Annotated in this window: 51 protein-coding genes and 2 riboswitches (1 of these 53 running past the window's edge); of the genes, 45 read left to right on the top strand and 6 right to left on the bottom strand. The window is 42.7% G+C overall.

Annotated elements, in window-relative coordinates; all coding sequences use genetic code 11:
- The 13 genes from ECA01S_RS01415 to cbpB all read left to right on the top strand — a co-directional run.
- Positions 1-607 carry the 3' portion of a PD-(D/E)XK nuclease family protein gene (locus tag ECA01S_RS01415; protein ID WP_067389971.1) on the top strand. Its footprint begins 2,906 nt before the window's first position, so 607 of the gene's 3,513 nt are visible here — the last part of the coding sequence; the start codon falls outside the window, past its left edge; its stop codon occupies positions 605-607.
- Positions 585-4,241: a helicase-exonuclease AddAB subunit AddA gene (gene addA / locus ECA01S_RS01410; protein WP_067389968.1), complete on the top strand. Its 3,657-nt coding sequence runs from the start codon at positions 585-587 to the stop codon at positions 4,239-4,241. The genes ECA01S_RS01415 and addA overlap by 23 nt, the downstream gene beginning before the upstream one ends.
- A 78-nt stretch (positions 4,242-4,319) precedes the next feature.
- Positions 4,320-4,664 (top strand): winged helix-turn-helix transcriptional regulator, encoded by a 345-nt coding sequence (locus ECA01S_RS01405; RefSeq protein WP_067389966.1) that lies wholly within the window; start codon positions 4,320-4,322, stop codon positions 4,662-4,664.
- A gap of 292 nt (positions 4,665-4,956) precedes the next feature.
- Complete coding sequence (pheS, locus tag ECA01S_RS01400; RefSeq protein WP_067389963.1) at positions 4,957-6,000, top strand: phenylalanine--tRNA ligase subunit alpha; 1,044 nt, start codon at positions 4,957-4,959, stop codon at positions 5,998-6,000.
- Positions 6,001-6,006: 6 nt separating this feature from the next.
- The gene (pheT, locus tag ECA01S_RS01395; RefSeq protein ID WP_067389960.1) at positions 6,007-8,424 is read left to right on the top strand and encodes a phenylalanine--tRNA ligase subunit beta; all 2,418 of its coding nucleotides are present in this window, start codon (positions 6,007-6,009) and stop codon (positions 8,422-8,424) included.
- Positions 8,425-8,748: 324 nt separating this feature from the next.
- Positions 8,749-9,486 carry an amino acid ABC transporter ATP-binding protein gene (locus tag ECA01S_RS01390; protein ID WP_067389957.1) on the top strand — a complete coding sequence of 246 codons (738 nt, stop codon included), beginning with the start codon at positions 8,749-8,751 and terminating at the stop codon, positions 9,484-9,486.
- Between the two features lie 11 nt (positions 9,487-9,497).
- A complete protein-coding gene (locus ECA01S_RS01385) occupies positions 9,498-10,289 on the top strand; it encodes a transporter substrate-binding domain-containing protein (protein ID WP_067389954.1) in 792 nt (263 codons plus the stop codon).
- Positions 10,286-10,933: an amino acid ABC transporter permease gene (locus tag ECA01S_RS01380; protein WP_067389951.1), complete on the top strand. Its 648-nt coding sequence runs from the start codon at positions 10,286-10,288 to the stop codon at positions 10,931-10,933. Before ECA01S_RS01385 ends, ECA01S_RS01380 begins: the two co-directional genes overlap by 4 nt.
- Positions 10,934-10,947: 14 nt before the next feature.
- Entirely contained in the window at positions 10,948-11,604 is a 657-nt protein-coding gene (locus ECA01S_RS01375; protein WP_067389947.1) for an amino acid ABC transporter permease, read from the top strand.
- A gap of 119 nt (positions 11,605-11,723) precedes the next feature.
- The gene (gene racE / locus ECA01S_RS01370; protein ID WP_067389943.1) at positions 11,724-12,521 is read left to right on the top strand and encodes a glutamate racemase; all 798 of its coding nucleotides are present in this window, start codon (positions 11,724-11,726) and stop codon (positions 12,519-12,521) included.
- A 12-nt stretch (positions 12,522-12,533) separates the two neighbouring features.
- Entirely contained in the window at positions 12,534-13,865 is a 1,332-nt protein-coding gene (gene rph, locus ECA01S_RS01365; RefSeq protein WP_067389940.1) for a ribonuclease PH, read from the top strand.
- Positions 13,866-13,867: 2 nt separating this feature from the next.
- The gene (locus ECA01S_RS01360) at positions 13,868-14,383 is read left to right on the top strand and encodes a metallophosphoesterase family protein (protein WP_067389937.1); all 516 of its coding nucleotides are present in this window, start codon (positions 13,868-13,870) and stop codon (positions 14,381-14,383) included.
- Between the two features lie 102 nt (positions 14,384-14,485).
- Positions 14,486-14,986, top strand: coding sequence for a cyclic-di-AMP-binding protein CbpB (gene cbpB / locus ECA01S_RS01355; RefSeq protein ID WP_067389934.1), 501 nt, complete (start codon positions 14,486-14,488; stop codon positions 14,984-14,986).
- Between the two features lie 59 nt (positions 14,987-15,045).
- On the opposite strand, the gene ECA01S_RS01350 is transcribed toward cbpB, so the two are convergent.
- Entirely contained in the window at positions 15,046-15,954 is a 909-nt protein-coding gene (locus ECA01S_RS01350) for a mechanosensitive ion channel family protein (protein WP_067389932.1), read from the bottom strand.
- Between the two features lie 106 nt (positions 15,955-16,060).
- Complete coding sequence (locus ECA01S_RS01345; protein WP_067389929.1) at positions 16,061-17,779, bottom strand: Na/Pi cotransporter family protein; 1,719 nt, start codon at positions 17,777-17,779, stop codon at positions 16,061-16,063.
- 184 nt (positions 17,780-17,963) lie between these two features.
- Here ECA01S_RS01345 and ECA01S_RS01340 point away from each other — a divergent pair, with 184 nt between their 5' ends.
- On the top strand, positions 17,964-18,974 hold the full coding sequence (locus ECA01S_RS01340; protein WP_067389926.1) for a branched-chain amino acid aminotransferase: 1,011 nt from the start codon (positions 17,964-17,966) through the stop codon (positions 18,972-18,974).
- Positions 18,975-19,032: 58 nt separating this feature from the next.
- Complete coding sequence (locus ECA01S_RS01335) at positions 19,033-19,968, top strand: aldo/keto reductase (protein WP_067389923.1); 936 nt, start codon at positions 19,033-19,035, stop codon at positions 19,966-19,968.
- Positions 19,969-20,012: 44 nt separating this feature from the next.
- Here the strand turns inward: ECA01S_RS01335 and ECA01S_RS01330 are convergent, their stop codons facing one another.
- The gene (locus ECA01S_RS01330) at positions 20,013-20,774 is read right to left on the bottom strand and encodes a peptidylprolyl isomerase (RefSeq protein ID WP_067389920.1); all 762 of its coding nucleotides are present in this window, start codon (positions 20,772-20,774) and stop codon (positions 20,013-20,015) included.
- Between the two features lie 159 nt (positions 20,775-20,933).
- On the opposite strand from ECA01S_RS01330, the gene ECA01S_RS01325 reads away from it, so the two are divergent.
- Positions 20,934-22,022, top strand: a complete 1,089-nt coding sequence (locus tag ECA01S_RS01325; RefSeq protein WP_067389917.1) for a DUF871 domain-containing protein — start codon at positions 20,934-20,936, stop codon at positions 22,020-22,022.
- Positions 22,023-22,129: 107 nt separating this feature from the next.
- Here the strand turns inward: ECA01S_RS01325 and ECA01S_RS01320 are convergent, their stop codons facing one another.
- Complete coding sequence (locus tag ECA01S_RS01320; RefSeq protein ID WP_067389915.1) at positions 22,130-22,846, bottom strand: GW dipeptide domain-containing protein; 717 nt, start codon at positions 22,844-22,846, stop codon at positions 22,130-22,132.
- Between the two features lie 214 nt (positions 22,847-23,060).
- Between ECA01S_RS01320 and ECA01S_RS01315 the strand changes: the two genes are divergently transcribed.
- The 25 genes from ECA01S_RS01315 to ECA01S_RS01200 all read left to right on the top strand — a co-directional run bounded on the left by ECA01S_RS01315 (position 23,061) and on the right by ECA01S_RS01200 (position 50,500).
- Positions 23,061-23,498 (top strand): EutP/PduV family microcompartment system protein, encoded by a 438-nt coding sequence (locus tag ECA01S_RS01315; RefSeq protein WP_067389912.1) that lies wholly within the window; start codon positions 23,061-23,063, stop codon positions 23,496-23,498.
- A 2-nt stretch (positions 23,499-23,500) separates the two neighbouring features.
- Entirely contained in the window at positions 23,501-24,082 is a 582-nt protein-coding gene (locus ECA01S_RS01310; protein WP_067389909.1) for a cob(I)yrinic acid a,c-diamide adenosyltransferase, read from the top strand.
- Between the two features lie 43 nt (positions 24,083-24,125).
- Positions 24,126-24,271: riboswitch (adenosylcobalamin (AdoCbl) riboswitch) on the top strand.
- Between the two features lie 290 nt (positions 24,272-24,561).
- Positions 24,562-25,686, top strand: a complete 1,125-nt coding sequence (locus tag ECA01S_RS01305) for a 1-propanol dehydrogenase PduQ (protein WP_067389906.1) — start codon at positions 24,562-24,564, stop codon at positions 25,684-25,686.
- A 166-nt stretch (positions 25,687-25,852) separates the two neighbouring features.
- On the top strand, positions 25,853-26,200 hold the full coding sequence (gene eutS / locus ECA01S_RS01300) for an ethanolamine utilization microcompartment protein EutS (protein ID WP_067391073.1): 348 nt from the start codon (positions 25,853-25,855) through the stop codon (positions 26,198-26,200).
- A gap of 24 nt (positions 26,201-26,224) precedes the next feature.
- On the top strand, positions 26,225-26,797 hold the full coding sequence (locus ECA01S_RS01295) for an ANTAR domain-containing response regulator (protein WP_067389902.1): 573 nt from the start codon (positions 26,225-26,227) through the stop codon (positions 26,795-26,797).
- Positions 26,787-27,800, top strand: coding sequence for a histidine kinase N-terminal domain-containing protein (locus tag ECA01S_RS14520; RefSeq protein ID WP_245631182.1), 1,014 nt, complete (start codon positions 26,787-26,789; stop codon positions 27,798-27,800). Before ECA01S_RS01295 ends, ECA01S_RS14520 begins: the two co-directional genes overlap by 11 nt.
- Positions 27,683-28,237: a sensor histidine kinase gene (locus tag ECA01S_RS14515; RefSeq protein ID WP_245631181.1), complete on the top strand. Its 555-nt coding sequence runs from the start codon at positions 27,683-27,685 to the stop codon at positions 28,235-28,237. Before ECA01S_RS14520 ends, ECA01S_RS14515 begins: the two co-directional genes overlap by 118 nt.
- Positions 28,238-28,323: 86 nt before the next feature.
- Positions 28,324-29,748, top strand: a complete 1,425-nt coding sequence (eutA, locus tag ECA01S_RS01285) for an ethanolamine ammonia-lyase reactivating factor EutA (protein ID WP_067389899.1) — start codon at positions 28,324-28,326, stop codon at positions 29,746-29,748.
- A 16-nt stretch (positions 29,749-29,764) separates the two neighbouring features.
- Positions 29,765-31,129 (top strand): ethanolamine ammonia-lyase subunit EutB, encoded by a 1,365-nt coding sequence (locus tag ECA01S_RS01280; RefSeq protein ID WP_067389896.1) that lies wholly within the window; start codon positions 29,765-29,767, stop codon positions 31,127-31,129.
- 125 nt (positions 31,130-31,254) lie between these two features.
- Positions 31,255-32,055 carry an ethanolamine ammonia-lyase subunit EutC gene (eutC, locus tag ECA01S_RS01275; protein WP_373277533.1) on the top strand — a complete coding sequence of 267 codons (801 nt, stop codon included), beginning with the start codon at positions 31,255-31,257 and terminating at the stop codon, positions 32,053-32,055.
- A gap of 11 nt (positions 32,056-32,066) precedes the next feature.
- On the top strand, positions 32,067-32,720 hold the full coding sequence (eutL, locus tag ECA01S_RS01270; RefSeq protein ID WP_067389890.1) for an ethanolamine utilization microcompartment protein EutL: 654 nt from the start codon (positions 32,067-32,069) through the stop codon (positions 32,718-32,720).
- A gap of 13 nt (positions 32,721-32,733) precedes the next feature.
- Positions 32,734-33,261, top strand: coding sequence for a BMC domain-containing protein (locus tag ECA01S_RS01265; RefSeq protein ID WP_067389887.1), 528 nt, complete (start codon positions 32,734-32,736; stop codon positions 33,259-33,261).
- Positions 33,252-34,718 (top strand): acetaldehyde dehydrogenase (acetylating), encoded by a 1,467-nt coding sequence (locus tag ECA01S_RS01260; RefSeq protein WP_067389884.1) that lies wholly within the window; start codon positions 33,252-33,254, stop codon positions 34,716-34,718. Before ECA01S_RS01265 ends, ECA01S_RS01260 begins: the two co-directional genes overlap by 10 nt.
- A gap of 42 nt (positions 34,719-34,760) precedes the next feature.
- On the top strand, positions 34,761-35,048 hold the full coding sequence (locus tag ECA01S_RS01255) for a BMC domain-containing protein (RefSeq protein WP_067389881.1): 288 nt from the start codon (positions 34,761-34,763) through the stop codon (positions 35,046-35,048).
- Positions 35,049-35,139: 91 nt separating this feature from the next.
- Positions 35,140-35,691: a hypothetical protein gene (locus tag ECA01S_RS01250; protein ID WP_067389878.1), complete on the top strand. Its 552-nt coding sequence runs from the start codon at positions 35,140-35,142 to the stop codon at positions 35,689-35,691.
- A 12-nt stretch (positions 35,692-35,703) separates the two neighbouring features.
- A complete protein-coding gene (gene eutD / locus ECA01S_RS01245; protein WP_373277528.1) occupies positions 35,704-36,321 on the top strand; it encodes an ethanolamine utilization phosphate acetyltransferase EutD in 618 nt (205 codons plus the stop codon).
- 9 nt (positions 36,322-36,330) lie between these two features.
- The gene (locus ECA01S_RS01240) at positions 36,331-36,903 is read left to right on the top strand and encodes a hypothetical protein (protein ID WP_067389873.1); all 573 of its coding nucleotides are present in this window, start codon (positions 36,331-36,333) and stop codon (positions 36,901-36,903) included.
- Positions 36,904-36,916: 13 nt separating this feature from the next.
- A complete protein-coding gene (locus ECA01S_RS01235) occupies positions 36,917-37,186 on the top strand; it encodes a EutN/CcmL family microcompartment protein (protein ID WP_067389870.1) in 270 nt (89 codons plus the stop codon).
- An 11-nt stretch (positions 37,187-37,197) separates the two neighbouring features.
- On the top strand, positions 37,198-38,301 hold the full coding sequence (eutH, locus tag ECA01S_RS01230) for an ethanolamine utilization protein EutH (protein WP_067389866.1): 1,104 nt from the start codon (positions 37,198-37,200) through the stop codon (positions 38,299-38,301).
- A gap of 12 nt (positions 38,302-38,313) precedes the next feature.
- A complete protein-coding gene (locus ECA01S_RS01225; RefSeq protein WP_067389864.1) occupies positions 38,314-38,757 on the top strand; it encodes a EutQ-related cupin domain-containing protein in 444 nt (147 codons plus the stop codon).
- A gap of 118 nt (positions 38,758-38,875) precedes the next feature.
- Positions 38,876-39,039: riboswitch (cobalamin riboswitch) on the top strand.
- A 129-nt stretch (positions 39,040-39,168) separates the two neighbouring features.
- The gene (locus ECA01S_RS01220; protein ID WP_067389860.1) at positions 39,169-45,813 is read left to right on the top strand and encodes a DUF4430 domain-containing protein; all 6,645 of its coding nucleotides are present in this window, start codon (positions 39,169-39,171) and stop codon (positions 45,811-45,813) included.
- A gap of 15 nt (positions 45,814-45,828) precedes the next feature.
- The gene (locus ECA01S_RS01215) at positions 45,829-47,028 is read left to right on the top strand and encodes a DUF4430 domain-containing protein (protein ID WP_067389857.1); all 1,200 of its coding nucleotides are present in this window, start codon (positions 45,829-45,831) and stop codon (positions 47,026-47,028) included.
- A gap of 40 nt (positions 47,029-47,068) precedes the next feature.
- Positions 47,069-48,049 carry an energy-coupling factor transporter transmembrane component T gene (locus ECA01S_RS01210; protein ID WP_067389854.1) on the top strand — a complete coding sequence of 327 codons (981 nt, stop codon included), beginning with the start codon at positions 47,069-47,071 and terminating at the stop codon, positions 48,047-48,049.
- Positions 48,021-49,697: an ABC transporter ATP-binding protein gene (locus ECA01S_RS01205; RefSeq protein WP_067389851.1), complete on the top strand. Its 1,677-nt coding sequence runs from the start codon at positions 48,021-48,023 to the stop codon at positions 49,695-49,697. Before ECA01S_RS01210 ends, ECA01S_RS01205 begins: the two co-directional genes overlap by 29 nt.
- On the top strand, positions 49,670-50,500 hold the full coding sequence (locus ECA01S_RS01200) for an ECF transporter S component (RefSeq protein ID WP_082703215.1): 831 nt from the start codon (positions 49,670-49,672) through the stop codon (positions 50,498-50,500). The genes ECA01S_RS01205 and ECA01S_RS01200 overlap by 28 nt, the downstream gene beginning before the upstream one ends.
- Positions 50,501-50,578: 78 nt before the next feature.
- On the opposite strand, the gene ECA01S_RS01195 is transcribed toward ECA01S_RS01200, so the two are convergent.
- Complete coding sequence (locus tag ECA01S_RS01195) at positions 50,579-51,451, bottom strand: diacylglycerol/lipid kinase family protein (RefSeq protein ID WP_067389848.1); 873 nt, start codon at positions 51,449-51,451, stop codon at positions 50,579-50,581.
- Between the two features lie 236 nt (positions 51,452-51,687).
- On the opposite strand from ECA01S_RS01195, the gene ECA01S_RS01190 reads away from it, so the two are divergent.
- The 4 genes from ECA01S_RS01190 (at position 51,688) to ECA01S_RS01175 (ending at position 56,400) form a co-directional block, all read left to right on the top strand.
- On the top strand, positions 51,688-53,208 hold the full coding sequence (locus ECA01S_RS01190; protein WP_067389845.1) for a flavocytochrome c: 1,521 nt from the start codon (positions 51,688-51,690) through the stop codon (positions 53,206-53,208).
- Between the two features lie 164 nt (positions 53,209-53,372).
- Entirely contained in the window at positions 53,373-54,212 is an 840-nt protein-coding gene (locus ECA01S_RS01185; RefSeq protein WP_067389842.1) for a DUF368 domain-containing protein, read from the top strand.
- Positions 54,213-54,309: 97 nt separating this feature from the next.
- A complete protein-coding gene (locus ECA01S_RS01180) occupies positions 54,310-55,242 on the top strand; it encodes an alpha/beta hydrolase (protein ID WP_067389839.1) in 933 nt (310 codons plus the stop codon).
- A 54-nt stretch (positions 55,243-55,296) separates the two neighbouring features.
- Positions 55,297-56,400 (top strand): SLC13 family permease, encoded by a 1,104-nt coding sequence (locus ECA01S_RS01175; RefSeq protein WP_067389837.1) that lies wholly within the window; start codon positions 55,297-55,299, stop codon positions 56,398-56,400.
- A gap of 50 nt (positions 56,401-56,450) precedes the next feature.
- Here ECA01S_RS01175 and gap read toward each other — a convergent pair whose 3' ends face one another.
- The gene (gene gap, locus ECA01S_RS01170; RefSeq protein WP_067389833.1) at positions 56,451-57,461 is read right to left on the bottom strand and encodes a type I glyceraldehyde-3-phosphate dehydrogenase; all 1,011 of its coding nucleotides are present in this window, start codon (positions 57,459-57,461) and stop codon (positions 56,451-56,453) included.
- Between the last annotated feature and the right edge of the window lie 210 nt (positions 57,462-57,671).

Genomic DNA, 57,671 nt, shown 5'->3' with positions numbered 1-57,671 from the left:
GCGCTCTTTTAGTCTGACTGAAGCCTATTATGGGCTGGCGATGCAGATGCTCACTTATCTTGACGTGGCCTTATTGAATGCGGTGGAGCTAACGGGAACTCAAGCTGAGCCGGCTGGAAGTTTTTACTTGCATTTGCAAAATCCGGTGATTCCTTTTGAAGAAGGACAAGACCTGGAAATCGAAGCACTGAAGAAATTTAAACTTGATGGTTTGATGGTGGCTGATGAAACTTTGATGGTGGAAATTGATACCACGCTTGAACCAGGGAAAACGTCACTACTTTATCCGCTGCAACAATTAAAAAATGGCACGGTGAAAGCTGGCAGCAGACAAGAAGATAAATTCGTGACTAAGGGTGAATTGGACCAGTTACTAGATCTTAATCGTAAAAATTTTGTTGATGCTGGTAATCAAATCCTTTCGGGAAAAATTGAACTGAATCCAGCTTATCAGGGGAAAGAACGAATTGCTTGTCGTTTCTGTCCATTCCGCAGCGTTTGTGAGTTTGACGTGATGTTGAAGGAAAATAATTATCACCGTATAGAAAAAATTGATCGGACACGATTATTTAAGGAGGACGAACATGAAACTGAAACCGGAGAATAGCACGTTTACTGATAGTCAGTGGCAGGCAATCTATGATGCCGGTGACAATATTTTAGTGTCCGCCTCCGCTGGTTCTGGTAAAACAACTGTTTTAGTCGAACGCGTCATTGAAAAAATCATTGATGGAACGAATGTCGACCAACTATTGATTGTTACATTTACGGAAGCGGCAGCCCGGGAAATGAAGGAGCGTATCCAAAAAGCGTTACAAGAAAACGCCGCTAATACCCGTGATCCAGAAACGCGTCAACGCTTTTTACAACAATTGACGTTGCTGCCAACTGCTAATATCAGCACGTTGCACGCGTTTTGTTTAACGGTTATCCGTCGCTTTTATTATTTGATTGACATGGATCCGGTTTTTCGTTTATTAACCGATGAGACGGAAACTTTATTATTAAAAGAAGATGTTTGGGATGACCTGCGAGAAGAATGGTATAGCAAACAAGACGAGACCTTTTTTCAGCTAACGGCCAATTTCAGTAATGACCGTTCTGATGCTGGTTTAACGGATGTCTTGTTCTCGCTATATGATTTTGCCCGTGCCAATCCAGATCCTGAAGGGTGGTTAAAGGGACTAACTCAGGCCTACGACACTTCAAAAGGATTAGGGGCATCCCCGCTGTTTAAAGAATACTTACAACCAAATTATTTGGAAAATTTAGCAAGCGTTCAAACACGCTATCAGGAAATGATCCGTCTATGCGAAGGCGTTCCCGAACTGAAAAAAATTACGGAATTGGCCTATAACGAGGCGGCGCAAACAACGCAATTGCAGCAGTTTTTGGAGGCGGGCGACTTAGAGACTACCTATCACGCCTTTAGTAATTTGACTTTTGATAAATTTCCTACCATTCGCAAGCCGGAGGAAGCAATTAAAGAAGTCAAGGATCAAGCGAAACAATTACGCGATGATAATGTCAAAGCTTTGCGTGCGATTCAAAAAGATCTGTTTGCCGTTGATCCAGAGACCATGACGAAAATAATGGCTGAGGCCCAAACGGTTGTCGGCAATCTTAGTGAAGTATGTTTACAGTTTATGCACCGTTATCGCCAACGTAAATCAGCACAAGGTTTATTAGACTTCAATGACTTGGAACATTTGACCTTGCAAATTTTAGCTACTCTCGATAGTGAAGGCTGGCATGCCAGTGAAGCCTCGGCTTTCTATCGTGAAAAATTCACAGAAGTTTTAGTGGATGAATATCAAGATCTCAACCGGCTACAAGAAGCTTTACTACATTGGGTGACTCGTACGGAACCTGGCAATATGTTTATGGTGGGGGATGTTAAACAATCAATCTACGCTTTTCGGCTAGCTGATCCAACTTTATTTATCGAAAAATATCAACACTATGAGCGGGCAGAAGGCGGCCGCCGCATTGTCTTAGCAGAAAATTTCCGTTCCCGGAAAGAGGTGCTGGATTTCACGAATCTGATTTTTGATCAGCTGATGGATGAGCAAGTAGGTCAAATTGCTTATGATGAAGCCGCTAAGCTAGTGAATGGTTTTACTGCTTTTCCTGAAACGGCGACTTTCGACACGGAAATTTGGATCTATGAAAAAGGTGTTGAAGCAGAAACAGAGCTAGTCATCGAAGATAAAACTGAAGGTGAGTTGCGAATGACCGCTCGCCGGATTCGTCAACTTATGGATGAAGGCTTTGAAGTTTACGATAAAAAACAAAAGGTTAACCGGCCACTGCGTTATTCCGATATTGTGTTACTGACCCCTACGAAAAAAAATAATCTGGCAATTCTTGAGCTTTTTAAAGAGGCCGATATCCCAGTTGAAGTCAATGACGCTCAGAACTATTTCCAAGCAACAGAGATTCGGATCATGGTGGCACTGCTACAGTTAATTGATAACCCGTACCAAGATATTCCGTTAGCGGCTGTTTTACGTTCTCCATTAGTAGGACTAAACGAGCAGGAGCTGGCAGAAATTCGTCTGGCAAATAAACAAAGTAGTTTTTATGAGGCGCTTAAACAATTTTTAGCCGCTACCGAAAGTCCATTGCAAGCAAAGCTGGGATTCTTTATGGAACAGTTTCAAACGTGGCGAGAGTTAGCCCGTCGTGATTCCTTGGCAACTTTGATCTGGCAAATTTATCAAGATACCGCCTTCTTGGATTATGTTGGCGGGATGCCTGCTGGTGCCCAGCGACAAGCCAATTTACGGGCTCTGGCAGAACGCGCGGCTAGCTATGAGAAAACCAGCTTCCGCGGCTTGTTCCAATTTGTCCGTTTTATTGAAAAAATGCAGGAAAAGGATAAAGATTTAGCCGAACCGGTGCTTTTAGGTGGCGAGGAGGCCGTCCGCGTCATGACGATTCATGCCAGTAAAGGGCTGGAGTTTCCAGTCGTCTTTGTATTGGATTTGACGAAGCAATTTCGTTTAAGTGAACTGAATGGAAATTATATTTTTGATGAAAAGCTGGGGGCGGGTATCCGTTATCTGGAACCTACGACTCGTACCTTATATCCCACGATGCCTTACTTGGCGATTCGCCAAGCCAAACTGCAAAAACTGCTATCTGAAGAAATGCGTAAGCTTTATGTGGCGTTGACGCGGGCTGAACAGAAATTGATTCTAGTCGGTTCGTATCAAGATGAGGCTACAGCTTGGAAAACTTGGGCCAAAGTGGCGCAACATGATCAACGGGTTCTGCCGGCTAGTTTGCGTTTGGCACAGGGGGGCAATTTAATGAACTGGATTGGCTATAGTTTGATCCGTCACCCGCATACGGCAATTTTTCAGAAGGAATGGGCGACGGCTAATATTCCCGAATTAAAGGCGTATCCCGATTCCTTTTCGATTCATTTTGTTCAGGCTGATGTCTTTGCTGAAGGGGGCCAGACGCATCAAGAGACTGTCAAAACTAGTCCGGCAACTGGCTTAGAGATTTTAGCGGCTGCTAAAGGGCGTTTAGCCTTCCAATATCCATACAGCAATGCGACTGAAACCACTAGTTATCAATCCGTTTCTGAAATCAAGCGCGTTTTTGAAGATCCCGATGAGTCAGAATTATTGAAAATAGATGTGACCACCCGCAGACCTATCAACCGATTTGTCCAGGAAGAGTTACCGAAACCTAAATTTTTACAAGAAACACGGGCACCCTTGGCCAATGAGATTGGGACAGCTACACACTATGTTTTGCAGGTGATGTCGCTAGAGAAGCCCACCATGAAGAGTCTAAAGGAGCTAGTTGTTTCCTTAGTGCAAGAAAAACGCTTAGCCCCTCAAGTTGCGGAAAAAATTAACCTACAGAAAATTATTACTTTTTATGACAGTGATTTGGGGCAACGAATCTTAAAAGAAGCTGAACAAGTCAAGCGCGAACAGCCCTTCTCAATGCTGTTGCCTGCTAACCGGCTTTTTGCGGATTACCCGACAGCTGATGAAATTTTAGTTCACGGAATCGTCGACGGGTATATTGACAATGATGAATTAGTTTTATACGACTTCAAAACTGATCATTTAAGCGGTCCTGCAGGTAGAGAAAAAGCTTTAGAGCGCTATCGTGGTCAGCTAAATGTATACAAAGAAGCTTTGGAGTTAGCAACTGGCAAAAAAGTGGCTGAAACTTGGCTGATTTTGCTGGAGCCAGAAGAGCAAATCAAGTTATGAAATTCACTTACTAATTGTAAGCAAAGTAACTTACTTTTTGTGCATTCTGTGGTATACTCTCTTCACGAGGTGAGGAGAATGGAACAAACAAAAACGACAGAATTCATGCTTTGTCCGAAGTTTGAAAAGACCTTCTCTATTTTAGGAAAAAAATGGAATGGCCTGATCATCGATGTCCTATTGGAAACCGGCCCCCAACGTTTTGGCGAGCTAGCTAGCAAGATTCCCATGGTAAGTGATCGCGTGCTAGTGGAACGCTTGAAACAGCTGGAAGAAGACGGGATTGTTCGTCGTGATGTCAACTGTAGTGAAAAGACACGAATCGAATATCAATTGACAGAAAAAGGGAAAGACCTGCAATCTGCTATGGCGCTCTTGCAAAATTGGGGCGAAAAATGGGTAGCTGCAGAAGAATGCCGTTGACGTTTCGGCTTTTTTTAGGTACACTCACTAATAGACGAATACGATAAAAGACCAAGACGGAAGCAAGTAATTTAGCTGCGGCACTTTAGGGAATACCTACCATAGACTGAAAGTAGGTTGTGTTTGCGAAAAATGAACATTTCACTTCCCGAGTCTGCTGAAAAGCCGGTTTAACGCCGTTAACGAACAAAGTGTGCTGGAAACAGCAAATTAGGATGGTACCGCGAGGCCCTCGTTCCTTTATTGGAACGAGGGCTTTTTTCGTCAAAATCGGAAGGAAAGGAAATTTATTATGTCATTAAAAGAACAGCTTGAAGCGTTAAAAGTAGAAACAAGCCAAGCAATCGCTAATGCAACAGATTTAGATCAGCTGAATCAAATTCGCGTGACAATTTTAGGAAAAAAAGGACCTATCACAGAAGTCTTACGAGGAATGAAAGACTTGAGTCCTGAAGAACGCCCGGTAGTGGGGAGTTTTGCCAATGAAATCCGCGACGCGTTGACGGCTGAGATTGAAAGCAAGAAAATCACTTTAGAAGCTGCGGCTTTAGAACAGGCCTTGGCCGCTGAAACGATTGATATTACCTTGCCAGGAAAACAAATTCCACAAGGAAATCGCCATATTTTGACTCAAACGATGCAAGAAATTGAAGACATTTTTCTAGGCATGGGCTACCAAATCGTAGAAGGTTACGAAGTGGAAAGCGACCATTACAATTTCGAACGAATGAACTTGCCTAAAGATCACCCAGCTCGGGATATGCAGGACACTTTCTATATTTCCGAAGAAATTTTATTACGCACACATACGTCTCCTGTCCAAGCGAGGACTATGGAAAAACATGATTTCTCTAAAGGACCATTACGCATGATTTCACCAGGGAAGGTTTTCCGTCGCGATACGGATGACGCGACACATAGTCACCAATTCCACCAAATTGAAGGCTTAGTGATTGATGAAAATATTACCATGGCTGATTTAAAAGGTACGTTAGAGGTGCTAGTTCAAAAAATGTTTGGTGCTGAACGGAAGATTCGTTTACGCCCAAGCTATTTTCCGTTCACAGAGCCCTCAGTAGAAGTAGATGTCAGCTGTTTCAAATGTGGCGGTGCTGGCTGTAACGTCTGCAAATATACTGGCTGGATTGAAATTCTAGGGGCTGGTATGGTGCATCCGGATGTCTTGAAGATGTCAGGTATCGATCCAGAGCGCTATTCTGGTTTTGCATTCGGACTAGGTCAAGAGCGGGTCGCAATGTTACGCTATGGTATCAATGATATTCGTGGATTCTATCAAAATGATCTGCGATTCTTACGTCAGTTTAAGGGGGAGTAAACAACTATGTTAGTGTCATATAAATGGTTAAGTGAATATGTCGATCTTGCAGAATGGACACCTAAAGCGTTGGCTGACAAAATGTCTGTTACGGGAATCGAAGTTGAAGGAACCGAAACGCCTGAAGAAGGCTTGAAAAAAATCGTTGTGGGTGAAGTGATGGAATGTGTACCCCATCCTAACTCCGACCATTTATCCATCTGCCAAGTAGATATTGGGGAACCTGAATTAAGCCAAATCGTCTGCGGGGCCCCTAATGTTAAAAAGGGTATCAAAGTGATTGTAGCTTTACCTGGCGCTCGGATTGCCGGTAACGTCAAAATCAAAAAAGGTAAAATGCGTGGTGAAGTATCTAATGGTATGATCTGTGCTTTACAGGAATTAGGGTATAGTGACAGTGTAGTTCCTAAAGCTTATGCGGAAGGTATTTATTACATGCCCATGGACGCCGAAATTGGTGCCAGTGTCTTTCCTTATTTAGAAATGGATGACACGATTATTGAGCTATCTATCACGCCAAACCGCGCAGATGCTTTAAGCATGCGTGGGGTAGCTTATGAAGTTGCTGCTATTACGAACCAAAAACCACATTTCCCAGAATGGACTTTAGTGGAAGATACCACAGATTGGGCCGAAAACTATTTAACTGTTTCCGTAGAAGATACAGAAGATACTCCGACTTATCGAATTCGGATCATCAAGGATGTTAAAATCGGCGAAAGTCCTTTATGGCTGCAAACCCGTTTAATGAATGAGGGAATTCGCCCAATCAATAATGTCGTGGATATCACCAACTACATTTTATTAGAGTATGGTCAACCACTGCACGCCTTTGATTACGATAAATTAGGTTCGAAAGAAATCGTGGTGCGCCGCGGCAAGCTTGATGAAACATTGGTTACTCTAGACGGTGAAGAACGTACAGTAGCACCGGAAAATCTGGTCATTACTAATGGAACGACACCTGTTGCTCTCGCTGGTGTGATGGGTGGTTTAGATTCTGAAATTACCGAAGCTACCACAACAGTTGCCCTAGAGAGTGCCTTATTTGAAGCCAGCTTGATTCGCAAGACTTCACGTCAATTCGGTTTGCGTAGTGAATCTTCTAGTCGTTTTGAAAAAGGCATTAACCGAGGAACTGTAGCTGAAGCAGGCGACGCTGCGGCCCAAATGATGGCTGAATTAGCCGGGGGTACCGTGGTAGAAGGGACGGTTATTGGTTCCAAATTCATCCCAGAAAATGCGGTTGTGACTATCAGCTTAGCAAAAATCAACCGTTCACTAGGCACTGAGTTAACGGAAGCAGAGGTCTTAGCGATTATGGAAGCTCTGGCATTTCCAACATTTGTTGAAAATGGCACCTTTACTGTCAGTGTACCGCCGCGTCGCTGGGATATTAGTATTGAGGCCGATATTATTGAGGAAGTTGCACGAATCTATGGCTATGATCGTCTGCCAAGTACCTTGCCGGCTGGCGAAACAGTGGCTGCTAGCTTGACACAAGAGCAGCGTTTCGTTCGTCAAACGCAAGCGGTGCTTGAAGGAAGCGGCTTTTCTGAAGCGATAAGCTATGCGCTAACGACAGCTGAAAAAGCTAGCCAATTTTTGCTTGCACCTAGCAAGGAAACGCAATTAGACTGGCCGATGAGTGAAGAACGTACGACTTTACGAATGAACTTAATTACCGGCTTGTTAGACGACGTCGCGTATAATGTGGCTCGTAAAAACCAAGATATCGCCTTTTACGAAATTGGTCGCGTATTCTACCAACAAGGTAATCCTTTGAAAGATTTACCTGAAGAACGGAATCATTTAGGGTTAGTGCTGACTGGTTCTTGGCAAGAAAAAGACTGGCAAACAGCTAAAACTGCGGTTGATTTTTATCAACTAAAAGGTGTTTTGGAAAACTACTTTGCCCAAATCAGCCTGACGGATGTCCGCTATGAACCATTGACAGAAGTTGCGGAATTACATCCAGGTCGCTCTGCTAAAATTCTAAGCGGCGAAACGGTTATCGGTTTTATCGGACAAGTACATCCAACCTTAGCAAAGACCTACGATTTAGGTGAAACCTACGTTGCCGAGCTTGATCTTAAAACAATCTTAGCCTTACCTGAAGCTCCGCTTGTGTATCAAAGTGTCTCAAAATTCCCAAGTGTTAGTCGTGACATGGCGCTCTTGGTAGATGATACCATCAGCAATCAAGAGCTAGTAACAATCATCAAAGAATCAGCGGGCCGTTTCTTAACGAATGTTCATCTATTTGATGTATATCAAGGAGAACGAGTGGAAGCTGGCAAAAAATCCATGGCATATTCTCTCACATTTAGTAACCCCGAAGCGACCTTGGTAGACGAAGAAATTGCTCAATGGATGGAAAAAGTGACCAAAGCTCTCACGGCTCAAGGTGTCCAAATCCGTTAATGATTCGTCTAATAATGTATCAAAATCTGCTAGTCAGTTATCTGGCTGGCAGTTTTTTTATGCAAAAAAATTGGAAAAAGTAATAAGGCTGGAAAATTTGTGAAAGCAATCAAGAATGTAAAAAAGCCTTCTCATATACCTTAAAATCATTTTGGTTTATTTTCATAATCTTCTTAAAAACGTGGCTTTTTATCAAGACAAATGAGTGGAAATGTCTGGTGTAAAGAGCAAAACTTTACAAACCCCTCTTTTTTCCGCTATAATTGGGTATAATTAGAAACATATGTGATTTTCACTTATTTTCACAAAGGAGGAATTATTTTCATGGCGATGATCGAATTTAAAGATGTCGATAAATATTTCGGCCATTTTCACGCACTAAAAGATATCAATTTGACCTTCAATAAAGGTGAGGTTACTGTGGTGATTGGACCTTCTGGTTCTGGAAAAAGTACCATGCTACGTTGTATCAATGGTTTAGAAACTATTAGTTCAGGCGAATTATTGATTAACGGCAAAAATATCAATGATAAAGGTACTAAATGGACGGAGATTCGTAAAAATATTGGGATGGTATTCCAACATTTCAACTTATATCCCCATAAAACGGTGTTAGAAAACATCACAATGGCGCCGGTCAAGGTTTTAAAGCAAGATGAGGCAACGGCAATTAAAAATGCTGAGAAATTTCTGAAAAAAGTTGATATGTACGATAAGAAAGATTCGTATCCTTCAATGCTTTCTGGTGGTCAAAAACAACGGGTAGCTATTGCTCGCGGTTTGGCCATGAATCCTGAAATGTTGTTGTTTGATGAACCCACTTCAGCACTGGATCCTGAAACGATTGGCGATGTTTTGCGAGTTATGAAAAAACTAGCCAAAGAAGGCATGTCCATGATCGTCGTTACCCACGAAATGGGCTTTGCAAAAGAAGTAGCCGACCGTATCGTCTTTATGGCTGATGGCCAAGTATTGGAAGATAGTCATGATATTGATGCTTTCTTCGAGCATCCACAGGAAGAACGGGCCCAACAATTCTTGAGCCAAATTATCAATCATTAGGAGGAAACTATATGAAGAAACTAACAACGCTGTTTCTTTTTTTAGGACTTTTTCTTCTAGGGGCCTGTGGCAAAAATGTCGCAGATGAGGATATCATGTCCCGTTTGGATAAAAGTCCAACTATTACATGGGGAGTAAAATACGACACTCGTTTGTTTGGCATGATCAATGTGGAAACTGGTGAAGTAGAAGGTTTTGATATCGATATCGCTAAGGCGATTACGAAGGAATTAACTGGTTCTGCTGACAATGCACAATTTGTTGAGGTGACATCAAAAACCCGGATTCCACTATTAAAAAATGGCAATATTGATGCCATTATTGCCACCATGACGATTACCGAAGACCGGAAAAAGCAAGTAGACTTTTCTGAGGTTTATTTCGACGCTGGTCAATCTTTATTAGTGAAAAAAGGTAGCCCAATTAAAAGTGTCGATGATTTAAATGCGGATACGACTGTTTTAGCCGTAAAGGGCTCAACTTCAGCTATTAATATTCGCGAGCATGCGCCAGATGCAAAAATTTTGGAACTGGAAAACTATGCGGAGGCTTTTACGGCTTTACAATCCGGTCAAGGAGATGCTATGACAACGGATAATGCGATTTTGTTAGGAATGGCGGCAGAAAATCCTAATTATGAGCTGGCTGGAGGAAACTTTACGGATGAACCTTATGGTATTGCCATTAATAAAGGACAAGAACCTTTTGTAAAGGGTGTTAACGCCGCACTTGAACAGTTACATCAGAATGGTGAATACGACAAAATTTACAACAAATGGTTTGAGAAGGAGGCGGAAAAATGATTCAGTTATTCCAACAATACTCCGGGACCTTTTTCGAAGGATTCAAATACACGCTCTTTTCTAGTTTTTTAGCGTTAATTTTTAGTTTGATTATCGGGACTTTGTTCGCGATTTTTCAGCTCTCCCATAATAAAGTATTAAAGGGTGTTGCCAAAGCCTATGTGGAATTTTTCCGTAACATTCCGCTGTTGATTATCGTGATGTTCTTCTATATCGTTGTACCGTTGTATTGGATTTCCTTTGACGGCTTCCAAGCAGGTACGATTGGTTTGACGATTTACACGTCGGCATTTATCGCGGAAACCGTTCGAGCTGGGATTCAGTCGGTGCCCGTGGGCCAAATGGAAGCAGGACTGTCTTCTGGATTTACTTATTCGGAGACGATGCGTTATATCGTGTTGCCCCAGGCCTTTAAGATCGTAATTCCACCGCTAGGGAATCAATTTATCAACCTAGTGAAAAACTCTTCCATTCTCGCGATGGTCGCGGGTTTAGATTTAATGTATCAAGGGGACTTGATTGCCAGCGAAACATTTAACACCTTTGATACCTATATTATTGTGGCTTTATTCTATCTGATTTTGACATTACCACTATCTTATTTGATGGTGTATCTTGAAAAACGTTGGGCTGTACGCACCTAGAAGGAGGAAGTTAAATGGATTTTATCAATGCATTTTCATGGATCAATATACGCTTCCTGTTAGAAGGGTTGAAAGTAACAGTCGAAGTTGCCTTGATCTCCATTATCTTTAGTTTTATTATTGGCGGACTCATCGGGCTAGTAAGGTATATGGATGTACCGATTGTTTCTAAAATCGTCGGGGTCATTACCGATGTGATTCGAAATTTACCACTATTGCTGATTATCTTTTTCACCTACTTTGCCTTACCGCAAGTCGGCATTAGGTTAAATATCTTCTGGGCGGCCGTGGCTGCCTTGACTATTTTTGAGTCTGCTATGCTATCTGAAGTTATTCGGGCTGGCTTAAACGCTGTGCCTAAAGGACAGTTAGAAGCGGGACTTTCCACCGGTTTGACCTATGGGGAGACGATGCGCCTGATTGTGTTACCACAGGCGTTGAAGTCGATGATTCCAGCCATTCTGAGTCAATTTATTGCCTTAATCAAGGATACTTCCCTAGCGGTTATTATCTCGCTGCCGGAATTGACCCACAATGCCAAAATCATTTATGGACAGAACACTAATTATGTACTGCCGATGTTTCTAGCTATGACGATTCTTTATTTTGTTGTTTGTTATGCCTTGTCATTGGCGGCAGACTTCTTGGAAAAACGTCGCTACAATTATTAATAGCTTCCATCGCTGAAAAACGCCCTTGCGAGGGTGTTTTTTCTTTGCCTGAACACGTGGGCTTGAAATATTTGCCAAAAAAGGCGAAAATAGGAACATACTAGAACTGAGGTTGAGAAATGAATAATCAAGCGATTGGTTTCATTGATTCTGGTGTTGGCGGTTTGACCGTCGTTAAGGAAGCTTTGAAACAGTTACCAAATGAACGTGTTATTTATTTAGGCGATACAGCGCGTTGTCCCTATGGTCCGCGACCAGCGGAACAGGTCATTCAGTTCACCTGGGAAATGACCCGTTTCTTATTAGCTAAAAATATTAAGATGCTGGTGATAGCCTGCAATACTGCAACAGCGGTCGCCCTTGAGGAAATAAAGGAAGCCTTGCCGATACCGGTCGTAGGCGTAATATTGCCAGGTAGTCGGGCTGCTTTACGTAATACCAAAGCAGGACGCGTGGCAGTAATCGGCACACAGGGAACGATTAAGAGTCGTTCTTATGAGCATGCATTGACTTCTAAAGTACCAGAAACTACAATTTTTCCACTGGCCTGTCCGCGCTTTGTGCCACTGGTGGAAAGTAGCGAGTATCATTCTTCAGTGGCAAAGAAGGTAGTTGCGGAAACGCTGCGACCTTTACTAAATACGAAAATGGATACCTTAATTTTGGGCTGCACCCATTACCCATTATTAAGACCTATCATTCAAAATGTGGTGGGGGATCAAGTCCGTTTAATTGATTCAGGTGCTGAAACCGTGAGCGAGGTCAGCGTGCTGCTGGACTACTTTAACATTGCTAGCGGACCGCAAGCAGTGGCACCCCACGAATTTTATACAACGGGGTCTGCCAAGATGTTTGAGCAGATTGCCAATGATTGGCTAGAATTACAGGATTTAAATGTTCAACATATTGATTTATAAGGAGTGGATTTTGTGCGTCACGACGGACGAAAAATTGATGAGCTAAGAAAAGTAACGATTGAGACCAATGTCTTCAAACATCCGGAAGGGTCGGTAGTTATTTCTTTTGGGGATACCCAGGTCATTTGTTCAGCTACTGTTGAAGACCGGGTACCGCCTTTCTTGAGAGGTGGAGGAACTGGTTGGGTTACCGCAGAGTATGCCATGTTACCACGCGCTACCAATACGCGGAATATCCGCGAAAGCGCCAAAGGAAAATTGAGCGGGCGTACAATGGAAATCCAACGCTTGATTGGTCGAGCTTTACGAGCAATTATTGATTTAGAGAAGCTAGGTGAACGCAGTATCATGGTCGATTGCGATGTGATTCAAGCCGATGGCGGCACACGGACGGCAAGTATCACCGGCGCATTTGTGGCGTTGAAATTGGCCGTAGAAAAAATGCTAGCGCAAGGCACGTTAACGGAGGATCCAATCAAAGAACATTTGGCGGCGGTCAGTGTGGGTATCCTGCCAGGTGAAACGACAGCACTTGATTTAGATTATGTGGAGGACTCATCGGCAGAAGTCGATATGAATATTGTCATGACTGAAAGTGGTCGTTTTGTCGAGTTACAGGGCACCGGCGAAGAAGCCACTTTTACTGGTGAGCAGTTGAATGAAATGCTTTTTTACGGTAAAAAAGGAATCGAAGATCTGATTGCTTTCCAAAAAGAAGCCCTAATGAAAACAGAAATTGCTCCAGCCTCTGACAAAGAAATCGTGATTGCTACCCGCAATCCTGGAAAAGCCCGCGAGTTCCATGCACTATTTAGTGGCTATCAAGTCAAAACCTTGCTGGACTTCCCGGAAATTCCAGATGTTGCTGAAACAGGAACCACCTTTGAAGCAAATGCACGTTTGAAGGCTGAAACGATTGCGCAGCTATTGGATCGTCCGGTTTTAGCAGATGATTCCGGCTTGGTCGTGGATGCCTTAGATGGCATGCCAGGCGTTTATTCGGCTCGTTTTGCTGGCGAAGAGAAAAGTGATGCGGCGAATAATGCCAAATTGCTGGCAGAATTAGCTGAATTTCCAGACGCAAAACGAAGTGCCCATTTCCACTGTACGCTGGTTTTCGCTGCTCCTGGGAAAGCTAGCTTGGTGGTGGAGGCTAATTGGCCTGGAGAGATTGCTAATATTCCGTCAGGGTCAGATGGCTTTGGTTATGATCCTTTGTTTTATGTGCCTGCTGAAGGTAAAACAGCGGCCGAATTAACACCAGAACGGAAAAATGAAATCAGCCACCGCGGGCAAGCAATCAAGAAACTGCAAAATCAGTGGCAAGCATGGCTGGAGGGATAAGAATGCGTTATCTAATTGTAAGTGACAACCACGGGGACCGTGAGATCCTAGTGAAGTTATTTGAAGAATATCGCGGAAAAGTAGACGCTATTTTTCACTGTGGCGATTCTGAATTGATGTTGGATGATCCCGTTTGGGAAGGCGTGACTGTTGTACGCGGTAATTGCGATTATCAAGGTGATTTTCCAATTGAACAAGTGAAGCAAGTAGGTGAGGATACCATCTATATCACTCATGGACATTTAAAAAATGTTCGCTTTGGTTTGATGCAGCTAATGAATGCTGCTGCGGAAAATGATGCTAATATCGTCTTTTTTGGGCACACCCATATGATTGGTTGCGAAGTAGTCAAAGGTCGCCTCTTTTTGAACCCTGGCAGTATTTCGCAGCCGAGAGGACCGCTTCAGTTTCAAGCCTATGCTATCGTGGATAGTGAAGCCGACCATTATGACATTCAATATTACGGACGCGATTTTCAACCTTTGCCAGATCTGCACTTTTCTTTAGCAAAAGACTAAATTTTTTCTAATACCATATGAAAAAAATGTGAATTGTGAGATTTTTGCATCCGTTTTCGTTACAATAGAGGTTGTTGGGAATAAACGAATGGAGGCATATCCATGATTGGACCTGCTGTAGAAGAATTATTACTGGAACAAGATACTTTTTTGATTCCTGCTGAGAATGTCGCGAACCTGAATGCGACTCATCCTTTGAGCCACGCCTTGCTAGTGTTGTCAAAGGTCAAATATTCAAAAATACCAGTGCTTGATAAAGAAGACGTGTTAGTGGGACTGGTCAGCTTGTCTGACATTGTCGAGCAAATGATGGACTTGTCAGAAGTCAGTATGGAAAAGCTGGCGGAGAAGACAGTTGCGGATGTGATGGAGACACAGGTTGCCACAATTCCTGAGAAGTGGGAATTAGAGGATGTGTTGCATTTGCTAGTAGATGAATCATTCCTATCCGTTGTGGATGAGAAGGGCTGCTTCAAAGGGATCATCACCCGTAAAGAAATCCTGAAAGCTGTCAATCACATGGTTCACGAGTTGGAACGACGTAATATCGTTTTACCACGCTTAGATCCACAAGCCAGTGATCCTAAGCTGAAGGTAGGATAAAAAATAAACATAAAATAAAAGCTCCACCATAGCATACTCGGGCTAAGGTGGAGCTTTTTTTATGGTAAGACAATCGGGGTGTTGGGAATGGTAAAGCCGGCTTGACTCAATTCGCTGACATACTCTGATAGAAAGTCTTCTTTGATAGCAAATTGCTGGCCGTTCAATACATACATAATTGTGCGAATGGCAAAGTTACCGTTGCCTAAATCAACCAGTCCAAATAAAGTTGGACCTGTTTGAATTTGCTCTTCATATTTTGGCGCTAATTTTTCATTGACGGACTCGATAATCGTTTGAATCTTATCATATCCTTCATCAGGAATAATGCGAACGTCGATAAGAATTTGCATATTTGCACGGGAAGTATTACTGATGGTGGTAATGTTCCGGTTAGGAATATAGTGAATGGTGCCGTCCGCCCCTTTTAATTGTGTGCTGCGGATGCCGACGCTGGTGACGGTACCTTCAATCCCAAGATTCAAGAGGCGAATATAATCGCCTACATCCATCTGCTGTTCAATTAAAATAAACAACCCAGTAATAATATCAGTCATAAATCCTTGAGCTCCTAGCCCAATGGCAACCCCGGCAATCCCGGCTCCAGCCAATAATGACCCAACAGGTACGCCCAGAACGGAAAGCAAGGAATAAATTAGAAAGAAAAAGAGTGTATATTGGAATACATTGTTGATTAACGTATTAATTGTATCAAGTCTACCGGTACTGACGTTTTGTCGTTGACTGTAACGCTTGTAAGTTTTATCGATAATCTTTTTACCCGCACGATTAATAATCGCGAATAGAACTATCAGCAGGAGTAACATGATGCCCTTGTCAATAATTGTGGCGATCAAAGCATCCCAGTCGATATTGTCCCACCAACGTGCCAAAGCATTGACATTTTTGGTGGCCTCTTCAATAATTTGCGGCGCCGTAGAATCAGTTGTCGCTTGTAGTAAAAACATGTGATCAATCCCTTCCGTTTTATTTTAACAAGAAGAAAAAAGGAATGCTACTATCAACTATATCTACAAGAAAAAACCAGTTCGCAATTGAACTGGTTTTTGTTGTCTATTGAATGACTGGTTGGATAGGGTGGTCGATCGTAATGGCTTCTGTACCATAACGCTCACCTAACACATATTTGGCAATATGAACAGCGCGGTCGCTCATGCGCTCCAGATTGGAGGCAGCATCGATAAATAAGACACCATCAGCAGCGCGGCCTTCACCTTCGTTGAGCATACGAATATACTTTTTACGAAGTAGTTCCACCATTTCGTTGATTTGAGTTTCACGAGTCAAAATATGCTGTGCCAACTCTTGATCATCATTTTCATAAGCGATAAAAGTATCGCGGATGTTTTTCTTCACTTTTTCAAACAGCAGGACCATATCTTTGTCATAGAGAATCGTTGTATCGCGATGAGAAGCTTTTTTCTCGCGTTTTTCACGAGCTTGTTGCTTTTTCTCAAGTTTTACGGCATCACTGATACTATTGATGATATTGCCACAGTGATCCGCAATCCGTTCCAAATCTTTGGTCATTTCCATCATCATAGATTGCTCGCGACTCTCTGCCTGTGACAATTCAACCGAGGCAACTTGAACGAGATATTCGGTTAGTCGATAATCCATGTCGTTGATGGCAGTTTCATATTGAATCGCATTTTCTTTATCGACATCGTTCTGTTTTTCATAGTAATTGAAGGTAGCATCATAAATTCCTAAAACATATTCACCCATTTGCTGTAATTCCATTTTCGCCTGATTTAATGCTAAGGCAGGAGAAGTATGAATAATGGCTTCATTCAAGCTAGATGGTTTGAAATCAATCGTGGTATCTTTACCAGGTACTAGTTTTGTTACAATATAGGCAATTTGATTGATAAACCAGAATTGAATCAACAGATTTGACACGTTAAACAGGCCGTGGGCCACCGCAATTTGCATGCTAGGATTAAGATTTAATAAGTTTGTTAGGTAAATAATAACATGAGTAAAAGGTGTTAGTAGTAACGTGAAAATTACCGCGCCTACTAAATTGAAAATAACGTGAGAACCAGCGGTCCGTTTTGCCGCAACACTAGCGCCTAAAGCAGCGATAATTGCGGTGATGGTGGTACCGATGTTGTCACCAAATAGAATAGGTAACGCAGCAGTTAATTCCAAACTACCTTGGCTATACAATTGCTGTAAAATACCAATAGTGGCACTAGAACTCTGTAAGACCATCGTCAACAGCGTTCCAATTCCCACGCCTAAAATCGGGTGGTGAGAAACGTCTACCATTAATTGACTAAATTGTGGTAGGTCCTTCAGTGGTGCCATCCCATTCCCCATAAGCTTCAGTCCGAAAAATAAACAACCGAAACCAAAAAGAATCTGCCCGATATTGTTGACGGTTTCTCTTTTTGAAAAGAAAAGCAGTAATGAGCCTACTCCGATGATGGGTAGCGCATAGGCACTAAGATTAAAACCGATAATAAAAGCGGTTACGGTAGTACCGACATTGGCCCCCATAATAACCCCAATCGCTTGCTTTAGTGTCATGAAACCAGCGCTTACTAAGCCAACCGCTAAAACAGTCGTACCAGAACTACTTTGAATCAAGCCTGTTACGATGATTCCGGCTAAAACAGCACGAAAGGGCGTTGATGTAAATTTGTTCAGGATTTCACGCAAACGATCGCCAGCCGACTTTTGCAAGCCATCGCCCATGTATTTGATCCCAAACAGAAAAATTCCTAGTCCTCCTAAAAAGGAGAATATCATTTCTTGATAGGACACTCTTGTTCCTCCTTAACTTAATGAAATCACTATCAAATCCATCATATAGAAAATTGGTTTTGTTGTAAACAAGATTTCAAACAAAGACTAACAATTGGAAGTGAAAACTATCTTCTGCATGAAAAAACGACAAAATCCTTCTCATTTTATGATACAATGACAAAAAAACAAAGGAGGAGAGGCAATGATCGACTGGGAAAATCTCGGTTTTGGCTATATAAAGACCCCGTATCGTTACCGTACACATTGGAAAGAAGGACAGTGGGATGCAGGTGGTTTAACAGAAGATAACCAACTGGTAATCAGTGAAGCATCTCCTGCGTTACATTATGGGCAACAATGTTTTGAAGGTTTGAAAGCCTATCGCTGTCAAGATGGTAGTATTAATCTCTTTCGTATTGAAGAGAATGCCAAGCGACTAAACCGAAGCGCACGCCGCCTATTGATGCCAGAAGTCCCCGAAGACGTGTTTATTGAAGCCGTCAAAGAAGTAGTGAAAGCCAACGAAGCATTTATTCCTCCTTATGGCACGGGCGGGACACTTTATCTAAGACCACTTTTGATTGGTGTCGGAGATATGATTGGCGTTCATCCGGCCAAAGAATTCATTTTTACTGTTTTTTGTATGCCAGTAGGTGCCTACTTTAAGGGCGGTTTAGTTCCAACACCTTTTATCGTTTCCGAATACGATAGGGCGGCACCTTACGGAACGGGAGCTGCCAAAGTTGGCGGCAATTATGCGGCAAGTCTTTTGCCAGGGCAAGAAGCCAAAGCCAATCATTTTTCTGATTGTATCTACTTAGATCCTGCCACCCATACGAAGATTGAGGAAGTAGGCTCTGCTAATTTCTTTGGTGTTACGAAAGACGGCAGCTTTATTACCCCTAAATCACCTTCTATTTTACCAAGTATCACCAAATATTCGCTGCTACAAATCGCAGAAGAACGTTTGGGCTTAAAAGCAGTGGAGGGCGATGTCTATATTGATGATCTTGATCGTTTTAGTGAAGCCGGAGCCTGTGGGACTGCCGCAGTGATTTCACCGATTGCGGGGATTCAATATGGCGATGACTACCACGTGTTTTATAGTGAAACCGAAGTTGGTCCAATGACTATGGCACTTTATGAAGAGTTAACGGGTATCCAGTTTGGCGACCGGCCTGCACCAGCTGGCTGGATTACCAAGTTGGCGTAAGCAAATCATTTGGGGTTTAGGATGCTTTCTTCTATCCTTGAGAAAAGGGGGAATAGTAATGAACCAGATCGGTAAAAGCAAGGTTTTAGTTAAACCACTAGGCTTAGGCACGAATAAAGTCGGCGGTCATAACCTTTTTTCTGAATTACAAGATGAAATCGGCAGAGAAGTCGTAACTGCAGCCTTGGAGCAAGTTGTTCAACTATTGGATACAGCCTTTATATATGGAAAAGGGCGCTCAGAAGAATTGATTGGGGAAGTGCTGCAGCAATTTCCGCGGGAGCAAGTTGTGATTGCCGATAAAGCAGCCCATGATCTATCCAGCGGTGAAATCGTGATGAATAATCATCCCGACTTCTTAAAGCGCTCCGTTGACGAGGCTTTGTTGCGGCTTCAAACGGATTATATCGACATATTCTACATCCATTTTCCCGATGAGGATACCAACAAAGCGGAAGCTGTCGGAGCATTGGCAGAAATGCGCGAGGCGGGTAAGCTCAAAGCGATTGGAGTTTCCAACTTTAGTGAGGCACAAATCAAGGAAGCCAACCAAAATGGTCTAGTAGATGTCGTGGAGGATCATTACAGTTTGCTAGCGCGCCAAGCAGAGCAAAATTTTGCTTATTTTAAGGAGCAGCAAATCAGTTTTATTCCTTATTTTCCATTGGAAAGTGGCTTGCTAACGGGTAAATATACACCAGACATGACGTTTGGAAAAGATGACCCTCGCAGTAGGAAAGTCAACTTTCAAGGAGTACGCTATCAAGCGATTCTTGAGCGATTAGCAGAGGTAGCGCAGCTAGCAGAGTCTCATCAGGTCGCTACGCTCCAAGTCGTTTTAGCGTGGTATATGATGAACCCCGCGTTGGCCGCCGTTATTCCAGGCGCTCGTACACCTGAACAGGTGGCGGGACTAGTCGCTGCCAATAATGTTCAACTCTCACCAGCTGAATATCAGCAAATTGATAAGCTATTTCAAGGATTACCAGCATAAAAAAACGGGCCAGTGTTATTCACTGGTCCGTTTTTCGTTATTGACTATTTTGCTTCTTGAATGATCTCGATGGTTTCGATTTTAACAGGATCAACTGGTTTGGACATTTCACCACTTGAGGAAGCCTCTACTTTACCGGCAGCAATTTTATCCACAACATCCATGCCTTCAATGACTTGCCCGAAGACAGTGTATTGTGAATCTAGCTGGGGTACACCGCCGTCTTTATAGGCATCGATGATTTTTTGCGGATACTCAGTATCTAAGCGTCCATCAGAAACATCATCGTGATTTTGCACGATAAAAAATTGGCTGCCCTGTGAAACTGGGTCTTGTGAACGAGCCATAGATAAGGCTCCACGTAAATGATAAAGTTGTTTAGAAATTTCCATCTCGAAAGGTTCGCCCCAGATGCTTTCGCCGCCAGTCCCGTCACCTTTAGGATCTCCAGATTGAATCATAAAGTCTTCGACCACGCGGTGGAAAGTGACACCGTCATAATACTTGTCTTTTGCATGCGTCATGAAATTCTCCACGGCTTTCGGTGCAATCTCAGGGAATAGCTTGATTTTGATATTGCCTTCACTGGTTTTCATTTCGACAACAGACTCATTGTCTTTAACTTCTTTATCAAGCTGAGGTAAATCTAGTGCATTCAAATCAACAGAAGATTCTGTTGTTTGGGTTTCTGATCCGCTTGTAGCGGAACTGCTATCACTTGTTGCGGTGTTGCCGCCACCACAAGCGGCTAATAATAGGGTCAGACCAGCTAAAGCGGCCCATTTGGACATTGATTTGATCGTCATTTAGACACTCCTTTTAAACATTCTCTAATTAAGTGTAACAAACTAATGAGAAAAGAACCACAAAAAAATGAAACATTTCGAGGGAAAGGTCTAGACAATTCCCAACACTTTGCTATAATTGAAAGTGTATTCATTATAATGAAATTTGGAGGTTTCACGATGGGAAAACTTGGTATTTCAATTTATCCAGAACGTTCAACATTTGAAAAGGACAAAGCGTATTTAGATTTAGCACATAAATATAGTTTTAAGCGGGTCTTTACTAGCTTGCTGCAAATCAAAGAAGACAAAGAAAAAGTCTTAGGCGAATTTAAAGCTGTTGTGGATTATGCTAATAGCTTAGACATGGAAGTGATGGTAGACATCAATCCAGCCTTGTTTGAACAATTAGAGATCTCTTACGATGACTTGAGTTTCTTCCATGAAATGGGCGCAGATGGTATTCGTCTTGACCTAGGTTTCACTGGGGCTGAAGAAGCGAAAATGACTCGTAATCCTTATAATTTAAAAATCGAAATTAATATGAGCCAAGGTACGCGCTACGTGGACAATATCATGAGCTACTCGCCTAATACCAACAACTTGATTGGTTCTCATAATTTCTATCCGCATCGTTATTCTGGCTTGAGCTATGATCACTTTGTGTATTGCTCTAATCAATTCCGCCACTATAACTTGAACACCATGGCCTTTGTTAACTCACATGCCGCAACGTTTGGTCCTTGGCCAACACAAGATGGTCTATGTACACTAGAGGACCATCGCGACTTGGAAATTGCCACTCAAGTAAAACATTTAGTCTTAACTGGCTTAATCGATGATATCACGGTGGGGAATGCCTACGCCTCTGAAGAAGAATTGAAAGCAATGGCTGAAGCCTTCAATGCAGAATATCCTTCTATCAAAGTTGATGTAGCTGAAGACATCACAGATGATGAAAAAGAAGTTTTATTCAACAATCTACACAGCTACCGTGGCGATCGCTCTGAATATATCCTACGTTCTACTTGGACACGGGTAAAATACAAAGATTTGCCATTCCCAGCTCACAACACTCGTGATATGACGCGCGGTGACGTCTTAATTGATAACGTTGGCTATGGTCAATACAAAGGCGAAACACAAATTGCCTTGAAAGAAATGAAAAATGACGGACGCGTCAATGTAGTAGGGCGCATTTCTGATGACGAATTGTTCTTGTTGGAATTCCTAAAACCATGGTCTTCCTTCAAATTAATTCAAAACTAAAACGAAACCCCGGTGACTGTATGTCATCGGGGTTTTTACGAATAAATGAGGGAATGCCAGCTTTTTTTTAGACTATCTTAAAGATGAAGCTTGCCAGTATAGATTGGCTAGTCTTCAAATCTGCATAAGGTGTAACCTGCTTTTTGTGCCTCCGGAAGTTTCATTGTTTTGATACTTTTGGCGGCCTTTAAGCCGCGACAGTTCTTGTCAAAATGATACTTCTTGCCGCTGTTTGGAGCGATATAAACCGTTTTACCGTTTACCACCTTGGTTTTAGCGCCATTGGCATAAAGCCAGCCAATCAGTTTGCCATTACTTTGATAGATTTTTTTATAGGTCCCATATTTTGTGGTTGCTTCTTGTTTGATTGTGACTTCCTTGTTTAGAAACTGTTTTGAGTTTGCAGATTTCTTAGCACCTTTGACATAAGGTTTGGACCAAATGGTGCTATTTGAGGCTGTCACGATTTGCTTATAGGGTTTTGCAACTTTTTTGTATTTGATGGTTTCTACGGCGCCTAACGCATTTTTGTTGACCCAGCCTAGATATTTTTTCCCTTTGTAGACTTTCCAATAAGTGCCACTTTTATTTTTTGTTTCTCTAGTAATTTTTAATGATTGATAGAGATAGCTAGTAGTCGTTCCGCGCTTCTTGGCGCCCTTGACATAGCCCCGATCCCAGATTGTGGTGCCTTTTTTGAAGACCTCTTTTTGTACGTCAGGGATATCTTTACTCGTATAATACTTGGTAGCTGCCCCGACAGGACTGACCTGTAAACCCATCATCAAAATTACGGCAACTAAGATGATTCTAACCTTTTTCATTAACCTCTCCTCCTTGCATTTATGATACGCCTAAATGCCGTTTTCGCCAAATGAAACCCTATTCATTCTAGATGATTCACCCTTGACAACTCAAAGTCCTCACGGTAGTATGAAGGCAAATAAGGAATGTACAATGAGGTACATTGAAACAGGTGATGAAGCCTAAAGCGAATACCCTCGCTTTAGGCTTTTTTTGCGAATTGGAGGTTACAAAATGAAAAAAATAATTTTGATGGGCGCTGTTGGCTGTGGCAAAACAACCCTCTGCCAGGCCATTCAGGGAGAAGAACTGCGTTATCAGAAAACGCAAGCAGTGACCTTTCTGCCAGAATTGATTGATACGCCTGGCGAATTTATTTTACATCGGCAATATTATAATGCGTTAAATGTGACGGCAGCTGATGCCCGCGTGATTGGTTTAGTGCAAAGCGTGACGGAGCAAAGTCAAATCTTCTCCCCAGGCTTCGGCACGATTTTTCCAAAGAAGATTGTCGGAATCGTCACAAAAATCGACCAGGCAGAAGAAGGTCAACTAGCTTGGGTGCGGAATCAGTTGGTGCAAGCCGGCGCAAGTGAAATTTTTGAAGTGTCTGCTTTCACAGGAGCAGGCGTACCTGAATTAGCGAAATTTATACATGAATTGGAGGAATAATAATGAAAATCTATACAAAAACGGGTGACAAAGGTATGACCAAGCTGGTTGGAGGTAGCCAAGTTTCTAAGGACTCTGATCGGGTTGAAAGTTATGGGACAGTGGATGAATTAAATTCTTGGCTAGGTTTTTCCATCAGTATGTTGTCAGATCAGCACTCAGAATTAAAGCAAGAATTGAAACGAGTTCAGCAATTTTTATTTGATGTTGGCACAGACTTAGCAACGCCGCTAGAGGCAGAGCGTCCCTTGAAACTTGAAGGGGAGAGTGTTACGTGGCTAGAGGAACGAATTGATCGCTACACGGCTGAAGCGCCAGATATCGAACGCTTTATTCTTCCTGGAGGCAGTCAAGGTGCCAGCATGATGCATATGGCGCGAACCATTGCACGACGGGCTGAGCGACAAATCGTTCGACTTAGCTGGACCGCAAAATTGAATGGGGAAGTCATCATGTTTGTAAACCGTCTTTCCGATTATTTTTATGCAGTTGCCCGCGTAATCAATGTACGCGAGGGTGTGGAAGATGTCTTTTATGAACGCGGTGAGAAAGTCTTTCACAGTATCAAAAAGGATGGACTTTAAACAAGCTTGAAATCGTAACCAAAATGTGCTAAAGTCAACTTAATCAATCAGACTCTATGAAAAATACGGATGGAAGTTAGTGAAAATCTAACACGGTCCCGCCACTGTGATGAGCACAATGCTCTAAGTCAGGTCTTTCCGCTTTTCATTATCGGGCATGCTGTTTCGAGGCTAAACAGGATGTTTCTTCTTACACCCTAAGGTGAAAAATCCAGCCCTCGGAGTTGATTGAGACTTGCACATAGCTGTGCAGAAGGAGAACGGGCTGGTCTTTCAACGCTGAAAGAGTGAACAAGTACAATGATGTACCGCTGCTTTCCTTTTTTATGTTGACAAGTAAAATAATCCGTTGTACAGTATGACCTGTAAAAGTCGGTGTACAATGGGGTATACAAAGAAGCAAAGACGCTTCAAACATTCGTTACGTTTGTTTGAAGCGTCTTTTTTGATTTTTGCGAATAATTGAAGGAGGGAAGAACATGGAAAAAATTCATTTTTCCACACAGCTTTGGGTCGGAGATGATGCGCTAAAAGAATTGGAGACGATCCAAGGGAAAAAAATATTTGTTGTGACAGATCCATTCATTGTTGAATCGGGTTTGTCTAAAGAAATTACCAGCTATCTATCGGCAAATGAATATCTGATTTTCAGTGATATCGTGCCCGATCCCCCAATTGAAAAAGTAGTTGCCGGCATCAAAGCCATGAATCGTTTTGGCGCCAACGTTATTGTGGCAATCGGCGGCGGGTCTGCCATCGACGCTGCTAAAGCCATGAAATACTTTGGTAAACGTACGTTGAAGACGGAAATCGAAACCTTTATCGCTATTCCCACCACGAGTGGTACCGGATCTGAGGTAACCAATTTCGCTGTTATCACCGTACCAGAAACCGCAACAAAATATCCGCTGGTAACAGATGAAATTCAACCGGATATCGCCATCTTAGATACGAATCTTGTGATGAGTGTACCCCCTAAGATTACTGCCGATACCGGGATGGATGTCTTGACGCATGTCTTAGAAGCCTACGTTTCGACTGAGGCAAATCTAGTGGCCGATGCTTTTGCTGAAAAGGTCGTAAAGCTAGTCTTTGATAATTTGGAAAAGGCTTATCGTGACGGAACTGATCGTCAAGCGCGAGCGAATATGCACTTAGCCTCTTGTATGGCTGGAATGGCCTTTAATTTGACCTCCTTAGGTTTGAATCACGGGATCGCTCATGCTGCAGGAGCACGTTTGCATGTTCCGCATGGTCGCATGAATGGAATTTTGTTGCCGACTGTCATCGAATACAACGCTGATTTAGCACACTATACAGCTGATAACTACGCGGCTAAACGGTATACGGCGTTGGCAAACTGCTTGGGTGAATCAACTAAAAATCCTAGAATGGGTGTCCAGAATTTAATCCGTGCAGTGAAACAGTTACGTCAAAAATTAGACATGCCGGCAACTTTAACAGAATTCGGCTTGCCGCGTGAAACCATCAGCCAAGAGCAAGATGCCATTGCGTTAGCAGCCTTAGCCGACGGTTGTACCAGCACAAATCCACGAAGAGCATCCTTGGAAGATGTCAAAAAAATAATTGAAACGATTTCATAAAAAGCGGTTGACTCACTTGTTTTCTTAGCCTATAATGCAGATAGCACAACGAGGTGCTCCAAAACTGAAGAGCAAAGAAGCTCCTTAATAAGAAACGAAAGACGATGATCTTTTGGCTTTTTTATTAGGGATTTTTTATTTGCAATAGAATGGAGAGCGATACTTGTTGGAAGAAAAACAACGAATGATTCAGGAATACGTTCCTGGTAAACAGGTGACACTCGCCCATATCATCGCCAGTCCTAACAAAGAGATTTATACGAAACTAGGATTACCAGAAGGCACTAGTAATGCCCTAGGGATCCTAACGATTACACCAAGTGAGGCCGCAATTATCGCCGTTGATATTGCAACCAAAAGTGGTGATATCCAAATAGGTTTCATTGATCGCTTTAGTGGATCCGTCGTGATTAGCGGGGATGTCAGTTCTGTCGAATCAGCACTGCAAGAAGTCATAAAAGGTCTTAGCAGTATTCTAGGTTTTTCGGTTACCTGTAAGATAACTAGAACTTAGCGAAACAGTGAGGGTGTGAAGGCAATGAAAGGCAGAATCGTGATAGTCGATGATGAACCAATCACCAGACTTGACGTAAAGGATATTCTGAGTGAGGCCGGATACGATGTAGTAGGTGAAGCAGCGGATGGTTTTGAAGCGATTGAGGTGTGTAGAAGAACACGACCAAATGTCGTTTTGATGGATATCCAGATGCCGATTTTAGATGGTCTAAAGGCAGGAAAGAAAATCATTCAGGATCAATTAGCAGACAGTATCGTCTTTTTATCTGCGTATAGTGATCTTGAGAACACTGAAAAAGCCAAAAAGCTTGGCGCAGTTGGTTATCTTGTCAAGCCATTAGACGAAAAATCCTTGATTCCAACGATTGAGATGAGTATTGCCCGTGGGAAAGAGACGCAAGAGCTAATCAAAGAAATTGACAAGCTTAAGGGGAAACTGGAAGAACGGAAAATCATCGAACGTGCGAAGGGAATTTTGATCAAGGAAAATCATGTCTCTGAAGAGGAAGCGTACCAAATGATCCGTAAATTAAGTATGGACAAGCGGGCGCCAATGCGAGAAATCGCAGAATTGATCGTGATGGATGATGACTAAAATCGATAAAATGCGCCAACTATGCCAGGAATATACAAATCTGACGGAGTCCGATGTGAAAGAACTGGCCCGGACTGCTGAGTATTTAGAACAAAGCTCATTATATGGTAACTCTGATGTCTTTATCGATGTCTTTAATGAAACCACCCGCGAAGCGCTAGTTGTTTATCATAAACTTCCCGAAAAACAACCATCACTATACCAGAGTGAAGTCGTAGGGCAAGATGCCCTTTTAAAGAACGAACCTGGCGTGATGCGGACGCTGGAAACTAGCTTGAATACAATTGGTCTTTTAGCCCTTTCGCAGGAAAATCGACCAATTCAGCAAAATATTTATCCAATTCGAAATGCACAACGGACGATCGGAGTGATTATCGTCGAAACGGATATTGAGCATGCGGTTGAGCCTAGCCAAACAATGGCGGATATCAAAAGCTACTCACAAATCTCTACAGCACTCGAAGCACTGCATCATTTAGATGATTCCGTTGTAGATCAGCTGCCTGAAGCAATCTTGGTCTATAACCAGAATGGACAGCTGCTTTTAACTAACCAAGTTGCGGTTAAGCTCTATAAGCGATTAGGCTATCGTAATCGATTGGTGGGCATGCACTATGACAATTTGACCCTCGATTATACCACTTTCGAATATACGCTATATCAATTCTCACATCAATCGACGCATCAGCCTATTGATTTAGAGACGACCTATCTTGATTATTTCTTTATGATTAAGAAAATTTGGATTGAAGATGAACACAAACTGGTTGTGATTATCCAAGATAACACCGAGGTAAAAAGTAAAGAGGCGGAGATTATTTCTAAATCTGTCGCCATTCGTGAGATTCATCACCGCGTCAAAATAACCTACAATCGGTGGTTTCATTGCTACGGATTCAGGAAAGGCGCACCCAAAGTGAAGAGGCAAAGAAAGTTTTACGTGAAAGTGTTTCGCGTATTATGGCAATTGCCGCCACGCACGAATTACTATCAAAACAAGTAGAGGATCAAGTATCATTAAGCCAGACGCTGGAAGCTGTCATTTACAACTTCCGTCATATTTTTCGCAATTCTCGTAGTATTGAACTCTCTTTAGAAGTCGATCCGACGATTATGATTCAAAGTGAACAAATGGTGACTGTCTCGCTCATTGTAAATGAGTTGGTTCAAAACGTTTTTGACCATGCCTTTAAAGCAGAGCAAAAAGGATCTGTTTTGATCAGAGGCTACGAAAAGCAACGGCTGATTTATATTTCAGTGGAAGATAATGGTAACGGTTATGATTTGAAGGCTACGAACACAGATAGTTTAGGCCTGATGATCGTTTCGAGCTACGTCAAGGACAAGCTCAAAGGTAAAATCAAAATTGAATCAAATGAGCAGGGCACAAAAACCTGCTTCTATTTTGAAAAGAACATCATTGATGCTGTTCGACGTTAAGCAAAGGCGCTTAAAGAAAGTAGAGATTTTTCTTACTATTCTTTAAGTGTCTTTTTTTGCATCAAAAGCGGAAGGAAGTGAAAAAAATGGGCAAAGAAAAGTTACTTACAGTTGGGATTGACTTAGGGACATCAACGACCCAGTTGGTCCTTTCAGAGTTGACTGTTGAGAACTTTGCTTCAGCGTTTTCTGTTCCACGTATCACCATCTCAGATAAAGAAGTCATCTATCGCAGTGATATCATGTTCACTCCGCTGCTGAGTCCAACAGAAATCGATGATGAACCAATCAAAAAATTTGTGGCTGCCCAATATCAAAAGGCCGGTATTCAAAAAGAAGAGATTCAAATGGGGGCTGTCATCATAACCGGTGAAACAGCGCGCAAGAGTAATTCAAGTAAAGTTTTAGAAGCCCTCAGCGGCTACGCTGGTGATTTTGTAGTGGCAACGGCCGGCCCAGATTTAGAGAGCATTATCGCTGGTAAGGGAGCGGGAACTGAAACCTTTTCTGAGCAAAAACGGTATCCAGTAGCCAATATTGATATTGGTGGCGGTACAAGTAATCTCGCCGTTTTCAAAGATGGAGAAGTGATGGACACTGCCTGCTTTGATATTGGCGGGCGCCTTATCAAAATTGAGGCAGCCACGCGGACGGTAACGTATATTGCGCCAAAAGTCCAAGCGATTATCGAAGCCATTGATAGTCCAATAAGAGTAGGGGCTAAAGCGGACCAAGCACAATTAGCACCAATCATTCAAGTGCTCGTACACGTACTGGAAAATAGTGTTGGCATTGGTGAGCGCAGTCCTTTCTACGATTTATTGATTACCAACCATGGCTTGCGGCTAGACGAAGAAATACCCACGATTACCTTTTCCGGTGGCGTTGCCGACTGTTTGGCAGAGTTACCAGACGATCCCTTCCGATATGGCGATATTGGTCTCTTGCTGGGAAATAAAATTTTCACCTCAAGACTTTTTCAAAAAGAAGTGCTGCATTCCGCCGAAACGATTCGCGCGACGGTTGTGGGGGCTGGTTCTCATACGGCTGAGGTTAGTGGCAGTACCATTGCTTATAAAGAAGAGATTCTACCAATCAAAAATCTGCCGATTCTAAAAATAGCGACAGATGATGAAAATCTCCCAGCTGAAGCGATGGCTGAGCGAATCACTGAAAAGCTGAACTGGCATCGGATTGATGAAACTCCTAAGATTGCTCTGGCTGTAAAAGGTTTGAAAAATCCTAGCTTTGCTGATATCCAACGATACGGCGAAGGCATCGTTAAGGGGCTGTCCGCCTTGGTTAAGGAAAATATTCCTTTGATTGTCATGGTGGATGCCGATATGGCAAAAGCCTTGGGCCATAGTCTCTTTGCACAATTGCCACCAGATTATCCCTTTGTCTGCTTGGATTCGGTTCGCGTAGAAAATGGCGATTATATCGACATCGGCCAGCCAGTTGCTGACGGCGCTGTGTTACCGGTGATCGTGAAAACATTAGTATTCAACTAAAGGAGCGAAGAAAAACATGATTCTTAAAACAAAGCTTTTCGGTAAAGTTTATCAGTTTGCTTCCGTTAAAGAAGTTTTAGCAAAAGCAAACGAGGAAAAATCCGGTGATAAACTTGCTGGCGTAGCTGCTACTAGTTCAGAAGAACGAGTTGCCGCTAAAGTCGTCTTAGCGCAATTAACATTGAACGACCTTTTTAATAATCCTGTAGTGGATTATGACGAGGATGAAGTGACCCGGATCATTATCGACCAAGTCAATATGCGTATTTTTGAATCGATTAAACATTGGACTGTTCAAGAATTAAGAGAATGGATCCTATCCGATCAAACAACTGATTTCGACATTAAACATGTTTCGCGTGGTTTAACTTCAGAAATGATTGCGGCCGTCTGCAAGCTAATGTCCAATATGGACTTAATCGTAGGTGCCAAAAAAATCCATATTGAAAAAACGGCCAATACGACGATTGGTCGTCCCGGCACTTTCTCTGCGCGGCTACAACCGAACCACCCAACAGATAATGTTGACGGTATTATGGCTTCTGTCATGGAAGGTTTATCATTTGGTGCAGGGGATGCGGTTATTGGTTTGAACCCCGTTGATGACTCAACAGAAAGTGTTAAACGAATCCTGAATAAGTTTGAGGAATTCCGGAGTGAATGGGATATTCCGACCCAAACTTGTGTCTTGGCCCACGTTACAACCCAAATGGAAGCAATGCGTCAAGGGGCACCTACTGGGTTAGTCTTCCAGTCAATCGCTGGTTCTGAAAAAGGGAATACTGCTTTTGGCTTGAACGGCGACATGTTACAAGAAGCGCGCGATTTAGCCTTGCAAAGTGGCCAAGCGGCGGGTCCTAATGTGATGTACTTTGAAACTGGTCAAGGGTCTGAGTTGTCTTCAGAAGCAAACTTTGGGGCGGACCAAGTAACAATGGAAGCTCGTTGCTACGGCTTTGCTAAAAAGTATGACCCATATATCGTCAATACGGTTGTAGGCTTCATTGGCCCTGAATATTTATATGATTCCAAGCAAGTCATTCGCGCTGGCTTAGAAGATCACTTCATGGGTAAATTAACCGGTATTTCAATGGGCTGTGATGTCTGCTACACCAACCATATGAAAGCTGACCAAAATGATATGGAAAACCTAACGATTCTTTTAGCTTCCGCTGGTTGTACGTATATCATGGGCATTCCACATGGCGATGATGTGATGTTGAATTACCAAACAACTGGATTCCACGAAACTGCTACAATCCGTGAAATGTTCGGCCTTCGTCCAATTAAAGAATTTGAAGAATGGATGGAAAAAATGGGCTTCATGGAAAATGGTAAATTAACAAGTCGCGCTGGGGATGCGTCAGCGTTTCTGAAATAGAGAGGGTGAGCAGAATGAACGAAAAAGAATTAAAATCCATGATCGAATCGATTTTAAACGATATGGTAACAGGTGAAAAGGAACCAGTTGCGACACCGGTTGCCAAAAATGAACCAACGCAACAAATGCCGGTTACAGCCACAACGACAGTTGAAGATGGCATGATCGATGATATTACCGAGGTAGATATTCGGAAAGCATTATATGTTCCCGATCCTCATGACCGTGAAGGTTATCTGAAAATGAAATCCTACACACCCGCTCGTTTAGGTGTTTGGCGTGCAGGGACACGCTACATGACGCAATCAAGTCTTCGTTTCCGAGCAGACCACGCAGCTGCTCAAGATGCGGTCTTCTCTGATGTTGATCCTGAATTAGTCAAAGAAATGGGTTTTGTAGCCACACAAACCATCTGCGAAACAAAGGATGAGTACCTAACTCGTCCTGACTACGGTCGTCAATTTAATGAAGAAAATATTGACATCATTCGTCAGAATACGAAGAAAAGTCCTAAAATCCAAATGGTTGTGGGCGATGGCTTGAGTTCCGCTGCCATCGAAGCCAATATTCGCGAAGTGATTCCTTCTATTAAACAAGGCTTGAAAATGTACAATCTTGATTTTGACGATGTGGTTTTCGTGAAATATTGCCGGGTACCTGCTATGGATAAAATTGCGGAAGTAACGGATGCCGAGGTCGTTTGTTTGTTAGTTGGAGAACGTCCTGGCTTAGTTACAGCAGAATCCATGAGTGCTTATATCGCTTATCGTCCAACTGTCGGTATGCCAGAAGCGCGCCGGACCGTGATTTCTAATATCCATAAAGGTGGTACGCCAGCAGTTGAAGCCGGTGCCTATATTGCAGAATTGATCAAGAAGATGATGGATAAGAAGAAATCTGGTATTGAGTTGAAAGAAGCCGAATAGGAGGAAAAAAAGTGAGAAACGATCGTTTAGGTGCAAATGTATTAAGCGTCAAGATCATTCCAAACGCTGATGCGGCGTTGGCTGAGCAACTATCTCTAAAACCGGGTCAACGTTCACTAGGTATCATTACTTCAGATTGTGATGATGTAACCTATGTTGCCTTGGATGAAGCGACAAAAGCAGCCGATGTCGAAGTTGTTTACGCAAAAAGTATGTATGCTGGTGCGGCGAATGCTTCTACTAAACTTACCGGTGAAGTTATTGGCATCTTGGCTGGACCAAGTCCTGCTGAAGTGAACAGCGGCTTAAGCGTTGCCGTTCAAGTCATTGAGAATGAAGCCAGCTTCATTAGTGCAAATGATGATGATAGTATTCCCTACTTTGCCCATGTAGTGTCTCGTTCTGGTAGTTTCCTATCTGAACAGGCTAATATCCAAGAAGGTCAAGCAATCGCCTACTTGATTGCGCCACCTTTAGAAGCAATGGTTGGTTTAGATGCGGCTTTGAAGGCAGCTGACGTACAGATGGGTGTGTTCTATGGTCCGCCTTCTGAAACAAACTTTGGCGGTGCCTTATTGTCAGGCAGCCAATCTGCTTGTAAAGCTGCTTGTGGCGCTTTCGCTCAAGCCGTTCAAAATGTGGCGGATAATCCGCTGACTTATTAAGGAAGTGCAGTGAATGAAAGCATTAGGAATGATAGAGGTTCGTGGCTTCCTAGGTGCCGTAAGTGCTGCCGATGCGGCATTGAAAGCAGCGGATGTTGATTTGAATAACGCAGAGGTGATTCGTGGCGGTTTGACAACCGTCGAGCTGGTCGGTGATGTCGCTGCAGTCGAGGCTGCCGTTGATGCGGGGGTGGCAGTGGCAGAGGATTTGAATTGCCTAATTGCTCACCACGTCATTGCTCGTTTGGATCCTCAAACAACCAGAGTGACTACTCGTAAAGAGTCTACCCATGAGCAGGCAGCAGAAGCCGCAGACGAAGTCGTCGAATCTGTCATAGAAGAGACTGTGGCAACTACCCAGCGTGATCTAACACAACTTGAGGCGGCATTATTGAAAGAAAAAGTTGTTGACCTTAGAAAACGCGCGTACAAAATGAACCTGGAACACTTAAAAAAATCGGAGATCAAATTTGCCAACAAAGAAACCCTAGTAAAGGCAATTTTGAATGAAATAGAAAGAAGTGACAATGATTGGAATTAGTAGATAAAGATTTACGATCCATTCAAGAAGTACGGACATTAATCCGTGAAGCCAAACAAGCACAAGAAGAATTAGCAACTTTCTCACAACAAAAAATCGATGCCATCGTCAAAGCGGTAGCTGACGCAACTTATTCAGAAAGAGAACGTTTAGCTAAACTTGCCAATGAAGAAACTGGTTTTGGGATTTGGCAAGACAAAGTAATGAAAAACGCTTTTGCTTCAAAAGCCGTCTTTGACTATATCAAAGATATGAAAACGGTGGGGGTCGTTCATGAAGATCCTGAGAAAAAAGTAACAGAAGTAGCAGTTCCAGTTGGTGTAGTAGCGGGCTTGATTCCTTCTACCAACCCAACTTCGACAGTCATCTATAAAGCGATGATTGCTCTAAAAGCAGCCAATAGTATCGTGTTTTCACCCCATCCTAATGCCTTGAATGCTATTTTGGAAACCGTCAAAATCATTCAACAAGCGGCAGAAGCTGCTGGGGCTCCTAAAGGCGCTGTTTCGGTTATGACTGTACCAACTATGCAAGGAACCCACGAGTTGATGACCAATAAAGATACAAACTTAATTTTGGCAACTGGTGGTAATGCGATGGTGCGGGCTGCTTATTCATCTGGTACACCCGCAATTGGGGTTGGACCTGGTAATGGCCCTGCCTTTATCGAAAGAAGTGCCAATGTCACTGCGGCTGTGAGCGCAATTATGGATTCAAAAACTTTCGATAACGGTACAATTTGTGCCTCTGAACAATCTATCATTGTGGAAACAGTCAACCGTGAAGCGGTTAAGGCTGAGTTGATTAAACAGGGTGCTTACTTCTTAGATGCAGCTGAAGCAGACAAGTTAGCCAAATTCATCCTGCGTCCAAATGGCACGATGAACCCTCAAATCGTGGGTCGTTCCGTACAACATATTGCCAAACTTGCTGGTCTGTCGATTCCTGAAGATCGCCGCTTGATTGTGGCAGAAGAAACGCACGTGGGGCCTAAATATCCTTATTCCCGCGAAAAATTAGCACCAATCATCGCCTTTTATACAGTGAATAATTGGGAAGAAGGCTGTGATTTATCAATTGAAATCTTAAAAGGTGAAGGCGCTGGTCACACCATGATCATCCACACCGAAAACAAAGAAATCGTTCGTGAATTTGGCTTACGTAAACCAGTTTCACGGTTATTAATCAATACCCCTGGTTCACTTGGTGGTATTGGCGCTACTACAAACTTAGTACCGGCTTTAACTTTAGGCTGTGGTGCAGTTGGCGGTAGCTCAACATCCGATAATATCGGACCTGAAAACCTCTTCAATCTAAGAAGAATCGCTTATGGTGTCAGAACCCTTGCTGATTTACGATCTGAAGAAGGTCAGTCGAGTCAAACGACTTGCACAACTTCTGGGCAAGAAGAATTGATTAATACTTTAGTTGCTCAGGTACTCGCTCGATTACAATAATTTGTAATAAATTTTGAAAACAACAATTAGGAGGAAATTATTATGTCAAGTACAAACGCTTTAGGAATGATCGAAACTCGTGGATTAGTAGGTGCTGTTGAAGCAGCCGATGCAATGGTAAAAGCAGCAAACGTAACTCTTATCGGAAAAGAACAAGTCGGCGGCGGCTTAGTAACTGTTATGGTTCGTGGTGATGTTGGTGCCGTTAAAGCAGCAACTGATGCTGGCGCTGCTGCAGCTGAACGTGTGGGTGAATTATTATCTGTTCACGTAATCCCACGTCCACATTCTGAAGTTGATGCTATTTTGCCACATCATGGTGAAATCTAAGAATTAGATCGGGTGGGGTTGTATTAGCCGTCTTGTTTCAACAGACAAGCAGGTAATACAACCCTCCTGTTCAGTTAGGAAGGTTGCGCTGATGGAAATCATAACAGAAGATACGATTCGGCGACTTTTGCGGAAAAAGGAACTGCGAGACGGCGGCTGTTTTGTTTTAAAAACCAAGAGTATGATCACGCCATCTGCTCAAAGTTATCTGAGAGAGCATCGAATTGATGTCAATTATTTGGAAGTGAAAGGGCCTACCCAAAAACCCGCTCCTTCTAGTCAGGCTGATAAGAAACAGGCAGTTACTTCTAATGAACTGAAAATCGCCTATCGACATTTAGCTAATATGTTCTATTTTCCAGATTTTGCTGACGATTTTCTTACAGCAGAATGGTGGCTCTACCTAGAGCAGCAGCAAAAATGGCTGTTAAGCTTAGGTGAAATACCGGTTCAACCAGCACCAAAGAAACCGCTGATTATTTCTGGTAACCACCGTCGCTGGGCCTATGCGGTTGGCGAAATTGAATGTCAAATCGACTGTATCTTAATGTTACTGTCAGACGAACCACCGCAGAAGTATCAACGTTTTGTTGACTGGTCGCAACAGCTTTTAACCGTGTTGGCGGCAGTCAAGAAAGAGTAGGAGATGGATAGAGTGGATCCAGTAACACAAATTGTAGAAGAGGTAGTAAAACGACTAACCGAATTGACCTTTGAAGTAGAGGCCTCTGGTCGTCATATTCATTTATCACGTCATGAAATCGACTGTTTATTCGGCGAAGGGTATCAGTTGACAAAGGTCAAGGATCTTTCACAACCAGGTCAATTTGTCTGTAAAGAGCGGATCACGATTGCTGGGCCTAAAGGCATGTTTAAAAATGTCGTTATATTAGGACCAGAACGAGCAGCATCACAGGTAGAAGTTTCGTTGACAGATAGTCGAGAATTAGGGATCAATGCACCTATCAGAGAGAGTGGTCATATTGACGGTACTCCTGGGGTTGTTTTAATCAATGGTGATCGTTCTGTTCAGCTGGAAAAAGGGTTGATCGTAGCGAAACGCCATATTCATATGACGCCAGAAGATGCCGTGAAAAACCACGTGGAAAACGGTCAAATCGTAAAAGTCAAAGTGGATGGCCAACGCGCACTCATTTTTGACGATGTCGTTGTCCGAGTGAGTCCTAAATTCGCAACTTATATGCATATTGATTATGACGAAGCCAATGCATGCGGCTTAGTGAAAGGAACACGTGGTCGGATCCTACCTTAGGAGGTTCCTATGAATGTAACGGAAATTGAAACAATCATTCAAAAAATTACCGACAGACTAATGGCAGAACTGACGCCTAAAAATACGACGAATCTCGCTTTCGATCGATTGGAACAGTTGCCGCAAGAGCTTGCGGACAAGCCAGAAATAAGTTGGGTCAGACCTGAACAAGAGGCGGCAGGATTAGTGGTTAAATGTCTCAGTCTGGCGCAAATGGCTAGTATTGCCAACTTGCAGATAACGGACTTTACCACAAAGCAGGTACAACGGTATTTGTTGGCTGGTAAACCTGTCTGGGTGTTGACGACTGAATGGCCGGAGAGAAAAAGCGGTCTTAAATATGGGCTGCAAAAACACTTGCAAGCCTTGCATTCTCAGCTGGAAGGCTATGGCATTCAATTTGTTTCTCTGGAGGAATGGTGCCAAATCAAGCCTCCCGTGAAAAGAGACTATACACCTAAAGCTTATCTGACGGAAAAAGAACTGAAGCAGTTGGTACAACAGCCGAATTTCCAATTACCGGCAGACCGTCGCTTGACGCCACTGGCCCTTGATTTTGCCAGAGAAAATCAACTTATTTGAGGGAGATCTGCTTATGCTATTAGGAAGAGTGACCGGTAGTTTATGGTCAACAAGAAAAGATGAAAAACTAAACGGGTGGAAGTTTATGCTGGTAGAAGTTTGGAATACAGACACCGAGGAGCCTCAAGGATCGCTGGTAGCTGCTGATAATGCAGGTGCTGGTATTGGGGACCTTGTTCTGATTACCCAGGGTCAAGCAGCACGAATTTCCGCCGAAAATCTGGAAACGCCCATCGATGCCATGATTGTCGGGGTCGTTGATTCGATGGAATCCAATAAGTAAGGAGGGTATTTATGAGTATTAATGAGATTATTATGTACATCATGGTATTATTCATGATCATTGGGGCAGTGGATAAATGTATCGGCAATAAATTTGGCTTTGGTGAAAAGTTTGAAGAAGGAATTATGGCAATGGGGTCACTAGCCTTATCAATGGTGGGGATCATTACCTTGGCTCCCGTATTAGCCAATATTTTAAGTCCCATCGTCGTGCCGGTTTATACATTTTTAGGAGCGGATCCATCTATGTTCGCTACGACATTGCTTGCCAATGACATGGGGGGCTTTGCTTTAGCCCAACAAATGGCGCATGATCCACAAGCTGGTCTATTCGCAGGTGCGATTCTAGGGGCCATGATGGGACCAACGATCGTGTTCACGATTCCAGTTGCTCTTGGAATTATTGAAAAAAGTGATCAGCAATACCTTGCAACTGGGGTACTTAGTGGGATCGTCACAATTCCTTTAGGCTTACTAGCGGGTGGTTTAACAGCTGGGATGCCAATTGGTATGATTCTTTCCAATTTAGTACCGATTGTTTTGGTGGCAGCATTGATTATTCTGGGCTTATGGTTAGCACCAAATGGAATGATCAAAGGCTTTACCATTTTTGGACAAGGCGTTGTAATCGTTGCAATCTTTGGTTTAGTTGTAGGTGCCATCCAACAACTTGTTGGCATCACATTGATTGAAGGTATTGCACCTGTTTCCGAAGGTATCGAAGTTGTTGGTGGCATTGCGTTGACATTAGCAGGGGCCTTCTGTTTAGTTGCTTTCATTACTAAAGTGTTCAATAAACCATTATTGAAACTGGGAGAAGCAATGGGGATGAATGAAATTGCAGCCGCTGGTATGGTTGCGACTTTAGCCAACAATATTCCGATGTTTCAAATGATGAAGGATATGGACAATCGCGGAAAAATTATCAACGTTGCTTTTGCAGTATCAGCTTCATTTGTTTTAGGTGACCACTTAGGTTTTACTGCGGGTGTGGCTAAAGAAATGATTTTCCCAATGATGGTAGGTAAATTAGTTGCCGGTATTACCGCTATTTTCGTCGGTATGTTTATGGCTAACCGTCTATTAGGAAAAGCAGAACCAAAAGTGAAAGCGTAGGAGGAGAAGGTTATGGCAGAACTTAATCGTGAAATGATTGAGATACTCGTACGTCAAATCGTAACAGAAAAGTTGAATCCAGCTAAGCATATCGATCCTAGCGGGATTGCCTCAGTTAAATTACCGTTGCTGGAAGTTTCGGAAGAGGATCGTCTAGACACTGGCAATCCCAATGACATCGTTTATACAAAGGACCTGTTCTCTTTAGCAGAAAGTCCACGTTTAGGCGCCGGACTGATGGTTATGAAGGATACTACCTTTGACTGGAAACTTGATTATGATGAAATCGATTACGTCATATCAGGTCAACTAGATATTCATATCGACGGCCGCACAGTTAGTGCAGGACCAGGAGAACTGATTTTAATTCCTAAAGGAAGTCAAATCCAGTTTTCAGTAACAGGGGATGCGCGTTTTATTTATGTCACATACCCTGCTGACTGGCAAGCTCAATAATTTTGAATAATTGAATTTAAACGCTAGTAATTGGTTAGAATAAGGTACACATAACTTAATGAATTGTTATTTTTCGACAAATTTACTGTGCTAGAATGAGAATGAATGTACACTTTTGAATAAGAAGGACTTTTTTTGTAGGGAACGGGGTGCAAATCCTCGACAGTCCCTTTCTACTGTAACATGGACGAAATCTTAAAACTCACTGGAGAGCATAATCTGGGAAGAGAAGAGAGTAGGATGAAGTGAAGTCAGGATATCTGCAGGAAAAGTTCTGGACATGATAACAGGGTGAGATGTCCAGCTTCCTCTTGGTTTATGCATTGACCTATCAAGCAGGCGGCTAGACACTCACTACGAGTGTCTTTTTTTATGCAAGGGTTCGATGGGGAAACCAAAGGAGGAAAAGGAATGAAGAAGTTGATGCAACTTGCTGCTGTTTCTATTTTGTTGGGACAGGCTATCGGCACGAGCGGCTTAACGGTCTATGCGTCTGAGACCGCCAATACCGAAGCGAAAACAGAAGAAACAGCTGACACATCATCTGAAACAATAGAGTCGACGACAGCAACAGAAGCTGCAACGGCCACGACGAGTACCAGTGAAACGGAAGTCGTAGGGGAAAATGTTCAGCAATTGATTGCGCAAATTGAGGCATTTTCTGAAGGAAAGTTAGAACTTGCCCAACAAGATGAATTAAACCAGCTGATTGAAACCTATAATGCTCTTTCTGGAGAGGAGAAAGCGCAAGTTACAAATGCGGCTAAGTTAGAAAAAATGGCAGCAGCGATGGAAAAGCTGGTGAAGAAGAATCAAGCAACACAACCTAAGAAAGCAACCAAAGTGGATAAAACCATAACTGTTGCGGTAGAACGATTTGTCATCGGACAGGGCTATATTATGGAGCCTCAATTAGTCCATGTCACGCAGGATGTTAACTACGCGGTTATCTTAGATGAATTGTTCAAGCAGCAGGGTTTACAATATACCAATACCGGCAGTCCCGAGAGTGGCTTCTATCTGTCGGGAGTTACCAATGCTGACAATGGGAAAACGGAAATACCGAAAGAACTGGTTCAATTTGGACAGGAACAATATGGAATCGACTTAGCCAATCCCGTTAATGGTGAAGCACCCGACCTAAAAGAATTTTCTTATTCAGGAATGGCTGGTTGGATGTATTCCGTTAACAATGAATTTCCCGGCGTTGGTATGAGTGATAAAACGCCAGAAGATGGCGATGTTTTTCGCGTACAGTTTACTTTAGTAGGATATGGGGCGGATTTAGGCTCTAGCTTTGGCGGTAACGATGCCTTACCCGTTGCCAATAAAACAGCTTTGACTCAAAAAGTAGCAGAAATCAATCAGGATGCTGCTGGCTGGCAAAATCAAGGAGCAGCTTATCAAAAAGCCTATGAAAATGCCCAAAAAGTCTTAGTCAAATTGTTAGCAACACAAGCAGAAGTCGACGAGGCTTTAACATTACTGGAGCAACCGGCAGAGCCACAACCAGATCCGGTGGCTGATGTCATTGCCTTGATTGAAGCGTTGGGTGACATTACTAGTCTTGACCAAGAGGCACAAGTTACCGCCGCTCGCAAAGCATATGATGCGCTGACTAAGGAACAACAGGCGGCTGTTGGCGAAAAGAAACTGGCACAGCTGGTGAAGGCTGAAGAAAAAATTCAAGACTTGAAAAATCAACAAGCAGCGGATGAAGTAATCAACATGATTGCGGCTTTACCGACTGTTGATGAGGTCGCTTTAAGTGATCAAAAAGCAGTTGAGTCTGCTGAAGCAGCTTATAAAAAGCTGACTGAAGCGCAACAAAAATTAGTAACAAATCAAGAAAAGCTAGTAAATTTGCTAGAACGTTTAACTGAACTTGCTAACGAGGCGGGTTTTGATTTACAAAAAGCGTTGCAAGCAGCTTCAGAGAAAATTATCAGCAGTGGTAATTTAGGTGATTGGAGTTCATTAGCAGTGGCTCGTTCTGGATATCCTGCCTCAGAAGAGCTACGGATGTCCTCTTATAAAAAACTAGCTAGTAGAGTATTGGAATACAATGGCAATTATGGCTCTGGTAACGGTCAACGGCCGTGGACAGACGCGGAACGACAAACCATTGGGATTATTTCTTTAGGGGGCAACCCACGGAATGTTGGCGGCATCGACTTGATTCAATTGATGGTGGATCACGATTTGACAGGAACGATCAATAACCAGATTTATGGTCTGATTGCTCTTTCTTTAAAGGATTACGGCATCAAAGGACAAGAGGAACAAATCCAAAAACTATTAGCTGCGCTTGTCAAAGCTCAACTAGCAGATGGTGGCTGGGCTTTATTTGGCAAAGCAGGAGATATTGATATCACTGGCATGACCTTAACGGCATTAGCACCCTATAAAGGGCAGCCAGAGGTAGCGGCGGCTATTGAAAAAGGCGTTAGTTTCTTTAAAAAGACCATGACGGCTGATGCTGACTTTTTCATCCCTGCTTGGTTCGCTAAAGAACCCAACTCTAACAGTCAGGCGCAAGCAATCATTGGGCTTTCAGCTGTTGGCGAAGACTTGACCAGTGCGACGTATACGACGGATAATGGCAAAAATCCGGTTAAACGTTTGGCAGAATTCCAGCTGGAAACTGGCGGCTTCAAATGGCTATTGAATGACCGAAATGAAAACGGTATGGCAACAGAGCAGGCAGTTCATGCTTTGAGTCAATACGCCTTCTCTGTTCAAGGAAAAGGGTCTATTTATGACTTTGACAAGAACCCCGTACCAAGCTTGCCAGATGAATCAGCTCAAACAGCGGCCGATCGTGTGACGGCTTTGATCCAAGCATTACCAGCTGCGGAAAAACTTACATTAGATAATGAAGACGCGGTGAAGAGTGCGGATTTAGAATACCGTTTGCTGCCTAAAGAAACGCAAGCATTGCTTACTAGCGATGTAGTAGCTAAACTTTCAGCGGCAGTTGCACGAATCAAGCAATTAAATGATGATGTGGATATTGCCTATAATGTGGAATTACAAATTGGTTGGCTGCCTAAATTAGACAAATTAGTACTAGCCGATGAGGCAAAGGTAGTAGAGGTTCGAGGCTTATATGATGCGTTGACCAAAGACCAACAAAAACTTATTCCTCAAGGCCATTTGGAAAAATTAATTTCATTAGAAACAAAACTGGTAGACCTAAAAGCGGCCGACCAAGTAATGAAGGAAATTGACAAGCTACCAGAACTGGAAAGCCTATCCTTGGCCGATAAGGAGACCGTTTGGAAAGTCAAAGAAGCATTCGACCATCTAACGTCTGTTCAAAAAGAGTATGTGACCAATAAAGAAACGCTCAACTTGGCAATTAATAAAATCAACACATTATCAGGTCTACAAGATGTGGAGGGTGCGTTGAAATCGGCAGCGGGTCGCATCAAGGAAAAACAAAGTATCCTTGCTGAATGGAATGCACTGGCATTAGCTCGTTCAGGATATCCAGCCGACGAAGCCTTTCGTTTAGCTTCATATCAAGTTTTAGCCAAAGCAATCGAAGCACAGGATGGGCAATACGGTTCAGGCAGTGGGAAACGGCCATGGACTGATGCGGAACGTCAAGCAATCGGCATACTCGCTTTAGGCGGGAATCCCCGCGACGTGGCCGGCATTGATTTGATCAAACTGTTAGCAACGAATGAATTGACTGGCACCATCAACAATCAAATCTTTGGCTTGATTGTACTAGGCAGCAATGATTACGGTCTTCAAGAACAAAAAGATCAGATTGATACCTTAATCACTGCGTTAGTGAGCAAACAGTTTGCTGATGGCGGTTGGGCACTATTTGGCAAAACCGGTGATATTGACATCACAGGTATGACGTTAACTGCGTTAGCACCTTACAAAGATCGTCCAGAAGTTCAAACAGCGATCAACAAGGCGGTCGCATTCTTTAAAAATAATTTGACCACAGAAGGCGACTTCTTTATTAAGAGTGCCTTTGCAACAGAAGCCAATGCGAATAGCCAAGCGCAAGCCATTTTAGGATTATCCGCAGTAGGGGAAGATTTGACGGCAGCTGCTTATACAAATGAAGCGGGGATCAATCCTGTCAACCGTCTAATCCAATTCCAATTGACCAATGGTGGGTTCAAGTGGCTTGTGTCAGACACGAAAGAAAATGATATGGCCACGGAGCAAGCGGTACATGCTTTAGCTCAATTCACCTTCCAGCAAAAAAATAAGGGAACAATCTATGATTTTGCTAAAAACCCAGTGCCACAACTGGCAATCGAGTCGACTACCCAACAGGCTGAAAGAGTGGCGAAGCTAATTGCAGGTCTACCAGTTGCAGAAGCACTGACACTGGCCGACAAAGAGCAGGTTGCTCAAGTACAACAAGCTTTTGAAACGATTACGCTAGCGGCTCAGAAACTGATTTCTGCTGACTTAAAACAAAGATTACAAGAATGTCTAACGAAAATAGCTGAGCTTGAAGAAGACTGGTCCATTGCGGAAAAAGTCGTAACCGAATTGGAAAAAATGGGGAACAAGACAGATTGGTCACTTAAGGATAAAGAGTGGATTCAAACAACTCGTGCGGCTTATGAAGATTTGACTGCTGGCCAACAAAAAATGATTACTAAGGAACAGTATGGCTACCTAGTGAAGGCTGAAGAAATTCTAGCTGATTTAGAGGCTACTGCCGCCTTGATCCAAAAAGTCAGCAAGCAAATTCAAGAATTGCCAACGGCTAATCAGCTGAAGATTACTGACCGTGAAAAAGTTGAAGCGGCCAATCAGGCATTTAATCAATTGTCAGCTAATCAAAAAGAACAAGTTCAGCAAGAGCTTATTGAAAAATTGCAGTCCTGTGTTAAACGAATGGCTACAATGGTAGCAGACCAAGAGAAAGCACAGCAAGTGGAGCGAGCAATTGAAAAATTACCAGCAGTAAATGAGTTGACTGGGAAAGATGAAGCAGCAGTTCAAGCGGTTAGAAAACAATATGATGCTTTGACCAAAGGACAACAGGCCTATGTTACTAAGGATGCCGTGGCGAAACTAACGAGCTTGGAAAAACAACTCGTTATCTTAAAAGATCAAGCGGCGGCAAAGGTGGTTAGTGACTTGATCAAAAAACTGCCGACGCTAGACAAATTATCACTTGCCGACCGTGTGAAAGTAGAATCTGCTCGGCAACATTATGATGCCTTGAATAAGACACAGCAACAATATGTCACCAATATTGAAACCTTGAATAAAGCAGAGAAACGACTAGCGGAACTTATGAGTCAACAAGATGCTTATGAAAAAGTGTTAAACGAAACCCAAGGGTATGTCTTGGGACTATTCCAAGATTATCAACCGAACTTTACAAATGAATGGATGATCATGGATTTAGCACGGAATGGGCAAAAATTAGATCAACCTCTATTCCAAGAGTATTATCAAAATGTCGTGACCCATATTCAAAAGGTCAATGGACAACTGCACACAGCTAAGTATACGGAATTCTCACGCCTAGCCTTAGCAATTACGGCTATTGGGAAAGACGCTCGCGATGTCGGCGGTTATAATCTATTCGATTATTTAAGTGATTTCAACAAAGTAACCTACCAAGGAATCAATGGCGCTATTTTTGCCTTGATTGCGGTGGATACTCGCGCAGATTATCGTTTTACAAAACCGATGGGTGTAAAAGAATACACCACCCGTGAAAAACTGATTCAGCACATCCTAGATAAGGAACTAGCAGCTGGCGGCTGGAATCTCTTTGGGACTAAACCGAATATTGATATCACAGCAATGGCTATACAGGCTCTAGCACCTTATAAGGACGATGCCAAAGTTGGTCAGGCAATTGAGCGTGCATTAGCGACACTTTCTAAGCTCCAAAATGAAACAGGAACTTTCGGTACAGTGGATACGCAAAACTCCGAAGAAATAGCTCAGGTCATTACGGCTTTGACGGCTTTGGGGATTAATCCAGCGGAAGATAAACGATTTGTTAAGAAAAACAACTTAATTCAAGCTTTAAACAGCTTCCATATTAAAGGTAGTGGTTTTGTACATGTCTTGCCAGGAGGCAACAGCAATGGCGGCGGCGCACCTGGCGAAGTCAACGGGATGGCTAGTGAACAAGCCTTTTATGCCCTAGTTGCATATGATCGTTTCCTTAAAAATGAAACCCGCTTATATGATATGAATGATGTGCCAACTGAATCAGATAAAGAAGCCGCAAAACGTGTTACAAAACGAATTGAAGCCTTAGGAAAAATCACGAGTCTCAATCAAAAAGATGCAGTTCTAATGGCACGCGCAGCTTATGAAGGATTGACGAAAAAACAAAAAGCGTTAGTTTCAAAAGCAACGTACAGTATTTTAGCGAAGGCAGAAGCATTGATCCAAGAACTTGAAGCGTCGGCCTCTGAAGCAGAATTACAAGCAGAAGCTGAAAAGGTTGCAGTTGAAATCGATTTATTACCAACGCCAAATCAAGTCACTTTGAAAGATGAAGCTAGGATCTTGTTGGTACGAAATCATTACAATGAGCTACCAAAAGCGGCCAAGCAACTCGTTAAGAATGTTAAAAAACTTGAGCTCGCAGAAGCACAATTGGAAGCTTTAAAAAACACTGCAATTAAGCCTGTAGCACCAAGCAAGCCAGCTGGCGGTAACAATAGTAATAACGGCGGAACAATCAACATCAATACCGGCACAGCAACTGGCAATGGTGGGGCTACCATCATCACAAGTACCTCACCACAAGGAAATGGCGTTAATGGATTAGCTATTAGACCAACGAATGCACCGAATACAACTAAGACAAATGATGCTACGAAGAAAGCTGCTGCGAAGCAAGCGGATAAGCAAAGTAAAGGCTGGCAATTTGCGGGAGATGACTACCTCCCAGAGACGGCAGCACCTGCTAGTGAACCAGTAGAAAAAGAAGCGACTTCATCGAATAAAGTGATTTTTGTTTTAGAAATTGCCGGGGCAGTCGCAGCGGGAGCAGCCGCAACTGCAGGAGGCTTCTGGTTCTTTAAACGCCGTGGATAGAAAGGACATGCGACCATGAAAAAAGGATTTTTATTCCTGACTTTTATTGTGGCGCTCATGTGTTCAGCCTGTGGTGCGACCCAGGCTGAACAGCATGAGAAGGCCACCCCTTTATCACCAGAAACTACTTTACCTGCGGATGGTGTGATCTCAAAAGAACAAATGGGAACCATTGTAGGAAAAGATCAAGCATTTCGCTTTGTAGGGGAAAGTGACGGCATTCGTTATACGTGGACCTATCAAGGAAAGCAGATTCAGAATCCAGTCGAACAAAAGCTTAAGCTAACCTTTGACCAACAGGAGCAAGAGCTGAAAGCTGTTAAAAAGGCGGCAAACAATGCACAAGAAGCATTAGGCTTTTCAATCGCAAAAATGGAATTAGCCGGAACACCTACTTTGGAATTCCAAATTCCTAAGAAGTGGTCTGCCGATACAGCGGTACTGGTTAGAAAAGTAGATGGTGAACTAAAGGAAGTAAAAGGTGCTGAGGTTGCCATTAAAGTGGGGCAACAGACAACTTTAAACTTTCGCGTATTGGAGTCTGGCGTGACGTATTATCTTGTCGGCGGGAATGCAAAGGTAACGAAGAGTCAAAAAACGCAAAAGACCACCGCTAGTGAAGCGCCAACCACCGTTAATAGCAGCGAAACGACAGCTTCAACTACTGACTCATCAGAAAATGCAGCACAGCCAGAAGCTGAATCACCTATAGAAGAGCAAATGAATGGACAAGCGGTGACAGAGGATAGCCAACCAACCATTTCCAGTGAGGCACCAGAAACCACACAACCCAGTCAAACAGAACCTGCTGAAAAAACGGTGACGCTGTCTATTTCTGCTAAGACGATCTTAAATAATTGGGATGATCTTAAAAAAGAGAAACAACCTTTCGTGCCAAAAAATGGTTGGATTTTAGCGCCAACTAAGCTATCGTTTAAAGAGGGCGAGTCAGTTTATGATATTTTAGTTCGAGCAACTCGTGAAGCTGGTATCCAAATGGAATCCAGCTGGACACCGATGTATGATGCCTATTATGTCGAGGGCATCAATCAGCTTTATGAATTTGATTGCGGCGGCTTATCAGGTTGGATGTACCAAGTGAATGGTTGGTTTCCTAATTATGGTTGTTCGAAGTACACTGATCTGCACGATGGCGATACGATAAAATGGGAATATACTTGTGATCTAGGTCATGACTTAGGCGCCGGCTATTAACCTAATGAAGGGAGGACAGAATGCTTAAGCATTCAAACAGATGAAGAAAAAAGATGCGTTTGGACAAACTCATCCACTAGTTTCGTTTCTTTACTATGTACTTGTGATTGGTATTAGTATGTTTTGTCTGCACCCGGCAATTCTGCTCCTTTCACTGGTTAGCGGCATGCTGTACGCTGTCCGACTAAAAGGGTTCAAAGCCGTGATGAAGATGAATTTAAAATTTTTATTACCAGGTATGTTAGTGGTTGCGGTGGTCAATCCAGCTTTCAACCATTATGGCGTGACGCCGCTATTGTATTTAAATAATGGCAATACGGTTACTTTAGAGGCAATCGTCTATGGTCTGGCTTTAGCACTGGTCTTGGCAATTTCCTTAACCTGGTTCACTACTTATAATGTAATTATGACCAGTGACAAGTTCATTTATCTCTTTGGGCGATTGATTCCTGCTAGTTCACTGATTCTCTCAATGGTGTTTCGGTTTATTCCCAAATTTAGTCAACAGCTGCAGGTGGTACGGAATGGTCAGAAGAGTATTGGCCGTGATGCATCTAATGGGAATTTGTGGCAAAAATTGAAGCATGCGTTGACGACTTTTTCGATTATGATTACTTGGTCATTAGAGAATGCGATTGATACTGCAGATTCTATGAAGGCTCGCGGCTATGGCTTAAAAGGGCGGACTGCTTTTTCCTTATATCGTTTAGATCGACGGGATAAAGGACTACTTTGTTGGCTAACGCTAACGAGCCTGCTCTTTTTCTGGAGCTGGTGGTCTGGCAGTCTTTATGTGAGCTATAACCCACAAATTATTATTAGCGGCTGGCCATTAACCTTTAGTAGTTTTAGTGGTATTTTCGCTTTTCTACTGTTGGCGAATCTACCTTTGTTTTTAGGACTATTAGAGGACTATCAATGGCGCAAGCTTACCAAGACAGTCACTAATCAGACCAATTTACCATACTATTTTACAACCGGGGGCTTTTCTCATGAAACTAGTGAACATCGAAAATTTTAGCTTTTTCTATCCTGGAATGAATACCCCGGCCTTATCCAATATTTCTCTGAGCCTTGAAAAGGGCAGCTTTAATGTATTATTTGGTAAAAGTGGTAGTGGCAAGACAACCTTGCTGCGGCAATTGAAACCAGCTCTAGCACCACATGGGCAAATGGAAGGTACACTAGCCTTTAAAGGTCAGCCACTGGCAGAAGTGGACGAGCGAACACAGGCTGCCGCGATTGGGTTTGTTTTACAAAATCCCGATAATCAAATTGTAACGGATAAAGTCTGGCACGAACTAGCTTTTGGCTTAGAGAGTCTCGGCTATGACACGCCAACAATTCGTTTACGAGTGGCAGAGATGGCCTCTTATTTTGGTATTCAGCATTGGTTTGAAAAAGATGTCCAGGAGCTTTCGGGCGGTCAAAAACAACTATTGAATTTAGCGAGCATTATGGCCCTCCATCCAGAGTTGCTGATTCTTGACGAACCGACTTCACAGCTTGATCCAATAGCTGCCAGTGATTTTCTAGCAACGATTGAAAAAATTAATCGAGATATTGGGACCACCATCCTCATGACAGAGCATCGCCTTGAAGACGTGATTCCCATGGCGGACCAATTGCTTTTGGTTGATCACGGTCAACTAGTTGCAGACGGCAGTCCCCGTGAAGTCGGTGAGGTCCTAAAGCAAAAGAATCATGACTTATTTATTGCGATGCCAGCGCCAATGCGGATTGCGAAAGACAGTCCTGCGCTACCATTGACGGTTCGTGAAGGACGTTCCTGGCTAGATGCCCAAGAATTGCAGCCGCAACCAGCAACACCTCAAACGGGGCGATTCATTAAGGAACCGATTATTGACTTACGCGATGTGTGGTTTCGCTACGAGCGTGAAGGGGAGGATGTTATCAAGGACCTCTCTCTTCAAGTGAATAAAGGCGAGTTTTTCGCATTAGTAGGTGGTAATGGAACCGGGAAAAGTACCGCCCTTTCTCTTATCAGTCGCATCCGCAAGCCTTATCGCGGCAAAATTCGTTTGGCGGGGAAATCGCTTGATAAATATAGTGACCAATTGCTTTATCACCAATTTTTAGGTGTATTACCTCAAAATCCGCAAAGCCTTTTTGTGAAAAAGACGGTTTTAGAGGATCTTTATGAGGTCATTGACGGTCCCAAAAATAAGAAAACCAGCGCTTATCCACTGAATATGCCTAAAGCAACTGCTATTGAAGGCATCTTAGAGCTAACCCAACTTTCGGCCTATCTTGAGCGCCATCCCTACGATTTGAGTGGTGGCGAACAACAACGATTGGCTTTGGCTAAAATTCTTTTGATGCGGCCGCAAATCCTACTACTAGATGAACCAACAAAAGGTTTGGATGATTTCTATAAACAGACTTTAGGCCAAATTTTGCTGGATTTGAAACAGCAGGGGGTTACTATTTTGATGGTTTCTCATGATGTGGAATTTGTGGCAAATTTTGCGGATACCTGTGGCTTATTTTTTAATGGCAATGTAGTAACTACCAAAGGAGCAAAGGATTTCTTTGCTGGTAACAGTTTTTATACCACAGCAGCCAACCGGATGGCCAGAGGGTATTTCCCTAGCGCAGTAACGGTGGAGGAGGTAACGCAATGTCTACAGGATCAAAAAAATTCTTAGATCAATTCTACCAGGACCAAGTAGATCCCCAGTTGTCACAAAAAAAGTTAGCGCTAAAGCCTAGCGTTGAGGTACCAATTTGGCATGAGCCAGCTAGAAAAAAAGCCATCAGCAAAAGAACGAAAGCGGCCTTGGTGATTCTACTGTTGTTAGTACCTATTGTCATTTATTTTGGTATTCGAATTGGCGATCGCCAGTATCTAGTGATTAGTTTGATTCTACTATTTCTTTCGATGTTGCCGTTTTTCATGATTTTTGAAGATCGCAAGCCGCAAGCACGAGAGCTGATTGTGATTGCCGTATTAGTTGCTTTAGCGGTGGCAGGTCGGGGTGCCTTCTTCATGTTACCTCAGTTTAAACCAGTCGCAGCGATCGTCATTATTAGTGCGATATCTTTTGGACCAGAGACCGGTTTTCTAGTGGGGTGCCTGACTGCGCTAGTTTCTAACATGTTTTTTAGCCAAGGGCCGTGGACTCCATGGCAAATGTTTGCTTTTGGTATGATCGGTTTTATCGCCGGACTTTTCTATCGCTTTGGTTGGCTAAAAACAACGCGCATCTCCTTGTGTACCTTTGGGTTTTTTAGTATTTTTCTGATTTATGGTTTAATTATGAACCCAGCGTCATTACTAATGTTTACAACAAACCTTACCAAGGAATCGTTGTTAGCTGTTTTCATTTCCGGCGCACCGATGGATCTGGTTCATGCTATCTCTACTGTGGTTTTCTTAGCCGTTTTAGCTAAACCATTTTTGGAAAAATTGGCGAGAATCAAAAAGAAATACGGTCTAATTGAAGAATAAAGTCTGAACACAATGGACCCCAAAAGCCCGCATCAGTTGCCATTTTCATGGCAGTAATTGATGCGGGCTTTTTGACGTTTAATAATAAACAGACAAATGCTGCGGTAATACAGCTAGCTGTAAAGGAAGTTCGTCGCCTGGATCGCCATCTACATTTGCGGTCAAACTCTGGTCGGCAGTAATGGTACCAGCTTTAAAAGCGATATAGCCTAGATTTTGATTTTCTTCTGTTACACCCTTTACTAAACCAGGAGCAGCTTTCAGTGTATCAAATAAGCTTTCATCCTTAAGGTAAATCAAATGGAGTAAGCCATCATCCACCTCAGCCTCGGGTAATAGACCCTCAAAGCCACCGATTGAATTTGTCAGCCCAACCAGAAGAGTGCTAGACGTTATCTGCTGCTTTTTATCATCTAGAAGCAGTTCAAACTGATAATAGTCGTTGTTTAGTACACCTTTAGCACCATTCACGAAGTAGGCCAATTTGCCTAGCTTAGTTTTTTCAGAAGTAGCGGTTTCGTTGACGGCAGCTGGAATCGTGCCCAGAGCTACGACGTTAATGAAATAGTGGTCGTTGATTTTGCCGATATCAATCTTCTTAGTCCGAAGCGTCAGTTGTTCAATGGCTTCATTGGGATCTAGGGGGATATCTAACGCGCGAGCTAAGTCATTGACCGTTCCTAAAGGGAAAAAGCCAAATTTAGGACGAAATTCTTTTTCAGCTAAACCAGAGATGGCTTCATTGACGGTGCCATCGCCACCCATTGCAAAGACACTATCGACTTTCGCAGCTGCGGCTTCAGCAGCAAACTTCTTGGCATCGCCAGCACCTTCTGTTTCACGGATTTGTACAGTATCGAATAATGAACGAAGACGATTCTCGATTTTTTCACGGTATTCTTGAGCTTCTTCACCACCAGAGCTGGGATTGATAATCAGTAAACATTCCATTTGTTTCACTCCTCCTATAAATAAATGTAACGCTTATCCGAAAGCGTTCATCTTTTATCGCACTTTTTTTCAGTATACCATTTGGTACAAAAATTCTAGCGGCAGACACTATTTGATCAAATATAGTCAAAGAACCTGCTTAAATTAATTAAAAAAGTCGATTTCACTAAAAGATTGATTGAAACTTCACAAAATAACTGTTATAGTCAGAGCGATAAAAGTTTAGGGGGATAAAAATGAAAAAAGTTTTCTCAAAGATTGCTGTTGCAGCAACGATTTTATTGACGGTGGCTGGTTGTGGAAATGGTGGGACTACTGCAAGTTCTTCACAAAGTAGTTCACAAGCTAGCACTTCGACTAGTGAAGTAACCTCTGGTGCTTCTCAACAAGAATACACAGATCCAAGTGAATTAAAGGATAGCTATGATATCGTCATCGTTGGTTCAGGCGGAGCCGGAATGGCTGCAGCGATCCAAGCAAAAGAGTCTGGAATGAATCCGGTTATCTTCGAAAAAATGCCTGTTGCTGGTGGGAATACTGTCAAAGCCTCAGCCGGGATGAATGCTTCTGAAACGAAATTCCAAAAGGAACAAGGCATTGAAGATAGCAACGATTTATTCTATGAAGAAACCTTAAAAGGTGGCGGCGGTACGAATGATAAAGAATTGCTGCGCTACTTTGTTGATCACTCAGCATCGGCCATTGATTGGTTAGATTCAATGGGTATCCGCCTGAACAATTTAACAACTACTGGCGGCATGAGCGTTAAACGGACTCACCGTCCAGAAGATGGCTCGGCTGTTGGTGAATATTTAGTTGATGGTCTAGTACGCAATGTCCATGAACGGGAAATTCCTTTATTCGTAAATGCGGACGTGACTAAGATTAATGAAAAAGACGGTCAAGTCAATGGTGTTAAGGTAACGATTCAGGGGGAACAACCAAAAGATATTACAGCGAAAGCAGTTGTGGTAGCCACTGGTGGTTTTGGTGCTAATATGGATATGGTGGAAAAATATAAACCTGAATTAAAAGGTTATGTTTCTACCAACCAAGCTGGTAGTACTGGTGACGGTATCAAAATGATTCAAGAGCTTGGTGGAGCGACCGTTGATTTGGATCAAATCCAAATTCATCCAACTGTTCAACAAGATAAAGCCTTTTTGATTACTGAAGCAGTTCGTGGTGAAGGCGCGATCTTGGTTTCTCAAGAGGGAAATCGTTTCTTTAATGAAATGGAAACTCGCGATAAAGTGTCCCAAGCAATCATTGACCTACCAGAAAAATCAGCTTACTTGATTTTTGATGCAGGTGTCAGAGAACGGGTCAAAGCTATTGATTTCTATGACGAACAAGGTTTTGTTAAAACTGGTGACAGTATTGAAGCATTAGCAAAAGAAATCGATGTAGCCCCAACAACGTTAAAAACAACCGTTGAAAAATGGAACAAAGCTGTAGCTGATAAAGATGACAGCGAGTTTGGCAGAACGACGGCGATGGATCACGACTTATCAAAAGGTCCTTTCTATGCTATTAAAATTGCACCAGGTATCCACCATACAATGGGTGGTGTTAAAATCAATACCAATACGCAAGTCTTAAAAGAAGACGGTAAAACAATTCCAGGTCTATACGCGGCTGGTGAAGTAACTGGCGGTTTGCATGGTCAAAACCGCATCGGTGGGAACGCTGTTGCCGATATTATTATTTTTGGACGTCAAGCTGGTGAACAATCGGCGGCTTTCGCAAAAGAATAGTTCCTTAACGAAAAGGTTCGAAACGTGATTGTTTCGAACCTTTTTTATAGATACAGTAACGATATAGAGAAGTCTTCAACTAAAAATTAAAAAAAGGTAATAGAACTAGCGTACACCTTTTTCTTCTGCTATGCTGATTAAGATATGATTGAAAGGAGAAAAAAATGAACGAAAGAAGAGAAAGTGTTTTTTCGCGATTTATCAAAGGGGTTATTATTGCCCTTGGTTTCATTTTGCCTGGTGTTTCAGGCGGTGTGTTAGCAGCAATTTTAGGAATATACGAGCGTATGCTCCATTTTATGGCTCATTTGAGCAAAAATTTTAAAGAGAATTTTCTCTTTTTCCTACCGGTTGGAATCGGCGGAATCGTGGGGATTGGGCTACTGTCTAAGCCGTTAGAATGGCTCCTTCAGCATTACCAGATTATGGTTCTTTGGGGCTTTGCCGGGGCCATTATTGGTACCTTACCAGCTCTTTTTAAAGAGTCAACCCTGCATAAAAAACGTGATACTATTGATTATAGCTGGTTAATTGGCACGTTTGTAGTTGGTTTCTTATTCTTAGTTTTTATGGACCGGATTTTTGGTACGGTTCCAGCCAACTTCTTAGGATTTATATTAGCGGGTGCGCTAATTGCGTTAGGTGTGCTGGTTCCCGGTTTGAGTCCTTCCAATCTACTCTTAGTGTTAGGCTTGTTTGATCCGATGCTAAAAGGCTTTAAGAGCTTTGATATTGTCGGTGTGTTTTTACCTATCGCTATTGGGGGAATCATTGCCATGCTCCTTTTCTCCAAGGGAATGGAATATTTGTTGGCCCATTACCATTTGCGAGTGTACCACTTTATTATCGGGATTGTCCTAGCTTCCACCATTTTGATTGTTATCCCACCGGTGGCAGACTATGCAGGCTTTACATTTATGACTGGCGTTATTAGCTTGATCCTGTTTTTAGTTGGTTTAGCACTAGGCTTATGGATGAGTAAATTAGAAGAAAAGTATAAATAAAAAAATCGTCGAATTCTGAGATTTAGCAGAGTTTGACGATTTTTCTATTTACCTTCTCTTGGTTTTTCATTACAATAACGGCTGAGGGGGAGAAAACATGAAGTTATGGAAAAAAGTAACAGTTGGAGTCGTGGCTGCATTGACGGTGGCTTTAGTAGGGGCGGGCTTGTATTTTTATCAGTATGCTGTCGTTCCTGCACCAAAAGATTTTTTGTCTGAAGCTGATGCCTCGACCAAAGAAAACGATCCATTCTATGAAGCAAAGCAATGGTTCGCTGATCCGAATAATCGCACGGAATGGTCATTGAAGGCAGACGACGGGTTGCAACTTTCTGCTATTTATCTCCCACATAATACGCGTAAAACCGCTATTTTAGCCCACGGATATATGAGTGAAGCGGAAACGATGGGCGCCTTTGCCAAGTTGTTTTATGATCTTGGCTATAATGTGTTAGTACCAGATGCCCGTGGTCATGGTAAGAGTGAAGGGGACTATATTGGTTTTGGCTGGCCTGAGCGTAAAGACTACCAGGGCTGGATATCAGAAGTCTTGCAGAAAAACGGCGCGGATCAGGAGATTGTTTTATTTGGAATCAGCATGGGCGGCGCAACGGTTATGATGACCAGTGGTGAAGAACTACCCAGCAATGTCAAAGCAATCGTGGAAGACTGTGGCTATGCGTCGGCAACAGCCGAGTTAAGTTACCAATTGGATCAATTGTTTGGATTACCAGCTTTTCCCCTAGTTCCAGTGACTAGTGCTGTTACCAAAGTTAGAGCAGGCTACTTTTTCGGTGAAGCAGATGCTGTGGCACAACTGCAAAAGAATAAAACGCCGATGCTCTTTATCCATGGCGATGAAGATGATTTTGTTCCCTTTGAGATGTTGGATGAGGTCTATAACGCCACCACTGCACCAAAAGAAAAACTAGTCATCAAAGGAGCGGGGCATGCAGAAGCGTATAGCACCAATCCTGAGCTGTATCGCAAGACGATTACTGATTTCTTGCAGCAATATGTAAAAGAATAAGCGAATTTTGACAGACTTTTAGTAAACCTCTATCATAAAAGTAGGAGGAAAACTATGAAAAAAGTCTGTCATTTTTTTACCAGCGATCGATTGCTGTTGGTTTCATTACTTCTGGCGCTTGTCAGCTGTTTGGTGGGACAGTTTCAATTAGCTTATATAGATGATACTGTCATTTTAACGTTATTTGCCTTAATGCTCACGATTCAAGGACTAGAAGAGACCGTTTTTCTCCGGTGGTTAGCGCAGAAAATCATCCAACTATCACCTACGACTCGTCATGTCGTTTTTTCTATGACCTTATTGAGCTTTTTTAGCGCCATGATTCTGACAAATGATGTGGCAATTCTAACGCTTTTACCCTTATATTTAAAAGTCATTCAGTATTTAGCGACATTTAAAGGACGGGTGACAGGAGCTGTTTTAATCGTGATTGCAGCGAACTTAGGAAGTAGTGTCTTGCCATTTGGAAATCCGCAAAACCTCTTTCTATTCAGTCATTATCAATTATCCTTTGGAAAATTTTTAAGTTGGTTATTGCCAGTGGCGGTAGTCAGTTTGGTTCTCTTAGGATTAAATGCTTTTGTGGTGGAGAAAAGGCCAGTGAGTGAGACGACGAAATTAGCGCGTCCCGCCAAAAAGCAGACAGCTTTTTATATGGGCGTGATGTTGATTCTTATTTTGGCAGTGCTCCATATCTTGCCTTATTATGTCACAATGCTTATTGGAATCAGCGCGATTGTTCTATCGGCTCCTAAGTTGTTGAAGCGTGTCGATTATCAGTTGCTACTGACGTTTGTTTGCTTCTTTTTAGTTGTTGGAAACTTACAGGAGTGGCAGGTGATCAGCGCGTTATTTCATCAGCTGCTTAAAAGCCAGGTGGCCGTTTTCTTTGGGGGTGTTATTAGCAGTCAGGTAATTTCTAATGTGCCCGCGGCTATTTTACTAGCACCATTCACCAGTCAGGCGCAAGCACTGACTCTGGGTGTGAATATTGGTGGTTTAGGAACACTGTTAGCATCATTAGCGAATTTAATTGGCTATAAACTGGTGCGCAATTTGGCGCCTGATTTAAGAAAGTCTTTTTTTAAACAATTTACTCTGTACAATTTGCTGTATTTAGCTATTTTGATTTTAGTGGGAATAGGGATTATATATTAAAAAGGCTGGCTCCAACTGGAACCAGCCTTTTCCCTTAGAAGACCTAGGAATTATAAGTTAGCGAATTTTTCTAAAAGACGAATCATTTGGCAAGTGAAACCATATTCATTGTCATACCAAGAAACAGTCTTCACTAATTGAACGTCCCCAGCAGAAGTGATTTCTGTTTGAGTAGGATCGAATACTGAACCGAAAGTAGAACCAATTACGTCTGAAGAAACGATTTCACGGTCATCATAACCAAATGAAGGATTGTCAATCGTGTGTTTTTTGATTGCTTCATTGACTTGGTCAGCTGTTACTTCTTTGTCTAAGATAGTAACTAATTCAGTTAAAGAACCATCAACAACGGGTACCCGTTGTGCATGTCCTTGCAATTTGCCAACCAATTCTGGAATTACTAAACCGATTGCTTTGGCTGCACCAGTAGAGTGAGGGATAATGTTGTCAGCTGCTGAACGAGCTGCGCGCAAGTTACCACCGCGTACTGGACCATCTAATAACATTTGAGTTGAAGTGTAAGCATGGACAGTAGTCATTGTCCCAACTTTGATGCCGAATTCTTCATTTAAGAAGTACGCCATTGGTGCTAAACAGTTTGTCGTACATGAACCAGCAGAGATGATTTTATCATCTGGAGTCAAGGTATCATCGTTTACGTTGAAGACGATTGTTTTCATTTGACCAGCTGGAGCTGAAATTACGACACGTTTTACGCCTGCATCCAAGTGAGCTTGTGCTTTTTCTTCAGAAGTATAGAAACCTGTACATTCAAGTACGATGTCAACGCCATTGTTTTCAACCCAAGGAATTTTGCTTGCATCAGGTTCTGCGTAAACAACTGTTTCTTTACCATCTACAACGATTGAGTTGTCGGTCGCTTTGACTTCACCAGGATAAGTACCGTGAGTGGAATCAAATTGTAGTAATTGTGCCAACATTGTTGGGCTAGTCAGATCGTTAATTGCTACCACTTCAATATCATCAGATACTTCACGAATGCGGCGGAATGCTAAACGTCCGATACGTCCAAAACCATTAATACCAACTTTGACTGTCATAAAAAAACTTCCTCCTTAAAACTTATTAAAGGGTTACCCCTTCATAAACAGGTTTAGATTACACTATAATGATGACCGTTTCCCAGATTTTTGTCAAAGAATTCGTCTTCTAAAAAGGAGGCCGTCTTCACAAAAGACGAAAGTTGGGAAGGACGTTTTAGGCTGTCAAAAGCCCCGGTTTTACGGTTGCAAGAAAGGTTAAACGAACTT

This window comes from Enterococcus canis NBRC 100695, from assembly GCF_001544375.1.
GTDB classification, from domain to species: Bacteria; Bacillota; Bacilli; order Lactobacillales; family Enterococcaceae; genus Enterococcus_H; species Enterococcus_H canis.
Note: the sequence above shows the minus strand (reverse complement) of the source record. Positions and strands in the feature narration are given on the sequence as shown.

Excerpts from the sequence above, each read along its gene's own strand:
- addA (WP_067389968.1), top strand. The coding sequence starts at position 585 with ATGAAACTGAAACCGGAGAATAGCACGTTTACTGATAGTCAGTGGCAG.
- ECA01S_RS01405 (WP_067389966.1), top strand. The coding sequence starts at position 4,320 with ATGGAACAAACAAAAACGACAGAATTCATGCTTTGTCCGAAGTTTGAA.
- pheS (WP_067389963.1), top strand. The coding sequence starts at position 4,957 with ATGTCATTAAAAGAACAGCTTGAAGCGTTAAAAGTAGAAACAAGCCAA.
- pheT (WP_067389960.1), top strand. The coding sequence starts at position 6,007 with ATGTTAGTGTCATATAAATGGTTAAGTGAATATGTCGATCTTGCAGAA.
- ECA01S_RS01390 (WP_067389957.1), top strand. The coding sequence starts at position 8,749 with ATGGCGATGATCGAATTTAAAGATGTCGATAAATATTTCGGCCATTTT.
- ECA01S_RS01385 (WP_067389954.1), top strand. The coding sequence starts at position 9,498 with ATGAAGAAACTAACAACGCTGTTTCTTTTTTTAGGACTTTTTCTTCTA.
- ECA01S_RS01380 (WP_067389951.1), top strand. The coding sequence starts at position 10,286 with ATGATTCAGTTATTCCAACAATACTCCGGGACCTTTTTCGAAGGATTC.
- ECA01S_RS01375 (WP_067389947.1), top strand. The coding sequence starts at position 10,948 with ATGGATTTTATCAATGCATTTTCATGGATCAATATACGCTTCCTGTTA.
- racE (WP_067389943.1), top strand. The coding sequence starts at position 11,724 with ATGAATAATCAAGCGATTGGTTTCATTGATTCTGGTGTTGGCGGTTTG.
- ECA01S_RS01360 (WP_067389937.1), top strand. The coding sequence starts at position 13,868 with ATGCGTTATCTAATTGTAAGTGACAACCACGGGGACCGTGAGATCCTA.
- cbpB (WP_067389934.1), top strand. The coding sequence starts at position 14,486 with ATGATTGGACCTGCTGTAGAAGAATTATTACTGGAACAAGATACTTTT.
- ECA01S_RS01350 (WP_067389932.1), bottom strand. The coding sequence starts at position 15,954 with ATGTTTTTACTACAAGCGACAACTGATTCTACGGCGCCGCAAATTATT.
- ECA01S_RS01340 (WP_067389926.1), top strand. The coding sequence starts at position 17,964 with ATGATCGACTGGGAAAATCTCGGTTTTGGCTATATAAAGACCCCGTAT.
- ECA01S_RS01335 (WP_067389923.1), top strand. The coding sequence starts at position 19,033 with ATGAACCAGATCGGTAAAAGCAAGGTTTTAGTTAAACCACTAGGCTTA.
- ECA01S_RS01330 (WP_067389920.1), bottom strand. The coding sequence starts at position 20,774 with ATGACGATCAAATCAATGTCCAAATGGGCCGCTTTAGCTGGTCTGACC.
- ECA01S_RS01325 (WP_067389917.1), top strand. The coding sequence starts at position 20,934 with ATGGGAAAACTTGGTATTTCAATTTATCCAGAACGTTCAACATTTGAA.
- ECA01S_RS01320 (WP_067389915.1), bottom strand. The coding sequence starts at position 22,846 with ATGAAAAAGGTTAGAATCATCTTAGTTGCCGTAATTTTGATGATGGGT.
- ECA01S_RS01315 (WP_067389912.1), top strand. The coding sequence starts at position 23,061 with ATGAAAAAAATAATTTTGATGGGCGCTGTTGGCTGTGGCAAAACAACC.
- ECA01S_RS01310 (WP_067389909.1), top strand. The coding sequence starts at position 23,501 with ATGAAAATCTATACAAAAACGGGTGACAAAGGTATGACCAAGCTGGTT.
- ECA01S_RS01305 (WP_067389906.1), top strand. The coding sequence starts at position 24,562 with ATGGAAAAAATTCATTTTTCCACACAGCTTTGGGTCGGAGATGATGCG.
- ECA01S_RS01295 (WP_067389902.1), top strand. The coding sequence starts at position 26,225 with ATGAAAGGCAGAATCGTGATAGTCGATGATGAACCAATCACCAGACTT.
- ECA01S_RS14520 (WP_245631182.1), top strand. The coding sequence starts at position 26,787 with ATGATGACTAAAATCGATAAAATGCGCCAACTATGCCAGGAATATACA.
- eutA (WP_067389899.1), top strand. The coding sequence starts at position 28,324 with ATGGGCAAAGAAAAGTTACTTACAGTTGGGATTGACTTAGGGACATCA.
- ECA01S_RS01280 (WP_067389896.1), top strand. The coding sequence starts at position 29,765 with ATGATTCTTAAAACAAAGCTTTTCGGTAAAGTTTATCAGTTTGCTTCC.
- eutC (WP_373277533.1), top strand. The coding sequence starts at position 31,255 with ATGCCGGTTACAGCCACAACGACAGTTGAAGATGGCATGATCGATGAT.
- ECA01S_RS01265 (WP_067389887.1), top strand. The coding sequence starts at position 32,734 with ATGAAAGCATTAGGAATGATAGAGGTTCGTGGCTTCCTAGGTGCCGTA.
- ECA01S_RS01255 (WP_067389881.1), top strand. The coding sequence starts at position 34,761 with ATGTCAAGTACAAACGCTTTAGGAATGATCGAAACTCGTGGATTAGTA.
- ECA01S_RS01250 (WP_067389878.1), top strand. The coding sequence starts at position 35,140 with ATGGAAATCATAACAGAAGATACGATTCGGCGACTTTTGCGGAAAAAG.
- ECA01S_RS01240 (WP_067389873.1), top strand. The coding sequence starts at position 36,331 with ATGAATGTAACGGAAATTGAAACAATCATTCAAAAAATTACCGACAGA.
- ECA01S_RS01235 (WP_067389870.1), top strand. The coding sequence starts at position 36,917 with ATGCTATTAGGAAGAGTGACCGGTAGTTTATGGTCAACAAGAAAAGAT.
- eutH (WP_067389866.1), top strand. The coding sequence starts at position 37,198 with ATGAGTATTAATGAGATTATTATGTACATCATGGTATTATTCATGATC.
- ECA01S_RS01225 (WP_067389864.1), top strand. The coding sequence starts at position 38,314 with ATGGCAGAACTTAATCGTGAAATGATTGAGATACTCGTACGTCAAATC.
- ECA01S_RS01220 (WP_067389860.1), top strand. The coding sequence starts at position 39,169 with ATGAAGAAGTTGATGCAACTTGCTGCTGTTTCTATTTTGTTGGGACAG.
- ECA01S_RS01215 (WP_067389857.1), top strand. The coding sequence starts at position 45,829 with ATGAAAAAAGGATTTTTATTCCTGACTTTTATTGTGGCGCTCATGTGT.
- ECA01S_RS01210 (WP_067389854.1), top strand. The coding sequence starts at position 47,069 with ATGAAGAAAAAAGATGCGTTTGGACAAACTCATCCACTAGTTTCGTTT.
- ECA01S_RS01205 (WP_067389851.1), top strand. The coding sequence starts at position 48,021 with ATGAAACTAGTGAACATCGAAAATTTTAGCTTTTTCTATCCTGGAATG.
- ECA01S_RS01200 (WP_082703215.1), top strand. The coding sequence starts at position 49,670 with ATGTCTACAGGATCAAAAAAATTCTTAGATCAATTCTACCAGGACCAA.
- ECA01S_RS01195 (WP_067389848.1), bottom strand. The coding sequence starts at position 51,451 with ATGGAATGTTTACTGATTATCAATCCCAGCTCTGGTGGTGAAGAAGCT.
- ECA01S_RS01190 (WP_067389845.1), top strand. The coding sequence starts at position 51,688 with ATGAAAAAAGTTTTCTCAAAGATTGCTGTTGCAGCAACGATTTTATTG.
- ECA01S_RS01185 (WP_067389842.1), top strand. The coding sequence starts at position 53,373 with ATGAACGAAAGAAGAGAAAGTGTTTTTTCGCGATTTATCAAAGGGGTT.
- ECA01S_RS01180 (WP_067389839.1), top strand. The coding sequence starts at position 54,310 with ATGAAGTTATGGAAAAAAGTAACAGTTGGAGTCGTGGCTGCATTGACG.
- ECA01S_RS01175 (WP_067389837.1), top strand. The coding sequence starts at position 55,297 with ATGAAAAAAGTCTGTCATTTTTTTACCAGCGATCGATTGCTGTTGGTT.
- gap (WP_067389833.1), bottom strand. The coding sequence starts at position 57,461 with ATGACAGTCAAAGTTGGTATTAATGGTTTTGGACGTATCGGACGTTTA.